Source organism: Rhodococcus sp. IC4_135 (genome assembly GCF_011602025.1).
Classification (GTDB): domain Bacteria; phylum Actinomycetota; class Actinomycetes; order Mycobacteriales; family Mycobacteriaceae; genus Rhodococcus_F; species Rhodococcus_F baikonurensis.
Window position 1 is genome coordinate 57,672 of the sequence record NZ_JAAOLG010000018.1, and the last position, 57,671, is coordinate 115,342.

General features: G+C 63.7%; 52 protein-coding genes (2 of these 52 cut by a window edge). 28 read left to right on the forward strand and 24 right to left on the reverse strand.

Translation table 11 applies throughout. The features are described from left to right. A protein-coding gene (locus G8767_RS25225) for a tellurium resistance protein (protein ID WP_166812495.1) crosses the window boundary here: on the reverse strand, nt 1–609 show its 5' portion. Its footprint begins 69 nt before the window's first position; only the first 609 of its 678 coding nucleotides appear in the window; the start codon lies at nt 607–609; the stop codon falls past the left edge of the window. Nucleotides 610–983: 374 nt separating this feature from the next. On the opposite strand from G8767_RS25225, the gene G8767_RS25230 reads away from it, so the two are divergent. From G8767_RS25230 to G8767_RS25265, 8 genes are all read left to right on the forward strand, one after another. After that, entirely contained in the window at nt 984–3,221 is a 2,238-nt protein-coding gene (locus G8767_RS25230) for an EAL domain-containing protein (RefSeq protein WP_346843036.1), read from the forward strand. Next, nucleotides 3,214–5,571, forward strand: coding sequence for an EAL domain-containing protein (locus tag G8767_RS36590; RefSeq protein WP_166812497.1), 2,358 nt, complete (start codon nt 3,214–3,216; stop codon nt 5,569–5,571). Before G8767_RS25230 ends, G8767_RS36590 begins: the two co-directional genes overlap by 8 nt. A gap of 63 nt (nt 5,572–5,634) precedes the next feature. Beyond that, a complete protein-coding gene (locus G8767_RS25240) occupies nt 5,635–6,486 on the forward strand; it encodes an SDR family oxidoreductase (RefSeq protein ID WP_166812499.1) in 852 nt (283 codons plus the stop codon). 3 nt (nt 6,487–6,489) lie between these two features. Then, nucleotides 6,490–7,395 (forward strand): TIGR03619 family F420-dependent LLM class oxidoreductase, encoded by a 906-nt coding sequence (locus G8767_RS25245; RefSeq protein ID WP_166812501.1) that lies wholly within the window; start codon nt 6,490–6,492, stop codon nt 7,393–7,395. Between the two features lie 68 nt (nt 7,396–7,463). Beyond that, the gene (locus tag G8767_RS25250) at nt 7,464–8,150 is read left to right on the forward strand and encodes a nitroreductase (RefSeq protein ID WP_166812503.1); all 687 of its coding nucleotides are present in this window, start codon (nt 7,464–7,466) and stop codon (nt 8,148–8,150) included. 107 nt (nt 8,151–8,257) lie between these two features. Then, nucleotides 8,258–9,394, forward strand: coding sequence for a methyltransferase (locus tag G8767_RS25255; protein ID WP_166812505.1), 1,137 nt, complete (start codon nt 8,258–8,260; stop codon nt 9,392–9,394). Between the two features lie 177 nt (nt 9,395–9,571). After that, nucleotides 9,572–10,423 (forward strand): Bax inhibitor-1/YccA family protein, encoded by an 852-nt coding sequence (locus tag G8767_RS25260; RefSeq protein ID WP_007728810.1) that lies wholly within the window; start codon nt 9,572–9,574, stop codon nt 10,421–10,423. A gap of 121 nt (nt 10,424–10,544) precedes the next feature. Further along, on the forward strand, nt 10,545–11,300 hold the full coding sequence (locus tag G8767_RS25265) for an enoyl-CoA hydratase/isomerase family protein (protein WP_166812507.1): 756 nt from the start codon (nt 10,545–10,547) through the stop codon (nt 11,298–11,300). A 66-nt stretch (nt 11,301–11,366) separates the two neighbouring features. Here the strand turns inward: G8767_RS25265 and G8767_RS25270 are convergent, their stop codons facing one another. Both G8767_RS25270 and G8767_RS25275 read right to left on the reverse strand, forming a co-directional pair. Beyond that, complete coding sequence (locus G8767_RS25270) at nt 11,367–12,584, reverse strand: acetyl-CoA C-acetyltransferase (protein WP_047888881.1); 1,218 nt, start codon at nt 12,582–12,584, stop codon at nt 11,367–11,369. Between the two features lie 121 nt (nt 12,585–12,705). Next, nucleotides 12,706–13,668: an SGNH/GDSL hydrolase family protein gene (locus tag G8767_RS25275; RefSeq protein ID WP_172436658.1), complete on the reverse strand. Its 963-nt coding sequence runs from the start codon at nt 13,666–13,668 to the stop codon at nt 12,706–12,708. Between the two features lie 80 nt (nt 13,669–13,748). Between G8767_RS25275 and G8767_RS25280 the strand changes: the two genes are divergently transcribed. From G8767_RS25280 to ilvA, 3 genes are all read left to right on the forward strand, one after another. Further along, nucleotides 13,749–15,134, forward strand: a complete 1,386-nt coding sequence (locus G8767_RS25280; RefSeq protein ID WP_095972176.1) for a cystathionine beta-synthase — start codon at nt 13,749–13,751, stop codon at nt 15,132–15,134. A gap of 44 nt (nt 15,135–15,178) precedes the next feature. After that, nucleotides 15,179–16,351, forward strand: coding sequence for a cystathionine gamma-synthase (locus tag G8767_RS25285; RefSeq protein ID WP_124567085.1), 1,173 nt, complete (start codon nt 15,179–15,181; stop codon nt 16,349–16,351). A gap of 135 nt (nt 16,352–16,486) precedes the next feature. Then, nucleotides 16,487–17,650, forward strand: coding sequence for a threonine ammonia-lyase (gene ilvA, locus G8767_RS25290; RefSeq protein ID WP_223257899.1), 1,164 nt, complete (start codon nt 16,487–16,489; stop codon nt 17,648–17,650). Between the two features lie 57 nt (nt 17,651–17,707). Here the strand turns inward: ilvA and G8767_RS25295 are convergent, their stop codons facing one another. Then, nucleotides 17,708–18,502: an FAD:protein FMN transferase gene (locus tag G8767_RS25295; protein ID WP_124567084.1), complete on the reverse strand. Its 795-nt coding sequence runs from the start codon at nt 18,500–18,502 to the stop codon at nt 17,708–17,710. Further along, nucleotides 18,499–18,744, reverse strand: a complete 246-nt coding sequence (locus tag G8767_RS25300) for a hypothetical protein (RefSeq protein WP_206029765.1) — start codon at nt 18,742–18,744, stop codon at nt 18,499–18,501. The genes G8767_RS25295 and G8767_RS25300 overlap by 4 nt, the downstream gene beginning before the upstream one ends. Before the next feature lie 205 nt (nt 18,745–18,949). Between G8767_RS25300 and G8767_RS25305 the strand changes: the two genes are divergently transcribed. Continuing rightward, nucleotides 18,950–20,050: a C40 family peptidase gene (locus G8767_RS25305; protein WP_095972179.1), complete on the forward strand. Its 1,101-nt coding sequence runs from the start codon at nt 18,950–18,952 to the stop codon at nt 20,048–20,050. Between the two features lie 104 nt (nt 20,051–20,154). On the opposite strand, the gene greA is transcribed toward G8767_RS25305, so the two are convergent. Then, nucleotides 20,155–20,649: a transcription elongation factor GreA gene (greA, locus tag G8767_RS25310; protein WP_007726385.1), complete on the reverse strand. Its 495-nt coding sequence runs from the start codon at nt 20,647–20,649 to the stop codon at nt 20,155–20,157. A 215-nt stretch (nt 20,650–20,864) separates the two neighbouring features. Then, a complete protein-coding gene (locus G8767_RS25315) occupies nt 20,865–21,290 on the reverse strand; it encodes a DUF4307 domain-containing protein (protein ID WP_020970262.1) in 426 nt (141 codons plus the stop codon). Between the two features lie 255 nt (nt 21,291–21,545). Between G8767_RS25315 and mca the strand changes: the two genes are divergently transcribed. From mca to G8767_RS25330, 3 genes are read left to right on the forward strand one after another with little or no spacing between them, the layout of a single operon-like run. Further along, nucleotides 21,546–22,424: a mycothiol conjugate amidase Mca gene (gene mca / locus G8767_RS25320; RefSeq protein ID WP_095972245.1), complete on the forward strand. Its 879-nt coding sequence runs from the start codon at nt 21,546–21,548 to the stop codon at nt 22,422–22,424. Further along, nucleotides 22,421–22,735 (forward strand): hypothetical protein, encoded by a 315-nt coding sequence (locus tag G8767_RS25325; protein WP_095972180.1) that lies wholly within the window; start codon nt 22,421–22,423, stop codon nt 22,733–22,735. The genes mca and G8767_RS25325 overlap by 4 nt, the downstream gene beginning before the upstream one ends. A 19-nt stretch (nt 22,736–22,754) precedes the next feature. Then, on the forward strand, nt 22,755–24,782 hold the full coding sequence (locus tag G8767_RS25330) for a thioredoxin domain-containing protein (protein WP_166812558.1): 2,028 nt from the start codon (nt 22,755–22,757) through the stop codon (nt 24,780–24,782). Here G8767_RS25330 and G8767_RS25335 read toward each other — a convergent pair. Then, complete coding sequence (locus tag G8767_RS25335; RefSeq protein WP_020970260.1) at nt 24,749–25,417, reverse strand: hemolysin III family protein; 669 nt, start codon at nt 25,415–25,417, stop codon at nt 24,749–24,751. The two genes, G8767_RS25330 and G8767_RS25335, sit on opposite strands and share 34 nt — an antisense overlap. Before the next feature lie 172 nt (nt 25,418–25,589). Here G8767_RS25335 and G8767_RS25340 point away from each other — a divergent pair, with 172 nt between their 5' ends. After that, entirely contained in the window at nt 25,590–26,357 is a 768-nt protein-coding gene (locus G8767_RS25340) for an isoprenyl transferase (protein WP_166812512.1), read from the forward strand. Nucleotides 26,358–26,363: 6 nt separating this feature from the next. Here G8767_RS25340 and coaA read toward each other — a convergent pair whose 3' ends face one another. Next, nucleotides 26,364–27,296, reverse strand: coding sequence for a type I pantothenate kinase (coaA, locus tag G8767_RS25345; RefSeq protein ID WP_095972184.1), 933 nt, complete (start codon nt 27,294–27,296; stop codon nt 26,364–26,366). A gap of 172 nt (nt 27,297–27,468) precedes the next feature. Between coaA and G8767_RS25350 the strand changes: the two genes are divergently transcribed. From G8767_RS25350 to G8767_RS25370, 5 genes are all read left to right on the forward strand, one after another. Next, complete coding sequence (locus G8767_RS25350; RefSeq protein ID WP_166812514.1) at nt 27,469–28,665, forward strand: DUF885 domain-containing protein; 1,197 nt, start codon at nt 27,469–27,471, stop codon at nt 28,663–28,665. A gap of 76 nt (nt 28,666–28,741) precedes the next feature. After that, the gene (gene glyA, locus G8767_RS25355; RefSeq protein ID WP_003945195.1) at nt 28,742–30,049 is read left to right on the forward strand and encodes a serine hydroxymethyltransferase; all 1,308 of its coding nucleotides are present in this window, start codon (nt 28,742–28,744) and stop codon (nt 30,047–30,049) included. Between the two features lie 160 nt (nt 30,050–30,209). After that, complete coding sequence (locus tag G8767_RS25360; RefSeq protein ID WP_166812517.1) at nt 30,210–31,643, forward strand: amidase family protein; 1,434 nt, start codon at nt 30,210–30,212, stop codon at nt 31,641–31,643. A gap of 26 nt (nt 31,644–31,669) precedes the next feature. After that, nucleotides 31,670–32,386: a LuxR family transcriptional regulator gene (locus tag G8767_RS25365; protein WP_124567078.1), complete on the forward strand. Its 717-nt coding sequence runs from the start codon at nt 31,670–31,672 to the stop codon at nt 32,384–32,386. Nucleotides 32,387–32,661: 275 nt separating this feature from the next. Beyond that, nucleotides 32,662–34,029 (forward strand): PhoH family protein, encoded by a 1,368-nt coding sequence (locus tag G8767_RS25370; RefSeq protein ID WP_003945274.1) that lies wholly within the window; start codon nt 32,662–32,664, stop codon nt 34,027–34,029. A gap of 61 nt (nt 34,030–34,090) precedes the next feature. Here G8767_RS25370 and G8767_RS25375 read toward each other — a convergent pair whose 3' ends face one another. The 5 genes from G8767_RS25375 to G8767_RS25395 all read right to left on the reverse strand — a co-directional run bounded on the left by G8767_RS25375 (nt 34,091) and on the right by G8767_RS25395 (nt 38,913). Then, entirely contained in the window at nt 34,091–34,495 is a 405-nt protein-coding gene (locus G8767_RS25375) for a carboxymuconolactone decarboxylase family protein (RefSeq protein WP_124567077.1), read from the reverse strand. A gap of 30 nt (nt 34,496–34,525) precedes the next feature. Further along, nucleotides 34,526–34,951 (reverse strand): limonene-1,2-epoxide hydrolase family protein, encoded by a 426-nt coding sequence (locus tag G8767_RS25380; protein WP_166812519.1) that lies wholly within the window; start codon nt 34,949–34,951, stop codon nt 34,526–34,528. 17 nt (nt 34,952–34,968) lie between these two features. After that, nucleotides 34,969–36,582 carry a serine hydrolase gene (locus tag G8767_RS25385; RefSeq protein WP_166812521.1) on the reverse strand — a complete coding sequence of 538 codons (1,614 nt, stop codon included), beginning with the start codon at nt 36,580–36,582 and terminating at the stop codon, nt 34,969–34,971. Between the two features lie 96 nt (nt 36,583–36,678). Further along, on the reverse strand, nt 36,679–38,250 hold the full coding sequence (locus tag G8767_RS25390) for an MFS transporter (RefSeq protein WP_166812560.1): 1,572 nt from the start codon (nt 38,248–38,250) through the stop codon (nt 36,679–36,681). A gap of 96 nt (nt 38,251–38,346) precedes the next feature. Further along, the gene (locus tag G8767_RS25395) at nt 38,347–38,913 is read right to left on the reverse strand and encodes a TetR/AcrR family transcriptional regulator (protein WP_124567074.1); all 567 of its coding nucleotides are present in this window, start codon (nt 38,911–38,913) and stop codon (nt 38,347–38,349) included. A gap of 342 nt (nt 38,914–39,255) precedes the next feature. Here G8767_RS25395 and G8767_RS25400 point away from each other — a divergent pair, with 342 nt between their 5' ends. Together G8767_RS25400 and G8767_RS25405 are read left to right on the forward strand one after the other, a co-directional pair. Next, nucleotides 39,256–39,711 (forward strand): nitroreductase family deazaflavin-dependent oxidoreductase, encoded by a 456-nt coding sequence (locus G8767_RS25400; protein WP_166812523.1) that lies wholly within the window; start codon nt 39,256–39,258, stop codon nt 39,709–39,711. 59 nt (nt 39,712–39,770) lie between these two features. Then, nucleotides 39,771–40,490, forward strand: a complete 720-nt coding sequence (locus G8767_RS25405) for an NAD(P)-binding domain-containing protein (protein ID WP_166812525.1) — start codon at nt 39,771–39,773, stop codon at nt 40,488–40,490. 50 nt (nt 40,491–40,540) lie between these two features. On the opposite strand, the gene G8767_RS25410 is transcribed toward G8767_RS25405, so the two are convergent. Together G8767_RS25410 and glpX are read right to left on the reverse strand one after the other, a co-directional pair. Further along, nucleotides 40,541–41,944 (reverse strand): class II fumarate hydratase, encoded by a 1,404-nt coding sequence (locus G8767_RS25410; protein WP_166812527.1) that lies wholly within the window; start codon nt 41,942–41,944, stop codon nt 40,541–40,543. Between the two features lie 101 nt (nt 41,945–42,045). Next, nucleotides 42,046–43,080, reverse strand: a complete 1,035-nt coding sequence (gene glpX, locus G8767_RS25415) for a class II fructose-bisphosphatase (RefSeq protein ID WP_019744581.1) — start codon at nt 43,078–43,080, stop codon at nt 42,046–42,048. Nucleotides 43,081–43,260: 180 nt separating this feature from the next. On the opposite strand from glpX, the gene G8767_RS25420 reads away from it, so the two are divergent. Next, nucleotides 43,261–43,830, forward strand: a complete 570-nt coding sequence (locus G8767_RS25420; RefSeq protein ID WP_003945206.1) for a DUF4245 domain-containing protein — start codon at nt 43,261–43,263, stop codon at nt 43,828–43,830. Nucleotides 43,831–43,851: 21 nt separating this feature from the next. On the opposite strand, the gene G8767_RS25425 is transcribed toward G8767_RS25420, so the two are convergent. From G8767_RS25425 to G8767_RS25435, 3 genes are read right to left on the reverse strand one after another with little or no spacing between them, the layout of a single operon-like run. Beyond that, a complete protein-coding gene (locus tag G8767_RS25425) occupies nt 43,852–44,070 on the reverse strand; it encodes an exodeoxyribonuclease VII small subunit (protein ID WP_003945276.1) in 219 nt (72 codons plus the stop codon). Further along, entirely contained in the window at nt 44,067–45,332 is a 1,266-nt protein-coding gene (xseA, locus tag G8767_RS25430; protein ID WP_003945258.1) for an exodeoxyribonuclease VII large subunit, read from the reverse strand. Before xseA ends, G8767_RS25425 begins: the two co-directional genes overlap by 4 nt. Continuing rightward, nucleotides 45,329–45,928, reverse strand: coding sequence for a lipid droplet-associated protein (locus tag G8767_RS25435; RefSeq protein WP_166812529.1), 600 nt, complete (start codon nt 45,926–45,928; stop codon nt 45,329–45,331). Before G8767_RS25435 ends, xseA begins: the two co-directional genes overlap by 4 nt. A gap of 175 nt (nt 45,929–46,103) precedes the next feature. On the opposite strand from G8767_RS25435, the gene G8767_RS25440 reads away from it, so the two are divergent. Beyond that, nucleotides 46,104–47,117 (forward strand): 4-hydroxy-3-methylbut-2-enyl diphosphate reductase, encoded by a 1,014-nt coding sequence (locus tag G8767_RS25440; protein WP_003945273.1) that lies wholly within the window; start codon nt 46,104–46,106, stop codon nt 47,115–47,117. Between the two features lie 72 nt (nt 47,118–47,189). Here G8767_RS25440 and G8767_RS25445 read toward each other — a convergent pair whose 3' ends face one another. After that, entirely contained in the window at nt 47,190–48,146 is a 957-nt protein-coding gene (locus G8767_RS25445; RefSeq protein WP_124567071.1) for a DUF6542 domain-containing protein, read from the reverse strand. A 217-nt stretch (nt 48,147–48,363) separates the two neighbouring features. Here G8767_RS25445 and G8767_RS25450 point away from each other — a divergent pair, with 217 nt between their 5' ends. Continuing rightward, complete coding sequence (locus G8767_RS25450; RefSeq protein ID WP_095972199.1) at nt 48,364–49,539, forward strand: exonuclease SbcCD subunit D; 1,176 nt, start codon at nt 48,364–48,366, stop codon at nt 49,537–49,539. Next, nucleotides 49,536–52,514 carry an SMC family ATPase gene (locus G8767_RS25455; RefSeq protein WP_166812531.1) on the forward strand — a complete coding sequence of 993 codons (2,979 nt, stop codon included), beginning with the start codon at nt 49,536–49,538 and terminating at the stop codon, nt 52,512–52,514. Before G8767_RS25450 ends, G8767_RS25455 begins: the two co-directional genes overlap by 4 nt. Here the strand turns inward: G8767_RS25455 and G8767_RS25460 are convergent, their stop codons facing one another. Next, on the reverse strand, nt 52,515–53,720 hold the full coding sequence (locus tag G8767_RS25460) for an AI-2E family transporter (RefSeq protein WP_095972201.1): 1,206 nt from the start codon (nt 53,718–53,720) through the stop codon (nt 52,515–52,517). Between the two features lie 152 nt (nt 53,721–53,872). Between G8767_RS25460 and G8767_RS25465 the strand changes: the two genes are divergently transcribed. Then, complete coding sequence (locus G8767_RS25465; RefSeq protein WP_003945253.1) at nt 53,873–54,277, forward strand: hypothetical protein; 405 nt, start codon at nt 53,873–53,875, stop codon at nt 54,275–54,277. A gap of 23 nt (nt 54,278–54,300) precedes the next feature. Here the strand turns inward: G8767_RS25465 and G8767_RS25470 are convergent, their stop codons facing one another. The 3 genes from G8767_RS25470 to G8767_RS25480 form a co-directional block, all read right to left on the reverse strand. Beyond that, nucleotides 54,301–54,501, reverse strand: coding sequence for a YbdD/YjiX family protein (locus G8767_RS25470; RefSeq protein WP_019744572.1), 201 nt, complete (start codon nt 54,499–54,501; stop codon nt 54,301–54,303). A 2-nt stretch (nt 54,502–54,503) separates the two neighbouring features. Further along, complete coding sequence (locus G8767_RS25475) at nt 54,504–56,786, reverse strand: carbon starvation CstA family protein (RefSeq protein ID WP_007726338.1); 2,283 nt, start codon at nt 56,784–56,786, stop codon at nt 54,504–54,506. Nucleotides 56,787–56,897: 111 nt separating this feature from the next. Next, nucleotides 56,898–57,671, reverse strand: partial view of an FMN-binding glutamate synthase family protein gene (locus G8767_RS25480; protein ID WP_166812533.1) — the end only. 804 nt of this gene lie beyond the right edge of the window; 774 of the gene's 1,578 nt are visible here — the last part of the coding sequence; the start codon falls outside the window, past its right edge — the gene reads right to left on this strand; the stop codon is at nt 56,898–56,900.

Below are 57,671 nucleotides of genomic sequence, written 5' to 3' on the forward strand. Positions count from 1 at the left end.
GATGTACTGCACTTCACGGGTCACCGTCACGCCCTGACCTGAACTCTGGATGAGAGCGATTGCGCACAGCCGTTCCTGGTTGCTGGCCGAATCGAGTCGTACTTCCACCTCGGGTCCGTTGGTGGGGTACAGGGTGACGACGCCGTCAACGGCCGCCCAGTTGGGGGCACCGTCGTAAATCATCGCGAAGATGAGGATTCGGCGGAAAGCGCTGGGGTCACCGAGATTGACGTGCATGTTCTCGCCGCCGGTGTTCGCGCCACTGCGGTCGTCGCCGTCGAGGGAGATGTAGGGCGGGGAAGTCAGCGAACCGAAACTGTTGCCCAAGGCCTGGACCACGCCCTTGGACCCGTCGGCAAGTTCGTAGAGGCAGCCGAGGTCCAGGTCGACCGCTCCGGAGCCTGCGCCGGCGAGCTTGGCGAGGAATCCGGTCTTCTTCGGTGGTGTTCCCTGCGACCAGTTGAGGTTCACGCGCATATTGCCTTGTCGTTCACCAGCCTTCGCGAGGTTGACCGTCGGCGCGGATTTGGTGAGCGTGATCTTGCTCAGGCTGACCGGTGCCTGCGACGGTGTGGACTCGCCGGAACGTCGGGTGTAGTCGATTGCCATCGTGATAGTCCTTGTCTGAACTCGAATGAGTCCGATCGTGTTACCCGTCGAGGAATCTCCACCGACGTGATCGGCGATCTTCGGCCATTGTCCCTCATGTCTGATTTCAACCCGCGGACATCGAACTCGCTGCAGCAAGATCGGGCGGACCAGCAGTTTGCTGATTACTGTGTCTGTGGGCAGATCTGCCCCCGAACAAGGTCGGACGTACTGCTTGACGCAGCAGGGACCAGTTACGGGACAATTGCTCAGCCATACGTCCAATTCGTATTACGGCGCGGGAGCAGGAGGTGGTCATGTCGATCCTGTCTCGTCTCCCATCCCGCCCCAGAGAAAGCCCAAGAGAAAGACTGACACCCACGCAACGCGATGACGTGACGCGTGAACAGATAGCCGTCACCTTCGGTGTTCTGCCGTGGGCCGCAGCTGTCCACCTCGTGGTCACGCTCGGGTTGACGCTGTATGTCATCCCGCCGGACAGCGGACTCTTGCCACGCCTGTGGCCGATCCTCGCCGGGGTGATCGGGTTGGTGGGCATGGGTGTCGGACTCGCCATTCGCTTCGATCTGATCGCGCCGACATACCGGATGTCGTACGCGTTTCTCATCGTCGAATTCGCAGTCGTCGGGATCCTGTATTCCTCGCTCGCCCTGGTCCTGTATCCGATCCTGGACGATTCCGGCGATCTGATCCTCACGGCGGCGTCCGCGTCTATCACCGGCGCCGGAGCCGTGGCTACCGCGATGTTGCGGATCGTCGGACTCACCTGGGTGCTGTCCAATCTCGTGATCCTGGGCGTGGCGTTCTGGCTCCAACCGGGGCCCGAGTTCGAACGAATTCTCATCGGACTGATCGTGTACGGAGCAGCTTTGATCGGCGGCACGATCGTGGTCTCAGGCAACCTGGAATCTCGCTACCGAGCCGAGCTGCGCGCAGCATCGGAACGATCGGTTGTGCAGATGCTTCTCGAAGACTTCGAAGGCAACGCCGGGGACTTCGTGTGGGAGACCGATCAGAAAGGCAAGTTCAACCGAATCCCGACGCGGCTCGCATCCGAAGCGGGGCTGGACTCCGCCGAGTTGCAGGGAACGGCGTGGCAGGACCTGTTCATGGAGTTGGGCACTCTACGGATCCCCGGCGGAATCGATGCGCTCATGGAGTTGCAGCAAGCCCGCCAGACGAAGACCGCCTTCGTCGACGTACTCGTTCCGGTCCGCGTTCACGGCGAAATTCGGTGGTGGCAGGTGTCCGGACGGCCGCGCCCTGGCCGGGCACCCGACGAGTTCGTCTGGCGAGGAGTGGGTTCCGACATCACCGAAGTCAAACGGCAAAGCGACGAAATCGTGCGAATGGGCCGGGTGGACGCACTCACGGGAATGCCGAACCGGCACAGCTTCTGGACCGAGCTCGAGAGGCTGCTACGTGATCCGCACACCCATGACAGCCGTCTTGGGCTGGCGATGCTCGACCTCGACAACTTCAAGTCGGTCAACGACACACTCGGGCACACGGTCGGCGACGCGGTTCTGCGAGAGGTCGCAGATCGTCTGTCCGAAGCCGGCGGAATGTCACAGCTGTTCGCGCGCTTGGGCGGAGACGAGTTCGCAATTCTCTTCACCGATGGCGGCGACAGCTCACGCATGCGCGCACTGTTGGCCCGCTACATCGAAACCCTTCATGAGCCGATCACAGTGGCCGGTACGCGGTTGGAGATCGGATGCAGCATCGGGTACTACCTCCCTGACGAGCTGCCGTCGTCCGCCGACGAGATGATGGGCGCTGCGGATCTCGCCTTGTTCGCGGCAAAGGAATCCGGGCGCGGGGCCGTACGTGAGTATCGAGACTCGATGAAGTCCGTGGCGGATCGGCGGGCCCGTCTGCTCGAAGATCTGGGAAACACCGTCGCGGAGAAGGACCTCGAACTCGAGTTGCTACCCAGGATCGACGTGGTCTCCCGCGAGATAGTGGCGGTGGAGGTTCACGTGGTCTGGCACAACGTCCGGCTCGGCGCCGTCACGTCCGCCGAATTCATGAGCGTCGCAGACGACACCGGTCTTGCGTACTCGCTCGGGACGACGGTGTTCAAGCTGGCCTGTGCGGCGGCGGCGCAACTTCCTGATCACGTACGGGTAGCCGTCGCGGTGTCGACGCGTCAGCTCGAATCGGAGGCGTTCATCGAGGCGATCGGCGACTCGCTTCGTCGATCAGATGCCAGGGCTGGGCAGTTCGAGCTCCAACTCGACGAGTCCTCTGCCATTACCGACCAGTCCAGAGCCGCGTTGCATGCCATCGCGGAGATGGGAGTATCGCTGACGGTCGACGAGTTCGGAGCCGGATTCTCCTCCCTTGCATCACTGTCCGGCCTTCCGTTCACGCGAGTGCGCATCGAACGCTCCATCTCCGGTGCGGCGCCCGGCGGGCGGCCGATCCTCGAAGCGCTCGTGGATCTGGTCGACGCACTGGGAATGGAGGTCGTTGTCTCGGGGGTGGACAGCGAGGAGCAACTGAAGGCCGTTGCGGCTGCGGGGGTGCGGACTGTGCAGGGGCGCGCTGCCGGCGAAGTCATGTCTGTCCAGGCAGTGGCGCTGGCGACAGCAGGCCGACGTGGATGACCCGGCGGTGGTACGCAGACATCGTGTCGTAACCACCGTGCGCAGGCTCGGTCGACGAGGTTCTGACGACCACCTGTCGGATTACGATCGTCACCGACTTCTCAACCGACGCCTGGACTTCACGGCGCGAGTACTGCCGTGGGCCTTCCTGATCGCTGCTATCGCGCTTTCGACGATCGTGGTGCTTCTGCCGGCAGATACCGGGATGTTCCGCTGGGTATGGCCGAGCGTCGTGGCCGTGTCGAGCATCGCGTTCAGCCTCTATTGGCTGGGGCGCTCGCGGCTGGGGGTTTCGGAGTCGCAGACCACCGAATTGGTGGTACTCACAATCCAGGTCGTCGTGTGGGGGGTCTTGCTCGCGTGCCTGGCGCTGATGCTGTTCCCGATCCTGGATCCTGGTAACGAATTGGTGCTGACCTCGACATTGATGGGAGGCATCGCAGTCGGCGTTTTCCCGACATTGATGTTTCGCGGATTCACCCTGATTTGGATCGGACTGGTCGGGTTTGGGTTGGCTGGGGGATTCTGGACCGAGCCGGAACCCTCGCGCTATGTACTGATCGGGGTGCTGGTGATTTTTCTCGTTTCGCTCCACAGCGGAACATTGCTGTTGGCCAACCTTTTCGAGAGACGACTCCGCGCCGAGCTCATCGCCGAGGACGAACGAGATCTCGTGGAGTTGCTGCTGAACGATCTCGAAGACGGTGCGCAGGATTGGCTCTGGGAGACCGACTCGCGTGGTGTCGCCCGCACCGTGTCGTATCGATTCGCCGAACAAGTCGGTTTGCCGGCAGCGCAGATCCGGGGCCGCACCATGCACGAGATCCTGATCGGAATCGGCGCATCCCGAACAGTCGAGGGCAGGAAGTCCCTCGATCTCCTTGCTGCGAATTTTCAAGCCGGGACGGCGTTTCGGGACCTCACCATGCAGGTTGTCGTGCGGGGCGATACTCGCTGGTGGTCGATGTCGGGTCACCCAGGCGGCGGAGAGAGTTCGGACTACGGCTGGCGCGGTGTGGGATCTGACATCACGCACTCCTATCACCAGCGTCAGAACATACTGCGGTTGGCGGAAGTCGATTCGCTGACCGGGCTCAGCAATCGGTACAGCTTCAACGCCCAGGTTTCTTCGCTGCTTCGGGACGGGCGCCGAGTGTGGTTGGCGATTCTGGATCTGGACAACTTCAAGTCGATCAACGACCGGTTGGGACATCACGTCGGAGACGACGTGCTGCGAGATGTTGCCAGCCGAATTCACGGGGTTCTGCGATCCAACGAGATCTGTGGCCGGTTGGGCGGCGACGAATTTGCCATCGCCTTCGATGACATCGAGGACACAGATGAGGTGAAAGATCGATTCCAGACGATCCTCGACGCCTTCGAACGACCATTCGCGCTGGTCGGCAACCAGATACGCATTCGCGCCAGTTTGGGGTACGGCTCTCTGCCCGACGATGCCGAGAACCTCGAAGAACTGATGATTGTTGCCGATCTTGCGCTGTACCACGCAAAGGAGAGCGGCCGGCACCAGATCCGAGCCTTCGACGTGGCTTTGCGGGATCGGGCAACCGGTAGGGCGCGAGCCCTGTTGGATCTTCGTCGTGCGCTGATCGACGAGGAGTTCGAGTTGGTCTTTCAACCGCAGGTGTCGGCCGGGGCGGGAGTTGTGGTCGGATTCGAGGCTCTGTTGCGGTGGAACCATCCGACCTCAGGTCTCGTCTCGCCGGGAGACTTCATCTCGGTAGCGGAGGAAACCGGCTTGATCGTTCCGATCGGTGCGGGCGTTTTGCGGGCCGCATGCACGGCGGCGACATCGTGGCCGGAGGACATACGGGTCGCCGTCAATGTTTCTCAGGTGCAACTGCGTTCGAGTCGATACGTCGAATCGGTGCGCCAGACCCTCGAGGAAGTGAACCTCGCCCCCGAACGGCTCGAGATCGAGGTGACCGAATCACTCGTCATCGACGACGCCGACCGAGATGTGCTGGTGCAACTCTCCGCGCTCGGAATCGCCATTGCGATGGATGACTTCGGGACCGGATTCTCCTCGGTTGCCAGCTTGTCGCGGCTGCCGCTCGATCGGTTGAAGATCGACCGCGCCTTCGTCGCTCCGCTGGACGCGGATCCCGCGAGTTCGAGATTTGCTGTTCTGCGGGCCGTTATCGCGATCGCCAAGTCTCTGGGGTTGGACACCGTCGCCGAGGGTGTGGAGACCGAGAGGCAGCGGGCGATGGTGACCGAGTGTGGATGTGACGTGATCCAAGGGTATCTGGAGGGAGTACCGATACGGGCAGCCGAGATTCCGGCCTACTTGCATCGGCGTCCTGGGGCCCGGGCAGGCGAAGTGTAGCGGCTACCACTGAGTGAGAACGTTGTGCCCGTTCTGCGAGTAGATGTGTGACGGTACGCCGAAGTGATTCACATCGAACTGCAGAAGGGTGTCTTCGTGGTGGTCGGATCGGCGTACTCGCCAGGGCCGATGTTGGTGGGTAAGAAGGCAGTGGTTACCGGCGGCTCCCAGGGAATCGGGGCAGCGATAGTTCGAGCATTCGCATCACACGGCGCCGCAGTTCTGGTCGTCGACGTGGCTCCGCTGAACGACGTCGAATTCGATTCCGCTGCAGGTGGTTCGATCAACCATCTCGACTACGATGTGCGGGCGCTGGAAGTCCCCGTCGCGTTGACCGCATTCGCACCAGATGTCCTGGTGAACAATGTGGGTCATTTCCTGAATCCGCCGACAGCGTTCACCGGTACCGATCCAGGTTTCTGGTCCGAGGCAGGCAACATCAATTTCGATCACGTGGTGCGTCTGACGCATGCCCTGCTTCCCGGCATGATCGATCGCGGAACCGGTGGATCGATCGTGAACCTGACGACGGTGGAGGCGCATCGAGCGATCCCGGGCCACACCATGTACTCGGCATACAAGGCCGCGCTGACGCAGTTCACCAGAAGCCTTGGTGTGGAGATCGGTCGAACCGGAGTGCGCGTCAACGCCATTGCCCCGGATCTGATCGAGTCGGTACAGGTGCCGTACCGCACGATCGTTTCTGCCGACGACTGGGACAAGTGGCCGGGGTGGGCACCGCTGGGTGGACCGGGCCAACCCGTCGACATTGCCGGCCCCGCGCTGTTCCTGGCGTCCGACCTGGCGAGATACATCACCGGAACCGTGATCCACGTCGACGGCGGCTCGCACGCTGCCGGAGGCTGGTTTCCCACCGAAGAAGGCGGCTGGACCAACCGGCCCCGAAAGGCTTGACACATGACAACTTTCAGTCTGAACGTTCCCAATTTCGGTACGACCCTCGCGGAGAACTCCTACGGGAAACTCGTGCAGGTCTGTCAAAGTGCGGAAGCTGCCGGCTTCGACCGGGTCCTCGTCACCGATCACGTGGTGATGGGCTCGGACAACTCGGCATACACGTGGTCGGCGTTCCCCACCGAGCCCGACTCCAACTGGCTCGAACCGCTGACCGTCCTGGCTTTTGTTGCCGGACAGACGAAGACAATTCGTCTGGGGACCGGAATCGTCATCGCGGCGCTGCGCGGGGGAGCGGTACTGGCCAAGACGGCCGCGACACTCGATCTGTTGTCCGGTGGCCGACTCGACCTGGGCGTCGGAACCGGTTGGCAGGAACGCGAATACGACGCGGTCGGTATGGACTTCGGCAAAAGGGGACCATTGCTCGACGACGCTCTCGCAGTGTGCCGGGCGCTGTGGAGGTCGGCGCCGGCGAGCATCGACACTCCTCGCCTGAAATTCGATGACGTGTACTGCGCGCCCCGGCCGTCCGCGGGTATTCCGATCTGGGTGTCGGGTTCTCTGTCCAAGGCCGTCGTACGACGCGTCGCAACCTGGGGGGACGGCTGGATTCCGATCATGGGTGCCGCGGACGACGACCTACGTGAAGGGATCGACGTCATCGGGAAGGCCATGGCGGAACTCGGACGCGATCCGGCGGAATTGCAGGTTCGTGGGCGACTGACTGTCGTTCGCGGGACTGACGGTTCGATCGACCTCCCGGCGACGATGCTCGGTGCCGAACAGCTGCTCGAATCCGGTGCCACCGATGTTCTGGTCGCGTTGGCAGCGGTCGATCCCGACCCCGATGCGGCGATGGAGGAGTTCGGTGAGCTGGTGTCGGCCTTCGCAACGGTGACCCGCTGATCATCGCGCCGAGGCGATAGCTCTATCGTGCGAAGTGTTGTAGTGCAGCCTGATCGAGGAGAGAACACATGACCGAGAGCATCGTCGTGTACACGAGCCTGGAAGCGTTGCTCGATGCCCGGATCAGCTGCCGCGCCTACGAGGACCGTCAGGTGCCACGCGAGGTGATCGAGGAGATCCTTCGGTTGGCCCAGAAGACGCCGTCGTGGTGCAACACACAACCGTGGCAGGTAGCGATCACCGAAGGGGAGGGCACCGAGCGTTTCCGTGCCGGACTCGGTGAATACGTGATGGCCAACGCCCAGGAGTCGGACTTCGAGTTCCCCCGCGCGTACCAGGGCATCTACAAGTCGCGTCGGTTCGACTGCGCCATGGCGCTGTATTCGAGCGTCGGCATCGAGCACGGTGACCGCGCCGGCTCCGCGGCACAGACGATGAAGAACTTCGAGCTCTTCGGCGCTCCTCACGTCGCGATCATCACCACCGACGAGGCTTTGGGCACCTACGGCGCTGTCGACTGTGGGTTGTACGTGAACAGCTTCCTGCTCGCGGCCCAGAGTCTGGGGGTGGCGACCATTCCGCAAGCGGCGCTCGCGGGCAGTTCCAAGTTCATTCACGAGCACTTCGGCATCGACGACACTCGCAAGGTCGTGTGCGCGATCTCGTTCGGATACCCCGACACCGACCATCCGGTGAACGGATTCCGCACCGAACGCGAAACCGTCGGCAACGTCGTGCAGTGGATGACGAACTGACGGGGTTGTCGAACTGACGGGGTTGTCGAACTGACGGGGTTGTCGAACTGATCACCTGCTGGTCGGGGGATTGAGTGTTGCGCAGTTTCACCTGAAAGACTGGTGGCATGTCCGACACACCCGAACTGTTCGATCGTCTGCGCCGATTTCCCGATGTCGAGGCACCCAATCTCTTTGCCGTCGACGCGGCTGATCGCCTGATCCTCGACGAGGCCGCCGACGCTCTGGCCGCAGCGCCGGCGGGCACCGTCGTCGTGGTCGGCGATCACTACGGTGCGCTGACCGCCGGTGTTGCGCTCGTTCACGGAATCGCCGGCGTGCGGGTTCACCAGGATCCGCTCACCGGAGAGTTGGCCCTCGCGAACAATGCGCGCGAACTCGGATTCAGTGACGCCTTCACCTCGCACGGGCTGGACGAGGAGTTGCTCAGCGGTGCCCGCGTCGTGCTCATGCAATTGCCGCGTAGTCTCGCCGAACTTGCCGAGATCGCTCAGCTGATCGCGCTCCACGCCGACCCGGCGGTTCGTGTCTTCGCCGGTGGGCGTGACAAGCACATCACCCCGGCGATGAACAAGGTTCTCGGCGAATCGTTTTCCGACGTCAGCGCCTCGCGCGGGCGTCAGAAGTCCCGCGTACTCAAGGCATCGGAACCGAAGGCCGAGGTTGTCGTCACGTTCCCGATGGCCGAGCGCCTGGACGAGTTCGACCTCGACGTCGTTGCTCACGGCGCCGTGTTTGCCGGTGCGAGCCTGGACATCGGCACCCGGTTGCTCCTGGAGAACCTCGGAAAGATTGCGGTCGATCCGCTGAGTGACGTGATCGATCTGGGTTGTGGCAGCGGCATTCTCGCGGCAGCGATCGCGCGGAAGTTCCCGGACGTGCACGTGATCGCAACGGATCAGTCCTCGGCAGCCGTCGCTTCGGCTCTGGCGACCGCGTCGGCAAACGGCGTCGGCGATCGAGTGAGCGGCCTGCGCGACGACGCCGTGAGTTCGTTGCCCAGTGCGAGCGCGGATCTGGTTCTGTTGAACCCGCCGTTCCACGTCGGCGCGGCGGTGCATACCGGTGGAGCGCTCAAGATGTTCGAAGCTGCCGGCCGTGTCCTGCGTCCCGGTGGCGAGTTGTGGACTGTTCACAACGCGCATCTGGGGTATCGCGAACCGCTGAAAGCCGCGGTGGGTCCGAGCGAGGCGATGGCGAAGAACGCGAAGTTCATCGTGATGAAGTCGGTCAAACCGTCCTAGTATCGAAGAGTGTTGATCTTCCGGAAATGCGCCGGGAACTACAACCGACGCTTCGACGTTGTAAATTACGAGTGCTTTACTTTTAGTTAGGTACACGGACCGTGTCGGAAACTCGGATCCGTACGGCGAACCCGCGACGCACCCGTCGCTGGCCACCACGATGAAGGGATGATCACGGTGCGCACCACCAGCAACCCGGTGTTCCGCAATCTGCCCAAGCAAGAGGGCAACGGATACGCCTCGTTCGGATCTGCGACGGCGGGCGCCTCGCAGGCAACCCAGCAGTTCGGTCAGCCGCAGTACGCTCCGGCCGAGCCGTACCAGACCGGTCCCACCTCGCGGGCCATGACGATCGACGACGTGGTCACCAAGACGGGCATCACGCTCGGCGTGCTGACGATCTCGGCACTGGTGTCGTACTTCCTGGTCAACAACAACGCCGACCTCGCGGCCCCGCTGGTCATCGGCGGCGGACTCGTCGGCCTCGTTCTGGTTCTGGTCGCGACGTTCGGCCGCAAGATGGACAACCCGGCAATCGTGTTGGCGTATGCCGTCGCCGAGGGTCTGTTCCTCGGTGCGCTGTCGTTCATGTTCACCGATATTCAATTCGGTGGCGTCGGCGGATCGGCACTGATCGCTCAGGCGGTCCTCGGAACGTTCGGTGTGTTCTTCGGCATGCTCGTGGTTTACAAGACCGGCGCGATTCGGGTGACACCGCGTCTGACACGAATGATCATCGGCGCGTTGATCGGCGTTGTCGTTCTGGCCCTCGGTAACCTCGTCGCCAGCTTCTTCGTCGACGGTGGACTGGGACTGCGTGACGGTGGAACTCTCGCCATCATCTTCAGCCTCGTCTGCATCGGTATCGCAGCCTTCAGCTTCCTGCTCGACTTCGACGCCGCTGATCAGCTGATCCGCGCACAGGCGCCCGAGAAGGCAGCCTGGGGCGTCGCATTCGGTCTCACCGTCACCCTGGTCTGGTTGTACGTCGAGATCCTGCGTCTGCTGAGCTACTTCAACAACGACTAGTTCTCGAGTCGTTCCGTAATACAAAAGAAGGGCCCCACGAGGGGCCCTTCTTTTGTCGTCTGTGGGCGGTTACGGTGCTTGGATACCTAGCAACTGCTTGGTTTGGAACGAAGGGGTGTGAATGTCGACAAACACCACCGAACCCGTGCTGGTGGCGGACGCCGGAGCGGTGCGAACGCTGACCTTCAACAATCCGAGCCGCCTGAACGCTTTCGATGCGGCCGGTTTTCGAGCGTTCACCAAGGCGCTCGACGACGCGGCGTCGGACGAGGCCGTGGCCGTGGTGATCGTCGAGGGCTCAGGCAAGGCATTTTCCAGTGGCGTCGACCTACGCGCACTCGCCGAACCAGGTACCGACAACGCCGACTTCGGCGACGCATTCGCGCCGCTGATCGTCGCGCTGGTGGAGTTCCCGAAGCCTTTGATTGCCGCGGTGCACGGCGCTGCCGTCGGCATCGGCCTGACCATGCTGCTTTACTGCGACGTCGTCTACGTTGCCGAGGACGCACGTCTGCGGGCACCGTTCACCTCGCTGGGTACCGCTCCTGAAGCTGCCAGTAGTTGGTTGCTGCCCAAGGTGATCGGAACGCAGCGCGCCGCCGAGTTGATCCTGTCGGCGCGGTGGCTCAGCGGCGTCGAAGCAGCCGCCTACGGACTGGCGACAGCCGCAGTGCCGGCCGACCAGGTCCAGGCACGCGCCAGCGCGAGTGCCGAGCAGATTGCCGCCAACATCGGACCGGCAGTGCTTGCCGCCAAACGACTGCTCCGTCACGGTTGGGCAGACGAAGCTCGCGCTGCCGTGCAGCGTGAGGACGACGCTGCGCGAGAGTTGATTCGCGAGTTGGGGAGTTTTGCTCGGAAATTCACGACTACCTGAGACGCGACTACACGAAAGCGGCCGCCCGGCAGAAGCCGGGCGGCCGCTTTCGACGTGCTCAGGGGATCAGCTGAGGCGCTCGATCACCATTGCCATGCCCTGTCCGCCGCCGACACACATGGTCTCGACGCCGAAGGTCTTGTCCTGCTCCTGCAGGTTGTTGATCAGGGTGTTGGTGATGCGGGCACCGGTCATACCGAAGGGGTGACCCAGTGCGATCGCGCCACCGGAGATGTTGAGCTTGTCCTCTTCGATGCCCAGTTCGCGAGCGGATCCGAGGACCTGCACTGCGAATGCCTCGTTGATCTCGAACAGGTCGATGTCGGAGATCGACTTGCCGGCGATCTTCAGGGCGTTCTTGACGGCCTGGATCGGGCCGAGGCCCATGATCTCGGGAGACAGGCCCGAGACGCCGGTGGAGACGATGCGAGCGAGCGGGGTCAGGCCGAGTGCCTTCGCCTTGGTGTCGGACATGATCACCAGCGCGGCTGCGCCGTCGTTGAGCGGGCAGGCATTGCCGGCGGTGACGGTGCCGTCGGGGCGGAAGACGGGCTTGAGGCCGCTGATGCCCTCGTAGGTGGTGCCGGCGCGGGGGCCGTCGTCCTTGGAGACGACGGTGCCGTCGGCGAGCGTGACGGGCGTGATCTCACGCTCGAAGAAGCCGCGAGCGATGGCTTCCTCGGCGCGGTTCTGGCTGCGCACTGCCCAGCGGTCCTGGTCTTCGCGGGTGATGCCGGTGGCCGAAGCGACGTTCTCCGCGGTCTGGCCCATGCCCAGGTAGACGTCGGGGATCAGGCCCTCTTCGCGAGGATCGGTCCAAGCGACTCCACCCTCGGCGAGCTTGGCGCTACGGGCCTGCGCTGCGTCGAAGAGCGGGTTCTTGGTGCCCGGCAGGCCGTCGGCGTTGCCGGTGATGAAGCTGGAGACGGACTCGACGCCGGCGGAGATGAAGACGTCGCCCTCGCCTGCGCGAATGGCGTGCAGTGCCATGCGGGTGGTCTGCAGCGAGGAGGAACAGTAACGGTTGACCGTCACGCCGGGGAGGAAGTCGTAGCCGAGCTGGACGGCGACGACGCGGGCGATGTTGAAGCCCGACTGGCCGGCAGGCTGGCCGCAACCGAGCATGAGGTCGTCGATCTCGGTGGGGTCGAGTTCGGGGATCTTTGCCAACGCGGCGGCAACCATCTGAGTTGCGAGGTCATCCGGGCGGATGTCCTTGAGCGAACCCTTCATTGCGCGGCCGATGGGCGACCGTACTGCTGAGACGATTACTGCCTCGGGCATGAAAACTCCTTTTGTGTACTGCTCGTGGGCGGCGTGAAACGCCGTCGAGCAGGGCAAGTTGAATGCAGCTTCGACTTACAATTTACGTTGCCGCTCCCAGATGGTGGTCACGCAGTCTCACTCAGTTGACGTCAGGGCGCTGAACTGCGGGTTTGGTGCGTCTCGCGAAGGCTTTCCACTGGGTTGCCGCTGCCGTCAGTCGGGCCGCGACGGTGCGAGCTTGCGCCGCCTCCGAGACGTGGGGGAGTTCGGGGAGCGGGCCACCTTGCCACTCACCCAGGGCCGACGCGAGAACCGGGACGATCTGCTTCGCCGCGAGTTCGTAGCCGGCCGCGGACGGGTGGAAACGGTCGGCCGAGAACATCGTGTCGGGCGAGGCCAGGAATTCCTTGGCCAGCAGGTCGGCTAGCGGAACGGGACGACCCCCGGCGTTTCTGGTCGCGGACGCCTGGGCGAGCGCGAGACGATGACCCCATTCACGCACCACGGAGCGCAGCGGTTGCGGGATCGCCGTCACCACTCCCAGATCCGGGCAGGTTCCGACAACAACGACGGCGCCGCTCTCGCGTAGGCGTCGTACGGCGTCGCCGAGGCGTTTTGCCGAAGCGTGAATAGCGTTCTTCGCGGTGACGTCGTTGGCGCCGATCAGGATCACGGCAGCGTCCGGGGGAGGGCCGGCGACGAACATGGCGTCGACCTGCCCGCTCAATCCACGTGAGGTGGCGCCGCCGATGGCCTTGGTGCTCAAGCGGATTCGCTTCCCGGTCTCACTCGCAAGCAGTTTCGCGACCTGCACACCCGGAACTTCCGACGCCGTCAGCGCCCCGACGCCGGCCGCAGACGAATCGCCGAAGATCATCAGGTGGAGATCGAAGGGCACGGCCCGCCACCAGAGTTCCGGGTTGTCGGCGCCGGGTGCGTACACCCCGTCCGCCTCGGGTGGTTTGGCGATATTGCGACCGATCACCCCGCGGGCCGCACCCGCCTGCGACATCAGATAGTTGTAGCCCAACCAGGAGAGCGTGCCTGCACTCGATCCGGCCACCACCGTGGCCACCGACGCTTTCAGTCCGGTTCGACTCACACTTGTCAATCTAGCCGGATTGCACCGCCTTCGCCCGACGTCCGCGCGCACCGTTTTCTTTCATCTGGGAACATGGACGAATGCGCATCGCGGAACACGTCGTCGACCTCATCGGCAACACCCCACTCGTCAAGCTCACGTCCGTCACGGGCGAAAACTTCGGCACGGTGGCAGCCAAGGTCGAATACCTCAACCCTGGCGGTAGCTCCAAGGACCGCATCGCCGTCAAGATGATCGACGCAGCCGAGGCTTCGGGTGAACTGAAGCCGGGCGGCACCATCGTCGAACCGACGTCGGGCAACACCGGAATCGGCTTGGCGCTCGTGGCGCAGAAGCGTGGATACAAGTGCGTTTTCGTCTGCCCCGACAAGGTCAGCGAAGACAAGCGCAACGTCCTGCGTGCCTACGGCGCCGAGGTGGTCGTGTGCCCCACGGCCGTCGCGCCGGACAACCCGAACAGCTACTACAGCGTCTCCGACCGCCTCACCCGTGAGATCCCCGGCGCCTGGAAGCCCAACCAGTACTCCAACCCGGGCGGACCGGAGAGCCACTACGAGACCACCGGTCCCGAGATCTGGGCCGACACCGACGGCAAGATCACGCACTTCGTCGCGGGCGTCGGCACCGGCGGCACCATCACCGGCACCGGCCGCTACCTCAAGGAAGTTTCGGGCGGCAAGGTCAAGGTCATCGGCGCAGACCCCGAGGGTTCCGTCTACTCCGGTGGCACCGGTCGTCCGTACCTGGTCGAGGGCGTCGGCGAAGACTTCTGGCCGTCGGCATACGACCCGTCCATCCCCGACGAGATCATCGCCGTCTCTGATGCCGATTCCTTCGAGATGACGCGTCGCCTCGCCCGCGAGGAGGGGCTACTGGTCGGCGGTTCCTGCGGCATGGCCGTCGTCGCTGCCCTCGAAGTGGCCAAGCGCGAGGGCCCCGACGCTCTGATCGTCGTCCTCCTCCCGGACGGTGGCCGCGGATACCTGTCCAAGATCTTCAACGATCAGTGGATGGCGTCGTACGGATTCCTCCGCACCCCGCTCGACGGCAAGGCGAACGTCCCCACCGTCGGCGACGTTCTGCGCGGCAAGTCGGGCGAGTTGCCGGACCTCGTTCACACCCACCCGTCGGAGACTCTGCGCGACGCGATCGAGATCCTGCGCGAGTACGGCGTGTCCCAGATGCCTGTCGTCGGTGCTGAACCGCCGGTCATGGCAGGCGAGGTCGCCGGAAGTGTGTCCGAGCGGGATCTGCTGAGCGCGGTCTTCGAAGGCCGTGCGCACCTGGCGGATTCCGTCGAGAAGCACATGAGCAAGCCGTTCCCGCTCATCGGGTCCGGCGAGCCGGTCTCGGCTGCCACGAAGGCGCTCGGTGACACCGACGCACTCATGGTCGTCGACGACGGCAAGCCGGTCGGCGTGATCACGCGCCACGATCTCCTGGGTTTCCTGAGTTCGGATTCCTGAGTACAGATTCCTGCGCCGGGGCCGGCGCCGTTAGGCTGGGGATCATGAGTGAGCAACGCAGCAAGGCCGACAACATCAGCTGGCAGGGTTTCTCCACTAAGGCAGTGCATGCGGGTTACGAACCCGATCCGCTGACCGGTGCTGTCAACGTGCCGATCTACGCAAGTTCCACCTTCGCCCAGGACGGCGTCGGTGGAATGCGTAGTGGCTTCGAGTATGCGCGGACGGGCAACCCGACCCGTCGCCCGCTCGAGGCGAACCTCGCCGCGCTCGAATCCGGAACCTACGGTCGAGCGTTCAGTTCGGGAATGGCGGCCACCGACTGCCTGCTCCGATCGGTACTTCGACCGGGCGATCACCTGGTCATCCCCGACGACGCGTACGGCGGAACCTTCCGCCTCATCGACAAGGTCTTCACGCAGTGGGGGATCGAGTACACCCCGGCGCCGGTGTCCGACGTCGATGCGGTGCGCGCGGCAATGAAGTCCAACACCAAGCTGGTCTGGGTCGAGACCCCCACGAACCCGCTGCTCAACATCGGTGACATCGAGCTCCTCGCCGAGATCGCCCACGAGGGCAACGCAAAGATCGTGGTGGACAACACCTTTGCGTCGCCGTACCTGCAGCAGCCGCTGCAGCTCGGCGCCGACATCGCGCTGCATTCCACCACCAAGTACATCGGCGGACACTCCGACGTGGTCGGTGGCGCTCTCGTCTGCAACGACGAAGAACTGGACACCGCGTTTGCCTTCCTGCAGAACGGATCCGGCGGCGTTCCCGGCCCGTTCGACGCGTTCCTGACGTTGCGCGGAATCAAGACACTGGCACTGCGCATGGAGCGTCACAGTGACAATGCGGAGAAGGTCGTCGAATTGCTCGACGGTCATCCCGCTGTTGCCAGCGTCATCTACCCCGGACTGGCTTCGCATCCGTCGCACAAGGTCGCGGCCAAGCAGATGCGACGCTTCGGCGGCATGATCTCCGTGCGTCTCAAGGGTGGCAAGGCGGCAGCTCTCGACCTGTGCTCGCGCACCGAGATCTTCACGCTGGCAGAATCTCTCGGCGGCGTCGAATCCCTCATCGAGTTCCCCGGCGCGATGACCCATGCCTCGACGGCCGGTTCCGCGCTCGAGGTTCCCGACGATCTGGTTCGCCTGTCGGTCGGCATCGAAGACGCCTCCGATCTGGTCGGCGACATCGAGCAAGCACTGTCCTGATCTTCGCTCTACGGTAATTCGACTTCGAACCTGCAGTGCGCCTTCACACCTCACGAGGGTGTGGAGGCGCACTTTCTGGAGGCATGCGTGAATCTCGAACAGATCAAAGCTGCACAGCAACTTCTCGCCCCGGTCATGCGCCGTACCCCGGTGGTCGCCTCGCGAGTGTTGTCTGAAACCACCGGCTTCGCCGTGAGCTTGAAATGTGAAAACCTGCAACGCACCGGCTCTTTCAAACCTCGCGGCGCCTACAACCGCATCGCCAACCTGTCTGCGGAGGAACGGGCGGCGGGTGTGGTGGCGGCCAGCGCCGGCAACCATGCGCAGGGAGTTGCCTGGTCTGCAACAGAATTGGGAATCAAGTCGACGGTCTTCATGCCGACCGGGGCGCCGCTGCCGAAGTTGGTGGCCACCAAGGCATATGGGGCTCAGGTCCACCTGCACGGTTCGACTGTCGACGAAGCACTCGTCGCCGCTCGCGAATTCGCAGACCGGACCGGAGCTGTCCTGGTTCACCCGTTCGACCACGAGGACGTCGTGGCGGGGCAGGGGACGGTGGGGCTCGAAATCCTCGAGCAACTCCCCGAGGTGGGCACGATCCTCGTCCCCACCGGCGGCGGCGGGTTGATCGCCGGCGTGGCTGCCGCAGTCAAAGCTGTACGCCCACAGGTGCGCATCGTCGGAGTGCAGGCCGAGACCGCGGCGGCCTGGCCGGCGTCGTTGGCAGCCGGGAAGCCGACCGCATTGGCGTCGATGTCCACGATGGCAGACGGTATCGCCGTGGGCTGCCCTGGCGAGGTTCCGTTCGCCGAGGTTGCCGCGCATGTCGACGCGGTGGTGACGGTCAGCGAGGAAGCGTTGTCCAAAGCGCTCCTGCTGTGCCTCGAACGCGCCAAGCTGATCGTCGAACCGGCAGGCGTCGCGGCCGTTGCGGCCTTGATGACGTGCTCTCCGGAAGAGCTGGGACTGACCGGGCCGGTGTGCGCCGTTCTTTCCGGCGGCAATATCGATCCGCTGCTGCTCACACACGTCATCTCCCACGGACTGCGGGCAGCCGGACGGTTCCTCGGCGTTCACATCACCATCGACGATCGGCCGGGCGCACTGGTGTCGCTGCTCGAAGTGGTTCGGGCGAACGGCGCCAGCGTGGTCGACGTCATCCACTCCCGTACCGGTGGCGAACTCGCGCTCGACGAAGTGGAAGTCTTCCTCACCGTCGAGACGCGTGGTCCGGACAACAAGGCAGAACTTCTCACCGCCTTCGACCGCGCCGGCTACGCAGTGCGCTTGCAGAACTGACGCGCTTGCAGAACTGACGCGCTTGCAGAACTGACGCGCTTGCAGAACTGACGCGACTTACTCGTCAGGCCAGCCGCCCAGAACCGTTACGCGGTACTCCTGGTCGACCAGCCTGGCGGGTACGTCGAGTTGATGTAGCCAGTCGATGGCCGAACCGCTCATGCCGACCGCAACCCGACTGAATGCGGCGGCCTGGGCGCAGGAGGACGCAATCACCGACACCGTGCGCCACATCGGCGTCGCCGTCGATTCGCGGTGCAGTGGTTTGACGGTGCTGGCCGTGGCGATCCCACAGTCGGACGGGAGAGCTACTTGGCACGTCGGATCGCCGGGTAGGTCTTGAACCTGAATCTGCCAGCCGTCTTCCGGCGCCGGACCGGCAACCGCGATGTCGCCGCCGAGGCCGACCAGCACTCCGCACCCGAGAAGCGTGGCAGTCGATGCCGCGCAGTGATCCGCCGAACTGGCACGAGCGGTCGCGGAGAGGTCGAGGACTACGTCGTCCGGGCTGTACACGCGGTTGTGCTCGACGCGAATCTTCCACCAGGAGTGCGGGTCTGCCGAGCCGGCCGTTGGTGTGAGTTTGCCGTCGGTCAGCCGTGCGACAGCCAACGCGTCTTCGAGGAAGTGCGCGAACATGGGCGTCACGACGACGCCGTCGACGTTGCTTGCGGCGCTGACGTAGGTTCGAATCTCGGAGTCGGCACGATCTCGATTGGTGGCGGCGTCGGCAGCGGTGAGGTAACCGCGAACCAGGCTGGCCGCGGAGGGCAGGACTTCAGGGTCGGTGACGACAACCCGAGCCTGCACGCCCCAGGTGAGCCACTCGGAGGCCGAGCGCGGCGTGCTCACGAACCGTTGGAAACGGCGTCCGGGGTTCCGAATCCGGCGACCACGACGGGCCGCTTCACAGCGGGATTCTTGGTGTGAGAAGCCGAGGTGTCCGGCGCGAGAGCCGTGGCAGTGGGAGAAGAAACGAGAGAAAGTCCGCCGCTTGCGAGTGCTCCCGCCACAGCCGTGGCTGCGAGGGCGAGGCGAACGGGTCGATACACCGTAGTGCGTCCCCGGGCGGGTCGTGGCCGATCGTCGCTCATGCACTCAGCTTGCACGCCGAACCTGAGAAAAGCCTTGGCGTCTGTAGTCATTTGCGTAACGCCCACCGAGATAAATGAGACATTGGTTACAGGAGTCGCGAGACTGAGCAGTGTCGAATGCATGTTCGAAAGAGTAGATGTTCGCACCGACAAGTTTCGGGTACGACCACGTACGTAGATTTTCAGAGGTTTATCGGAGGTTCGGATGGCAGTCGGTGTCCTGGCGATCGCTGTGTCGATCGGCACCGCACTGGGCGTGATGAGTGGAACTCTCGGAGCGCCCGCACAAGTCGAGAAGAACGAGTCTTCGAATGCTGCAGTCACACTCGCAGCCTGGAACGGACCGGCACGAACTCAGGACACGCCTGAGGGAATCGTGCCGTCCGTACCCTCCAACTTTCCGGGAGCGACGTTGGCGCCCGTGGGAGCGGTGGCGGTGTTCGCGCCGTGGATCAAGAAGGCCGGCGCACTGTGCTCCGAGATCACCCCTGCGGTGATCGCCTCGTTGTACTCGGTCGAGAACGGATTCAAGTACGGACCCGATACCGACATCTCACCGGAAGGTGGGCGCGGGCCTGGCCGTTTCACCACTGCGGCGTGGACCGCTTACGGCAAGGACGGCGACGGCGACGGGAAGATGGACATCCTGGGTGTCGCCGACCCGGTGATGACAACCGGCTACCGGTTGTGCGATCTCGTCAAGCAAGCGCAGTCCTGGCAGAAGTCCGGTGAGGTCGAGGGCGATACCGTCGACCTCGCGCTCGCTGCCTACGACGTCGGACCCGACGCCGTACGTGAAGCGGGTGGCGTACCGGCAGACAAGTCGGGCGAGGTTCCCGCGGAGCAGGCGGTCGCCGCTCCGTTCGTCGCTCAGATCAAATCTCTGCAGGACTCTTTCGCCCTGATGCTCGCACCCTTCGACTACAACAACCTCGCCGCCGCAGTCGGCGGTGTCGTCGAGGCCGGTCTGAAGTTTCTCGGTTTGCCCTACGTCTGGGGCGGCGGAAACATCAACGGGCCGTCGATGGGCGGGTTCGACTGCTCGGGTCTGACGTCGTACGCGATCCACGCGGCCACCGGCGTGACGCTGCCGCGGACCTCCGAGACACAGTGGGGCGTCGGCGTCGAGATCCCGCTGGATCAGGCGCAGCCCGGTGACCTGTTGTTCGGCAACTGGCAGGCAGGCGGCCCCGGCCACGTGGCGATCTACGTCGGCAACGGTCAGATGCTTCACGCACCCACATTCGGTGACGTGGTGAAGGTCGGCCCGATCTTCGCCGGCATGAAGGCTCGCCGCGTGGTGTGAGTGAGCCGGAACAGCAAGCGCCGACAGAGCAAGAAGCGCCACCCGACCAAGTCGGGTGGCGCGTCTTTTCAGAGCTGGTGCTTCTTCGGCGTTCGTACGGCCGATCAGCTGTGGTAAGGCTCCGCGCTCAGCAGCGTGACCTTCATGGTGCTGCCGTTGGGCAGGTTGTACTCACGAGTGTCGCCGACCTTGGCTTCGAGCAGCGCGCCGCCCAGCGGTGAGTTCGGGGAGTAGACCTCGAGCTTGGCGTCACGTGCGCCTTCTTCGCGGGTAGCGATCAGGAACGTCTCGGTGTCACTCTCGTCGCCGTCGTAGTAGACCTTGACTACGGATCCGGGCAGTGCAACACCGGACTGAGTGGGGGCCTCGCCGACCTTTGCGCTGTTCAGCAGCTCCTGGAGCTGGCGAATGCGGGCTTCCTGCTGACCCTGCTCTTCGCGGGCAGCGTGGTAGCCACCGTTCTCTTTCAGGTCACCCTCTTCGCGACGCTCGTTGATCTCGGCGGCGATGACCGGGCGATTGGCGATGAGCTGGTCGAGTTCGTTCTTGAGCCTGTCATGTGATTCCTGGGTAAGCCAGGTCACCTGGGTCTCGGTCATCTCGATCACTCCCTAGTAGTCGGAGCCGGGGGCTCCCTCGACGATCGCTGCAACAGCAGCGAACAACGACTCGGACACATCACCGAAGATGCAACCTGGCCGTCAATGCAGCAATACACGGTTCCACCCGGAACCGTGTATCGGGCAATTCTATCACGCATGACTACCCACCCTGTCCGTCGCCAAACGTCCGGCAGGGTGGGTGCGTTCCGAGGTCAGCTCTTTGTCAGGTACTCCGGAACGTCGAAGCTGCAGCCGTAGACGTCGGCCATGCCTGGCGGCTGGGACGTCTTGACCTCGGTGTTGAACTCGAGGGTTTGATGCTCAGACGACGGGACGTAGACCTCACGTCGTCCGGTTTCGGAACCGTCCTTCGAGCGAGCGCGCACGATGCACATCGCGTCACGTGACGAGTCGTCGCGCGTGACGGTGAAGCGGATCTTCACCGTGGAGTCGTTGGCGATGTCGAACGAGATGGTCTCGGTCTCGATTTCCTTGACCGCAAATTTTCCGTATGCGTAGTACGCGATTCCGCCGCCTACGACGATGACGAGAGCGGTCAGAGCCCACACCATCCACTTGCGGGGACTGCCCGTGCGAGTAGTGCTCGGGTACCGATCTTGGGGAAGCGGTTTGCTCATCACTCTGCTCTCGAAGACTCGAGTTCACGTGTCGTGCAGCAACTGACTGCGCCCCACCGAACTACTGAAGGGGTCACGGCTGCGCCAGGAACTCTCGGGTGGAACTATAGAGGACGTGTCCCGTCGCGCCGTCGGTAGGTTTGTCGGCAGTCGGTACGTTTGACGGCGAAGGCCCGGAGTAATCCGAGCACTGCACAGCGTGTGAATCGAAGACTGCCGGTAACGGCTAGAGGTGAAGTTGAGGTGAACGAACACGTGAGCGGATTCCGGCTCATGGCCGTCCATGCCCATCCCGACGACGAGTCGAGCAAGGGTGCGGCCACCACCGCCCGTTATGCAGCCGAAGGCCACGAAGTGATGGTCCTGACGCTCACCGGGGGCGAGCGTGGCGACATTCTCAACCCGGCCATGGACGTTCCCGGCGTCCGCGATCGAATCAGCGAAGTCCGCCAGGAGGAGATGGCCGAGGCCGCTCGCATTCTGGGCGTGAAGCAGCGCTGGCTCGGTTTCGTCGATTCCGGGCTTCCCGAGGGCGACCCGCTTCCGCCGCTGCCCGAAGGGTGCTTCGCCCTCGTTCCGCTCGAAGAGTCGACGCGCGCGCTGGTCAAGGTGATTCGCGAGTTCCGTCCCCACGTCGTCACGACGTACGACGAGAACGGTGGATACCCGCACCCGGATCACATCCGGTGCCACGAGGTGACGATGGCTGCGTACGAGGCCGCCGCCGATCCCGAGTACTTCCCCGAGGACGGGGAGCCGTGGGAGATCAAGAAGGTCTACTACTCGCACGGGTTCATCCGTAAGCGCCTCGAACTCTTCCAGGAGGAGTACGAGCGTCGCGGTGAGCCGTTCCCGATGGCGGACTGGCTCAAGAAGTGGAAGACCGAGCGTGGCGACATGATGGTCCGGGTGACCACTCAGGTCACGTGCGGCGATTACTTTCCCCAGCGAGACGACGCCCTGCGTGCGCACGCGACGCAGATCGATCCCAACGGTTCGTTCTTCGCTGTGCCGCTCGACATTCAGCAGAAGATCTGGCCCACCGAGGAATTCGAGCTCGCCAAGACGCGGGTCACCACGTCCATTCCGGAAACCGACCTGTTCGCAGGTCTCGAAGAGGACGCTCAGAAGTGAATGCTCTGTCCGCCGAGGTAATCCTCGGCACCACACAATTTCTTGCTCAGACCCCGAGTAATCCATCCGGCCCGGAGTTCGGAAAGTCGTCTCCGGTCGGCCTGGTGGTCATTCTTGCGCTGCTCATCGGTGTGATCCTTCTGGTCCGGTCGATGAATCGTCAGCTCAAGAAGCTGCCGGAAACCTTCGAACCGGATCATCCCGAACTCGATCAGCAGGCAGACGAAGGCACCGACCGGGGAGCCATCACAGCTCCGAGCCCGGCGGAACCGAACGTCTCTACCGAGAAGAAGCCGAAGCAAGAATCCTGAGACGAACGAGGTAGGGATGATGGACCCACGGATGCGGAACAACCTGGGTGGGTCCTCGAGCCCCTACCTGCGTCAGCACGCCGACAATCCGGTCCACTGGCAACAGTGGGGTGAAGAAGCGATGGAGTGGGCGCGCGAGCGCGACGTGCCGATCCTTCTCTCGATCGGGTACTCGGCGTGCCACTGGTGCCACGTCATGGCGCACGAGTCGTTCGAGAACGACGAGATCGCGGCCATCATGAACGAGAACTTCGTCTGTGTGAAGGTGGACCGCGAAGAGCGTCCCGACATCGACGCCGTTTACATGAATGCGACGGTCGCGATGACCGGCCAGGGCGGCTGGCCGATGACGTGTTTCCTGACTCCCGACGGTTCCCCCTTCTACTGCGGTACGTACTACCCGCCGGCGCCTCGCGGCGGAATGCCCTCGTTCACACAGCTTCTCGAAGCGATCGCGGACACCTTCACCAATCGGCGCGACGAGGTCGACAACGCGGCGCAGTCGATCGTGACGGAACTTCAGCGCGCGTCGGGCGGAATTCCGTACGGCGGAGCGCCTGTCGACGCGGAGTTGCTCGATGCGGCGGGTCGATCGATCCTCGGTGACGAAGACATCCCGCGCGGGGGATTCGGTGGGGCACCGAAGTTTCCGCCGTCGGCCCTGTTGGAGGGACTACTCCGGCAGTTCGAGCGAACGGGTTCGGGCGAGATCCTCGGCGGCATCGAGCGCACCGCCGAAGCAATGGCTCGTGGTGGTATCTACGACCAGTTGGGTGGCGGTTTCTCGCGCTACTCGGTCGATGCCGAGTGGGTAGTTCCGCACTTCGAGAAGATGCTCTACGACAACGCGTTGCTCCTGCGGTTCTACGCGCACTGGGCGCGGCGAACCGGGTCGGACCTGGCCACTCGCGTCACCGAGGAGACCGCAAGGTTCCTGCTTTCCGATCTGCTGACCGAGAACGGTTGCTTCGCTTCGGCTCTCGATGCCGACACCGGCGGCATCGAAGGCCTCACGTACGTATGGACGCCGGCGCAGTTGGTCGAGGTACTCGGTGCGGAGGACGGACAGTGGGCGGCGGACTTGTTCCGGGTCACCGATACCGGCACGTTCGAAGAGGGTGCTTCGGTATTGCAGTTGCTCCGAGACCCCGACGACTGGTCACGCTGGCAGCGGGTCTCCGACGCCCTACGCGCTGTCCGGGCCGGGCGTCTGCAGCCTGGTCGCGACGACAAAGTGGTGACGGCCTGGAACGGGCTGACCGTCACGGCGTTGACGGAAGCGGGGTTGGCCCTGGATCGACCCGACTGGATCGCTGCGGCAGCCGAGTGTGCAGGAACTCTCCTCGACCTCCACCTGGTGGACGGTCACTTGCGTCGCGCATCCCTCGGTGGGGCTGTCGGTGCCCCGACGGGCGTGCTCGAGGATTACGCAATGTTGGCCACCGGCCTCCTGGCTCTCTACCAGGCAACGGGATTGGCGCGGTGGCTCGATGCGGCGCAGCAGTTGCTCGACGTCACTGTCGACCACTTCGCTGATCCGGCCGAGCCGGGAAGCTGGTTCGACACGGCCGATTTCGCGGAGTCGCTCGTGACTCGGCCCCGAGACCCGTTGGACGGCGCGACGCCGTCCGGTGCGTCGAGCGTCGCGGAGGCTCTGTTGACCGCAGCGGCGTTGACCGATGCCGAGCGCTCTTCTCGTTACGCACAGGCCGCGGCGGACGCGCTGGCGAGGGCCACGCTGCCGCTCGAGCGTGCGCCTCGGTCGGCGGGGCACTGGCTCGCGGTGGCGGAAGCGTCGTTGCGCGGTCCGATACAGGTGGCCGTCGTCGGGGAAGGTTCACTGTTGGCCGATGCCCGTCGGCTTGCCCCGGGCGGTGCAGTGGTTGTCGGCGGTGCACCGGATTCTTCACCGCTGCTTGCGGATCGACCCCTTGTCGACGGTGGTGAAGCCGCGTACATCTGCCGGGGATTCGTGTGTGATCGGCCGGTGACGACGGTGGTGGAACTGGCGAGTCAGTTGAACACGACGAGCCATACCGCGATGTAGTGGCAGATCGCTGCGATGACGGTGGCAGCGTGGAAGAACTCGTGATGCCCGAACGTCGTGGGCCACGGGTTGGGCCATTTCGTCGCGTACAGAATTGCGCCGACGCTGTAGAAGATCCCGCCGACGAGCAGCAGCACCATCGGCGCCACACCGACCTGGTGTGTCAGTTCACCGACCACTGGAACGATCGCCCAGCCGAGGAGAAGATAGAGCGGTACCCCCACCCATTTCGGCGCGGTGGGCCAGAGCATCTTGAGGGCCACGCCGGCCAGCGCGCCTGCCCACACGATCGCAAGAATGATCTTGCCGGTGTGGGTAGGGAGACCGAGCATGGCGAACGGTGTGTAGCTGCCGGCGATGAAGAGAAAGATCATCGAATGGTCCGCACGCTTCATCCACGTACGGCCCTTGACGGTCTGCCACTGGATACGGTGATAGGTCGCGCTGATGCCGAAGAGGCCGCAGATCGTGATGCTGTAGATCGCGGTTGCCCAAGCCGCCTTGGCGCCTACCTGAGCGCCGGCTACGGAGACGAGAACGATGCCTGCGACGACGGAGACACCGAGCGCCCACAGGTGGATCCAACCGCGCATGCGTGGTTTGACTGGAAGCTCGTCGAGCCCGAATGCCGTCATGTGCAACCCCTCTCGTTCCGTGTTGTTGCGAACCGCGTAACCTACGGTACCGTAGGTTACGCACCAGTAGCATAACCTACCTGCGGATTTTCGACGCGCACAAAAAGCGTGACGGCGCTCGCATGTGGCGGTGACCGGCGGGCGTACTCTTTGACACCATGGTGATGTCACGGTGAATCTGCGCGGACTGCTGTACAGCATCTACGAGCGACGGCTCCTCAGTCATCTCGACGGTCTCGCGCACCCACGGCACGTCGCCGTGATGTGTGACGGAAATCGGCGATGGGCTCGCGAGAACGGCTTCACCGATGTCAGTCACGGGCACCGCATGGGCGCACTCAAGATCGCCGAATTGCTCGAGTGGTGTGATGCCGCCGGGATCGAGATGGCAACCATCTATCTGCTATCGACCGAGAACCTGCGCCGCGAGCCGGAAGAGCTCGAAACCCTCCTCGAAATCATCACCGACGTCGTTGAAGAGATCTCCGGGCCCGGCAAGAACTGGAGTGTGCAGATCGTCGGTGCCCTCGATCTTCTGCCACCCGAGCAGTCCAGGCGGTTGCGCGAAGCTGCCGCCGGAACCAGCGGTCGAACCGGCACGCATGTCAACGTCGCGATCGGATACGGCGGACGACAGGAGATCGCCGACGCCGTCCAATCGCTCCTGCGCGACAAGATCGGTGAGGGGCTGGGTGGAGACGAACTGATCCAGGCGGTCACGGTCGACGGCATCGACGGTCACCTCTACACGTCGGGCCAACCCGATCCGGACCTCGTGATTCGCACGTCCGGCGAGCAGCGGCTCTCCGGATTCCTGTTGTGGCAGAGCGCTTATTCGGAAATCTGGTTCACCGAGGCGTACTGGCCCGAGTTCCGCCGAGTCGATTTCCTTCGGGCCTTGCGTGACTACGCGGCGCGCCACCGACGGTTCGGCGCCTGAGCGGACTCAGAGCTTGCGCAGTCGGAGCCGGTTGATCGTGTGATCGGCGTCCTTGCGCAGCACCAGGGTGGCGCGAGGGCGGGTAGGAAGAATGTTCTCCACCAGGTTCGGGTGGTTGATCGAGTTCCAGATCTCCTTCGCCGCGATGGTCGCGTCACGGTCGGAGAGCCCCGAGTAGTGGTGGAAGTGAGCGCTGGGATCGGCGAACGACGTATTGCGGAGCGCGAGGAATCGCTGGATGTACCAGGCTTCGATGTCCTCGATCCGGGCGTCGACGTAGATCGAGAAGTCGAAGAGGTCGGAGACCATCAGACGCGGACCCGTTTGCAGGACGTTGAGGCCTTCGATGATGAGGATGTCCGGCTGGCGGATGAGGTGGTACTGGCCCGGGATGATGTCGTACGAGGTGTGCGAATACACCGGCGCTGCTACTTCTTCGGCGCCGGACTTCACCTCGGTGACGAAGCGCAACAACTTGCGGCGATCGTAGCTCTCGGGAAAACCCTTGCGGTGCATGATGCCTCGCCGCTGGAGTTCCTTGGTCGGATAGAGGAATCCGTCCGTGGTGACGAGATCGACGCGCGGATGGTGATCCCAGCGAGCCAGGAGGGCTTGCAGCACACGAGCCGTCGTGGATTTACCGACGGCAACCGAACCGGCCACACCGATGACGAAGGGCACCTGACGATCCGGATGCTTCTCGCCGAGGAACGTCGCGGTGGCCGCGAACAGTCGTTGGCGTGCCGCCACCTGCAGGTGGATCAGACGCGCGAGGGGGAGATACACCTCGGCAACTTCTTCGAGATCGATCTGCTCGCCGAGACCACGCAGGCCGTACAACTCGTCCTCGGTCAACACCAATGGCGTCGACTTGCGCAGTGTCCGCCACTGCTTGCGGTCGAACTCGACGTAGGGACTCGATTCGTTGGTGCGCGCCATCAGCCCAGCTCACCGGCGCGTAGTGAACCCGGGGCCCGGCGGACGAAACAGCTATGCGAGCAAGCCAGGCGCGTGTGCGCACGATCCGAGTGCATAGTCGGATTGTGCTCGGTGCCACGTCCGGGACTTTCGCCGGGTGGCATTCCGGAGCGAGCGACTAGGCTCGGTAGTTATGGATCCAGACACACTTGTTCGCCAATACCTGCTGCTCGGACTGGGTTTCGACCGTCTCGAAGACGGGTTCGTCGACGCGTTCACCGGTGACCCGGCGCTGCGTAAGCAGGTCGAGAGTGCCCCGAAGCCCGATCCGCGTGAACTTGCCCGCACGGCACGTGAATTGCGCGGCGAACTGGCCGGAAGTGGTCTGAATGCCGAACGCGCCCATTTCATCGACGTTCACCTGCGTGCCCTGGAATGCTCCGGGCGCAAGTTCGCGGGTGAGGACATCGGCTTCGTGGACGAGGTGGAGGCGTATTTCGACGTACGAATCGACAAGGGAAACGAGGATGCCTACAGCGACGCACACCGGTTGATGGGTGAAGTTCTGCCCGGTCCGGGACCGTTGGCCGAGCGGGTGCAGGCGCATCGCAAGGCCGACGAGATCCCTGCGGCGAGACTGAACGAGTGCGTCGAGGCGATGTCGAGCGCGCTGCGTGATCTGGTTCGCGGCACCTTCGGGCTCCCCGCGTCGGAAACCGTCGAATACGAAGTGGTGGGGGACAAGCCGTGGTCCGGCTTCAACTACTACCTCGGTGACTACCGCTCCAAGGTCGCGATCAATTCGGATCTGCCGCAGTTCATGGCCAACCTGCCGCGGCTGATCGCGCACGAGTCCTACCCCGGCCATCACACCGAGCATTGCCGCAAGGAAGCCGGCCTCGTGGGAACCGGCCAACTCGAGCAGACGCTGTTTCTGGTCAACACGCCGCAGTGCATCATGGCCGAAGGCCTCGCGGATCTGGCGCTCGAAGCGATAGTCGGCCCGGACTGGGGTTTGTGGGCGCAGGAAATCTACGCCGACCTCGGATTGTCTTTCGACGGTGACAAGGCGCAACGGCTCTCCGCCGCGTCGGGGCAACTGCTGAGCGTTCGTCAGGACGCCGCTCTGATGTTGCACGACGAGGGGCGCAGCCTCGACGACGTTGCCCTCTTCCTGGAACGGTGGTCGCTGTCGACGCCGGAACGCGCTCGCCAATCGCTCAAGTTCCTCTCGTCACCGCTGTGGCGCGCTTACACCAGCACGTATGTCGAGGGATACCGGCTGCTCGGGGGCTGGCTGGACGAGGTGCCGGTGGGCGCAGAGCGCACCGAACGGTTCCGCAGGCTGCTCGACGAGCCGCTGGTCCCCAGCTCTCTGCGTGCTGCCTAGTGCCGGGTGGAGACGGCGGGAGCGAACTTCGTAGACTGGACGCATTCGTTTCCGCATCCAGCTTGGAGATTCCTCGATGACCGCTGTGCCCGGCTCCGACGTCAACTCTGCATCACTCGCCGAACTCGATCCCGAAGTCGCCGAGGCGATGGCTGGTGAATTGGCTCGTCAGCGCGACACGCTCGAGATGATCGCGTCGGAAAACTTCGTTCCCCGCTCGGTTCTGCAGGCTCAGGGCAGCGTCCTGACCAACAAGTACGCCGAGGGCTACCCGGGACGTCGTTACTACGGCGGTTGCGAGCACGTCGACGTCATCGAGGATCTTGCGCGCAACCGTGCGAAGGAACTCTTCGGTGCGGAGTTCGCCAACGTTCAGCCGCACTCGGGCGCACAGGCCAATGCTGCTGTCCTGATGGCTCTGATGAACCCGGGTGAGAAGCTGCTCGGCCTCGACCTCGCACACGGCGGTCACCTCACGCACGGCATGAAGCTCAACTTCTCCGGCAAGTTGTACGACGTCGCGTCCTACGGCGTCAGCAAGGAAGATCACCGCATCGACATGGACGAGGTGCGCTCGATCGCCCTCGCCGAGAAGCCGAAGGTCATCGTCGCCGGCTGGTCCGCGTACCCGCGTCAGCAGGACTTCGCGGCGTTCCGTGCGATCGCCGACGAGGTCGGGGCGTACCTGTGGGTCGACATGGCTCACTTCGCCGGACTGGTGGCAGCCGGCCTGCACCCGTCGCCCGTCCCGTACGCGGACGTCGTCTCCTCGACCGTCCACAAGACCCTCGGTGGACCGCGTTCCGGTCTGATCCTGGCGAAGAAGGAGTGGGCCAAGAAGCTCAACTCCGCTGTCTTCCCCGGTCAGCAGGGCGGTCCGCTCATGCATGCCATCGCGGCCAAGGCAGTCACCTTCAAGATCGCTGCCGGTGAAGAGTTCAAGGATCGTCAGGCACGCACCCTTTCCGGTGCGCGCATCCTGGCCGAGCGTCTGGGCAACAAGGACGTCGCAGATCAGGGCATCAGCGTTCTGACCGGCGGCACCGACGTTCACCTCGTTCTCGTGGACCTGCGTAACTCGCAACTCGACGGCCAGCAGGGTGAGGACCTTCTGCACGAAATCGGCATCACGGTCAACCGCAACGCTGTTCCGTTCGATCCCCGCCCGCCGATGACCACCTCCGGTCTGCGCATCGGTACCGCTGCGTTGGCCACCCGCGGATTCGGCGATGCCGAGTTCACCGAGGTCGCCGACATCATCGGTACTGCTCTGGCCGGCAACGCGGATCTGCCGGCGCTGCGTGCGCGTGTGGCCAAGCTCGCTCTCGACCTTCCGCTCTACGACGGTCTCGAGAACTGGGGCCTGCTCAGCAAGAACGTCTAGGAATTTCTTCACCGACGGCCCGGTCCCTTTCGAGGGGCCGGGCCGTCGGTGTTCATGGATGGGCGGTTCACGGAGTTGTGGCATCGGTCACATGACCGATGGTGGCCGAGTTCGGCGCTTCCTAGCCTGAGAGCATCACCCCTCCGGCGAAGGAAACCCCATGACCGAACAGAATCTGCATTGGCTCTCCGCTACCGAGATGGCGGCGTCGGTTGCGTCGAACAGTCTCTCGCCCAACGAGATTGCCGAAGCGATGATCCAGCGGGTCGACGCCGTCAATCCGTCGATCAACGCGATAGTGCAGTTCGATCGTGAGCAGGTCACCCGCGACGCGGCCGAACTCTCACGACAGCAGGAATCGGGCGAGAAACTCGGCCCGCTGCACGGCGTTCCGTTCACGATCAAAGATCTGACGGCAGTGAACGGGTTGCCGACCACGTTCGGGATGAAGCCGATGGCCGACAACATCGCCACGGGAAATGCCGTCGTCGTGGACAGGCTGCGGGGCGCCGGCGGACTGTTCCTGGGAAAGACGAACACTCCCGAAAGCGGTTACTACGGTGGCACCGACAACCATCTGTACGGGCCGACGCACAACCCGTGGAAGCTCGGCAACAGCGCGGGTGGGTCCAGTGGCGGTGCGTCGGCTGCTGTGGCTGCAGGCCTCGGGCCACTTGCCGAGGGCAGTGACGGCGCCGGATCGGTGCGTATCCCGTCGGCGCTCTGCGGGGTCGTCGGGTTGAAGCCGACCACTGGCGTCATCCCGCAGACCATTCTGGCCGGGCGCTTCTACAACTGGGCGTACCACGGTCCGATCACCAGGACTGTCGCTGACAACGCGCTCATGCTCGACATCATGGCCGGGCCGGACAATGCGGATCCGCTCTCGATCGAGCGTGCCGAGACCTCGTATGTCGAAGCATCGAAGGGCGACGTGAAGGGGCTTCGCGTCGCGTGGTCGACGAATCTCGGTCTCGGCCACGTGGATCCGGAGGTACTGGCAGTGTGCCTCGACGCGTTGTCGGCATTCGCGGAATTGGGTGCCCAGATCACCGAGGCGACCCCGCAGTGGGGAAATCCGTCGGAGTCGATGTGGAACGGCATCTGGGTTCCCGGTTTCGCTTCCGAATACGACTTGCTCGACTGGGAGGACCAGCGCGGCGAGGTCGACGACAACCTGATCGAGATCATGCACGAGGCCGAGCGACTCACCGGTGTCGACGTCGGGCGGGCCGACGCATTCCGCGGCGTCATGTGGGACACGTGGACCACGTTCATGAACGACTACGACGTGTTGGTCTCGCCGACCTTGGCTTCGGCCACGTTCCCGCTCAGTCAGTTCGCGCCGTCGTGGCTCGAAGGCGCGTCGCTGCGTGAGCAGTTGCTCGATTGGCTCTTCACCTACCCGTACAACATGCTCAACAATCCGGCGATCACCGTGCCCGCCGGATTTACCGCCGACGGTCGACCGGTGGGGCTGCAGATCGCCGCACGTCACCGCCAGGACGCACTGGTTCTACGGACTGCCGCGAACTTCGAAGCGGTGCGTCCCTGGGCGGACAAGAAGCCGGCCGATTCACTGGTGGTGGCCTAGCTCACACGATTGGCTAGATTGGTGTGATGACGTCTGTACTGCCTGATCGCGGCGCCGGACCTGACATGTTCGCGCCGCGATCGCCGGCGGCCGGGGCCTACGGCATTCTCGGCCTGTGCGCCGAAGAACTCCGCGCACGGGGACTCGCGTACTCGGCTGCGGCGGTCACGTACCGAGACCCGTCGAGCGGACGGCATCGTGCTCTGGCGAGTTCCGGATACGACGCCAGGGTGCTCGAGTTCCTGCTCGACGACTTCGTGGCCGATCGCAATCTCTTCGGCATCATTCGCGAGGCTTCGGGCGTGCCCGTGTTCTGGCAGGACGTGCCACGATTCGAGCAGGTCGAGATGGTCACCGATGTTCTCCGGCCGTCCGGGTACGCCGAGGGGGCTTCGGTCGCTTTGGGGTTCTCCGGCCGTGAGGTGACCGGATTGCTGCACATGAGCTTCGCGGATTCCGGCGTCGTCGATCGCGTGCGCGAGGTGGTGGCGGCGTCCAGCGCGGCCTGCTCGAGCGTCGTGGGGGACCAGGTGGCGCTCGATCGCGTCCATCTCAGCCCGCGGGAGATCCAAGTACTGCAATTGGTGGCCAGGGGCGCGGGCAATGTCGAGATCGCCGAGAAGTTGTTCGTCAGCCGTCGCACCGTCGCCACCCACCTCGAGAACATCTTCGTCAAGACCGGAACCAATTCGCGGGTTCAGGCAGCGGTGCGCGCTGCCAAGTGGGGTCTGATCGAGTCCTGAGTGACGCTGAATCACACGAGTGGCATTTTGTTACCTGGCGTTCACCAGATGTGCGGCTCGTTCCGTGGCGCGAGTGTCCGATCCGCAGTACCGTCGGCAGTAACGAGTAACCAGAAGTTACTTGTGCGGGAGGTTCTGATCGTGACTGAAACACTCAGTACGAGAGGGCCGGCGCCCGGCCCTTGTATCAGCTGACACAGCGTCACCTGACACCAGAGCCGTCCGGCCCAGCGAGCTGAGTTTGCGCGGGTGCCGCGCAGACCTAGGAGCCCAACGTGACTGCATCACGCTCCGTCTCTGCCCACTCGGCCCGGGCTGATCTATCAGCCGGGAATCATTCGGGAGATGCACTTCGCACGTACGTCTTGGATACCTCGGTACTACTGTCCGATCCATGGGCTGTCACACGATTCGCCGAACACCACGTGGTTCTCCCACTGGTCGTGATCAGCGAACTCGAAGGCAAGCGACACCACCACGAACTGGGATGGTTCGCCCGAGAATCGCTCCGCATGCTCGACGATCTCCGGATCGAATACAGCCGACTCGACCGTCCGGTGCCGATCGGCACCGAGAACGGGACACTGCAGGTAGAACTCAATCACACCGACCCTGCAGTCCTGCCCGTCGGATTCCGCACGGACAGTAACGATTCGAGGATTCTGGCGTGCGCGTTGAATCTTGCGGCGGAGGGTAAGGACGTAGTCCTCGTCAGCAAGGACATTCCGCTTCGCGTGAAGGCAGGCGCGGTGGGACTGCCTGCCGACGAGTACCACGCTCACGACGTCGTGCCCTCCGGTTGGACGGGCATGACCGAACTGGACGTCGCGTCGACGGACATCGACGAGCTGTTCAACGAGGGATTCCTGGACCTCGACGAAGCGCGAGATCTGCCGTGTCACACGGGTCTTCGCCTGTTGGGTGGGTCGTCGAGCGCTCTCGGTCGGGTGACTCCCGACAAGCGCATCCAGTTGGTGCGCGGCGAGCGCGAGGCGTTCGGGCTGCACGGGCGCTCCGCCGAGCAGCGCATTGCGCTCGATCTCCTCATGGACGAGAGTATCGGCATCATCTCGCTCGGCGGTAAGGCGGGCACCGGTAAATCGGCCTTGGCTCTGACCGCAGGTTTGGAAGCCGTTCTCGAGCGCCGTACTCAGCGGAAGGTTGTCGTCTTCCGTCCGCTGTATGCCGTTGGCGGACAAGAACTCGGCTACCTTCCCGGTAGTGAGAGTGAGAAGATGGGCCCGTGGGCTCAGGCCGTCTTCGACACTCTGGACGGGTTGGCCTCACCCGAGGTTCTGGAAGAGGTTCTCGCCCGCGGAATGCTGGAAGTGTTGCCGCTGACGCATATTCGCGGTCGGTCGCTGCACGATTCGTTCGTGATCGTCGACGAAGCGCAGTCACTCGAGCGAAATGTTCTGCTGACAGTGCTTTCTCGTCTGGGAACCGGCTCGCGGGTGGTGCTCACTCACGACGTCGCGCAGCGTGACAACCTGCGAGTGGGCAGGCACGACGGAGTTGCGGCCGTCATCGAAAAGCTGAAGGGGCACCCGCTTTTCGCACACATCACGCTTACGCGCAGTGAGCGTTCACCGATCGCCGAGTTGGTGACCGACATGCTCGAGGAGTTCGGCCCCACTTCCTGAGAAGCGATCTCCCCGTGCGGACTTCGGTCTGCACGGGGAGATGTATGGGTTCGAAGTTGTTTCAGTTTTGCAGCGGTCCCAGTTCGATGTCGAGAACTTCCTGCACCACACGCATCGCCGCCAGCCCCGCCGGCGCGCCGCAGTACGCGCTCGCATGGATCACGGTTTCGACGATCTCGGTGCGCGTCAAGCCGTTTCGCAGTGCCCCGCGTACGTGGCCTTTCAGTTCGTTCTCGGCGCGCAACGCGATCAGCATCCCCAGATTGATCAGACTGCGACTGCGACGATCGAGTCCCGGGCGCGTCCACACCGATCCCCAGACGTTGGCCGTCACGAAGTTCTGCAGTTCTTCGCTGTCGGTGCCGCGGGTGCGCTCGAAAGCTGCGTCGACGAAATCGGCGCCCATGACTTCGGTTCGCACAGCCAAGCCGGCGTCGAAGGAGTCAGGCGTGGTGTTCTCGGACATGGGAGGTTCGCTCGCTTTCGGCAGGTGTTTTCAGGCCGGAGCAAGCCTACTTCGTGTCCCGCTCCCGACGACTGCACGGCCGACCGCGGTCACCACGCCCCACGCGACGTCTCGCAGACTGAAGTAGTCCCGCCAGACGGAGACCTTGCCGTCACGCAGTTCGAAGGTTCCGCACACCCAGAATTCGATGCGCAGCGGTCCGACGGTGAGGATGTCGGTGCGTTCGGTGAGCACCGTGGTCTCGTCGCCGACGATGTGGTGCATCTCCGCCTCGAATTTCAGTGAAGGCTTGGTGACCAGCCGTAGCGCTCGCACGACGGTCTTCTTGCCTCGCAGCGTGGGGAGCGAGACGTTCTGCCAGACGATGTCGTCTGTCATCAATTCGGCTGCGGCGTCCACGTCGAAATCGGTGAGGGCCGCGAACATTGCGTTCACCGTGGCTGTCGAACTACTCATGGGGTGTCCTTGGCTGATTATTCGGCCGGTGTTGCCCGGATGAAGGTACCGAGATGATCGTGATCGAAGTACTCCAAGGTTAGCGAGTTTCCGTCGAAGGTGGCCTTCGAGACCGTCCCGGCCGGTGCGTTCTCGCCGCTGAGCGAGAACGTGAAGGTGTTTCCGTCCCAGTGGGTCAGCGGGTACGTCACGGCCGCGGGACCCATGGTCAAGGTCAGCGCACCGTTCTGCTGCGTCACGAGTGCGGGACCCCAGTACGGGTTGCCGTAGTCGCCGGTCAATTGGTTTGTCGGTGGTGCAGGAGCGGGGGAGGCCGGCGGTGTCTTCCCGGCAAGTTCGCCCTCGGGATCGGCTTGTGAGGCAAACGACGCTTCGTAGAGCGGGCGCCACTCGCGGGTGATCTTTCCGAACTGCACCAGGTCGGCGAACTCGGCGGTCAAGGTCTCCGCGACGCCGGTGGGCGTGCCGTTGGTCAGAACGACGATGCCGACGTCAGCGGAGGGAATCGTCACGAAATTCGTCCCGGCTCCGACCAGGAAGGCGCCGGAATGGCTGGCGGTGACACGGCCCGCGGCGCTGTCGGAAACGTTGAACCCGTAGCCGTAGAAGCCGGAGCGTTCCCCGATTTCCTGCGCGTGGCGCGAGACGATCTCCGGGTTGACCGCGGGCACGAGCGCATCTGTCTGAACGATCTGCTGCCCCTGATACTGACCACCCGACAGCACCATGTCCAACCACTTGGCCATGTCGTTCGCCGAGGAGCTGACTCCACCGGCGGGGGATTGGGCGTCGGCGTCCCGAACCGGCCCTACCTCGTACTTTCCGTCTTCGAGAATGTGGCCCACTGTTCGATTTTCTCGGGCTTGGTAATCGGCGAACCGCGAAGACGTCGACGTCATACCGAGCGGACCGTAGATCGTGTTCTGCGACAGCGTTTCCCAATCGGTGCCCGCCGCAGCGGCAACGGCCTCCGCGCCGGCTGTGACGCCGAAGTTCGTGTACTCGTATGTGATTCGGAACGGATTGAGCGGTAGCTGGCGAAGTTTCTCGAGCACCTGGCCCCGGTTGTAGCCCAGGTCCTCCAGCCCGTCGCCGGCGTGGTCCGGTAATCCCGACCGATGCGTGTAGAGATCGGAGATCGTGAGGTGGTCGGTCACCCACGGATCGGCAAGCGTAAACCCCGGAAGTTTCGAGATCACCGGAGTGTCCCAGTCGACGGTCCCGATTCCGACTTCGTGGGCGACCACCGTGGCCCCTACCGATTTCGACACCGACGCCAGTTGGAACACGGTGTCCGCATCGACGGTGGCGCTCTTACCCAACTCGCGAACCCCGAATCCCTTTGCATACACAGTCTTACCTCCGTGCACCACGGCCACAGCCATGCCGGGAACACCGGAACTTGCCATGAGATCGTTCGCGAGGCCGTCGAGCTTCCCGACCGCGTCGTCGATTTGCCCGTCCGGGATCGGCACCCCGGCGTCCAGACCCGGGCTGGCGTCGCTGACGACCGGCCCGGGCGCTGAGGTGGTGTCTGAATCGGACGAGCATCCGGCGAGCAGGGCGACTGTCAGTACTACCGGAACCGCCGCTGCCGACAGAAGCGAGCTGTTTCTACTGGTGATGGACACGAGATTCTCCCTAGCAGGGCTGTCGTCGGTACCACTCGGTCAATCCAGTATCGGGAATCGTGGGCTGATAGTGGGACAAATCGGGAAACCTTGTAACTACTTCGGGGTCTTGGTTGTCAGACTGCCGAGAATGGAGCCTTCCGTGACCGGCTTCCAGGGAAGCAACAACGCGACCAGCAGAGCGGTGATCAGTGCCGCGCCGACCGTGAAGTACGACGCGATGGCGAAGCCTTCCAGGCATGCAGTCTTCATCGTGTAGATCAGACTGTCCTTCTGCTGCTCGAAGAGCGGACTGATGTCGCGGGAGCGGATCTCGATGACGCTGAGCACGGACTCCCGAGCGAAGCCCTTCTCCTGTGCCGACATCACGGCGTCGGGAATAGCGTCGACGATCGGAGCCACCTTGGACGTGTAGTACGAGGCGACGATCGAGCCGATGACGGCGACGCCCAGGGTCCCGCCCAGCTCACGCGTCGTGTCGTTGACTGCCGAACCTGCGCCGGCTTCGTCGAGGGGCACCGAGGACATGATGGAGTCGGTTGCCGGTCCCTGGACAATTGCGAGGCCAAGACCCATGAGCACCATCGAGATCACGACGGGTCCGAGGTAGGGCGTCTCGACGGTCGTCCGACCCGCCAGGAACATCCCGCCGCTGAGGACGAGGAGGCCGAACACCATCACTGCGGTCGTGCCGAGTTTCTGTGCCGCCAAGGTGGCGACTGGGGCGCCCACGGCAACAGCTGCAGCGAAAGGCAAAGAGTGGATGCCGAATTCGAGCGGCGAGTACTCCCGGACTCCCTGGAAGTACTGTGTGATCAGGAACAAGAATCCGAACATGCTGAAGTAACTCACCGCAATTGCCAAGGCGGGGAACGAAAAACGTCGGATCCGAAAGAGGTTCATGTTCAGGATCGGTGCATCGGTGCGCAGTTCCCAGAAGACGAATGCGCCCAACAGCACTGTCGCGGAGAGGTATCCCGTGATGCTGAACGTCGACACCCATCCACGATGTGGTGCGTCGATGATGGTCCACACCAGAATGACGATGCCGAGGAGCGACAAGATTGTTCCGACGAAATCGAATCGGCCGACGTGGAGCGCCTTCGATTCCGGAACAACCAGCAGCACACCGACGATGACCAACAACGCTGCCGGAACGTTCATCCAGAACACCGAGTGCCAGGAGAAGTGCTCGAGAAGCCAGCCGCCCGCCGTCGGGCCGATGGCAATCGCGAAGCCGGCCATTGCGGTCCAGGCCGCGATGGCGATGGCCCGTTCTCTGGCGTCGGTGAAGATGTTGGTGATCATGGCCAGAGTTGCCGGAAAGACTGCCGCGGCAAAGACACCCATGGCAGCGCGCGCCATGATCACCTGTTCGAGGTTGGAAGCCAAAGCGCCGACGAGCGACATCGCGCCGACGCCGATCAGACCGATGATCATCACTCGGCGGCGTCCGAAGCGGTCACCCAAGTGGCCGAAAGTGAGTAGGAACCCGGCGAAGGTCAACGTGTACGCGTCGACGATCCATTGCAGGTCGCTGACGCTGGCGAACAGGTCGACGCTCATCGTCGGCAGCGCGACGTTGACCACTGTGTTGTCCAGCACGACAAGGAGTTCGGCGAGGCAGATGAAGATCAGCGCAGCGAATAAACGGGACTTGGTCATCATGGGCGCCGAGGGCGCCGGTGCAAGTGTGTGAGACATGTTTGTACGCCATCTCTGCTCCTGCGCGAACGGCAGCAGCGGTTGGAAGTAGGTGGTCAGTCAGCTCGGGGCTGAGACCAGTGCCTTGAGGTGAGCGCCGATGCGATCGAGAGGCGCTGTGGTGTGCTGGGCTTTTGCCATCAGGGTTGCGCCTTCGATCGACGCGATCACGACGGTTGCCCACTGTGCTGCAGTCTCGGACGGCTGTCCCTGCTGCCAGAAGAACGATGTGAGAAGCGATTCCCACGAAGTGAAGGATTCGCCGGCTGCAATTAGCGCGGCCGGTGTCGACGAGCCCTCGACGGCCGCGGCCGCGACCGGACAGGAGGACGTGAAATTGCTCTCCACCAAGCTGTTTCGGAAAATCGTGACAACTGCGTCGATGATCTCCGGTGGGGAAGACTGAGCGATCATCGAACTGATGGCTGCGCTGATGCCCCGGCCGAAGTACGCGACGGCCTCACCGGCCAACTGTCCTTTGCCTTCGGGGAAGTAGTGGTAGACCGACCCGCGGGGCGCCCCGGACCGTTCGACGATCTCTGTGAGCGAGGTCGTGGCGATCCCGTGTTCGCGGAAGGCGTTGATGGCGCCGACCAGCATCAGAGTGCGGGAATCGGAGTCGGCCATCCCGTCATCGTATGCAATCACGGTGCGGTTCGATTCATCTGGTGCTGCTGATTCTTTTGGTGCTCCCCACTTGCGGCGCGCTGCGGCGATCGGACAACGCGTCTGCGGGCCGGTCATGGCGACGAGGCGTCTCGAGGTGCGTTCATCTCTGCCTCCCAGTATGTCGATCGGTATAGGAACGAATCTGAGACTAGATGTAACCGACAGACACAGTCAAGTGTTGTATGCAGGTGGTGGGTATCGATAGAGATTCTTGGTGGCAGAACTCCGCGATCAGTGGTTATATCGTGCGATATAGAGCTGTTGCTGAGAGAGTGTCAGCTCCGGAGGAGAGGAAACGACATGCCGGTACCGACGTCAGTTGCACGAAAAAGAAGAATCGAAGTTGCAGTCGGGAAGTATTTCGCCAATCCGCTGGTCACCGGATTGAATCGGATCGGCATGATGCCGTCGTTGATGACCGAGATCGAGACGGTCGGACGCAGAACCGGTCTGACCCGCCGAGTGCCCGTCGCGATCACCTACGACGGCGACGAGGCGTGGGTCATTGCGCAGCATGGCATCGACACAGGTTGGGGTGCCAATATCTCTGCGACGCCGAAGGTTCGGATCCGTCGCCGCGGCGAGTGGATCGACGGGCAGGCCGAGATCATGCCTGACGACGACGTCCCGGCGAGGGTGAAGACATTTGCGTCGGGGAAGATCAGATCGGCACTGACGGCCTCTGCCTTTCGCGGATTGCAGACCGATCCGGTCAGCGTTCGCATCAGACTCGCACTCGATACGTCAATCGATTGAATCAACGGGAGTTGAAATGGTCGGTACGGAATGACCCGGTGCGTCCTCGTCGTTGACGAATGCAGCGGTGGCGCGATCGCCACTGCACACGACGAAGGAGCAGGGTCATGCGCATCGGAATCATCGGAGCCGGTCAGATCGGTGGCACGCTCACACGTAGGCTCGCTGCGCTCGGTCACGACGTGCGCGTCTCGAACTCGCGGACACCGGACACGCTTGCAGAACTGGAAGCGGAGACGGGCGCGAAGGCAGTCCGCAGCACCGAGGCCGCCGAGGGTGCCGAGTTGGTCATCGTGAGCATTCCGCAGAAGAACGTGGTTGATCTGCCGGCGGGGATCCTCAGCGGTGCGGTCGCCGGTGCCCCGGTCATCGAGACCAACAATTACTACCCGCAGCAGCGTGACGGTCTGATCTCCGCCATCGAGGACGGACAGACCGAAAGCGGATGGGTGCAGGAGCACCTGGGTGTGCCGGTATTCAAGGCGTTCAACGGAATCTGGTGGAAGCATCTCCTCGAGAAGGGGCTTCCCGAAGGTGCAGAGGGGCGCATTGCGCTACCCGTCGCCGGCGACGACGACGCGAACAAGCAGGTCGTCTTCGATCTGATCAACCAGTTGGGCTTCGATCCCGTCGATGCGGGAACGATCGACGACTCCTGGCGTCAGCAGCCCGGAACTCCCGTGTACGGCAAGGACTTCGATCGCGAAGCGACACTGAAGGCATTGGCCGAGGCGAGCCCCGACCGCACCGACGAGTGGCGGGCAACCACCACGGCCTAGCGAAAAGGGTGGCGGTTTCCGACGTGGAAACCGCCACCCCTTTTATTTGTTCAGTCCTTGACCTTCGCCATTGCCAGAACGTCGAGACGCTTGTCGAGTTCTTCCTCGCTCAGCTTGTCGGGCACGAGTCCGCGCTCGATGACGACCTGGCGGATCGTCTTCTTCTCCTTCAGTGCCTGCTTCGCCACAGCTGCGGCTTCCTCGTAACCGATCGCCGAGTTGAGGGGCGTCACGATCGACGGCGACGATTCGGCGAGCGTCTTGAGGTGCTCCTCGTGCGCGACCAGGCCGCTGACGCACTTGTCCGCGAACAGTCGAGAGACGTTGGCCAGCAAGGTGAACGACTCCAGCAGGTTGCGCGCCATGACCGGGATGTAGACGTTGAGTTCGAATGCTCCGGCAGCGCCGCCCCACGCGATCGCGGCGTCGTTACCGATCACCTGCGCCGCAACCTGAGTGGTTGCCTCCGGCAGGACGGGGTTGACCTTGCCCGGCATGATCGAGCTACCCGGCTGCAGATCGGGGAGTGCGATCTCGCCGAGCCCGGTCAGCGGACCCGATCCCATCCACCGAATGTCGTTGGCAATCTTCGTCAGTGAGACGGCGATGGTGCGCAGCGCGCCCGATGCCTCGACCAGTCCGTCACGCGCGGCCTGCGCTTCGAAGCTGTTCTTCGCCGGAGTCAGGGCGTCGACGCCTGTCGACTTGACCAGCTCGGCAACAACTTTGGGGCCGAATCCATCCGGAGCATTGAGGCCGGTGCCGACTGCGGTTCCGCCGATAGGAAGCTCGCCCAGGCGGGGGAGTGTTGCGTTGACGCGCTCGATGCCGGCCTCGATCTGACGTGCGTAACCGCCGAACTCCTGACCGAGTGTGACCGGCACAGCATCCATCAAGTGAGTGCGTCCGGACTTGACGACGGTCTTCCACTCGGTCGCCTTCGTGGCAAGCGCAGCATGCAGATGTTCCAGTGCCGGAACAAGATCGGTGACTGCTGCCTCGGTAGCTGCGACGTGAGTGGCGGTGGGGAACGTGTCGTTCGAGGACTGCGACATGTTGACGTGATCGTTCGGATGCACGTCCACGCCGGCGGCCTTCGCGATGGACGCGATGACCTCGTTGGCGTTCATGTTCGAGCTGGTACCGGAACCGGTCTGGAAGACGTCGATGGGAAACTGATCGTCGTGCTTGCCTTCGGCGATCTCGTTCGCGGCGGCGATGATTGCGTCGGCCTTGTCCGCGTCGAGCAGTCCGAGGTCCTTGTTGACCTGCGCGCACGCAGCTTTCAGCAAGCCCATTGCGCGGATCTGGGTGCGCTCGAGCGGGCGCCCGCTGATCGGGAAGTTCTCGACTGCACGCTGGGTCTGTGCTCGCCACAGTGCGTCGATGGGCACCCGAACTTCGCCCATGGTGTCGTGTTCGATTCGGAACTCTTGATCGTTGCTCTCCGTCATGGCTCCACATTGCCACTTTTGGAGGGCGGGTAGGGGACTACGTCCCCCGTGAGCGGTTAAGGAGTGCAGGGACTCCCTAACCACTCACGGGGCGGAGCCCATCAGAACGTCGGGGGAACCGCGCCCTCTTCGCCGTCGAAGTCGACGGAGCTGTACTCGCGCAGCTTCTCGAGACGGTGGTACGCGTCGATCATGCGAACGGTGCCGGACTTGCTACGCATCACGATGGACTGCGTGCTGGCGCCGCCGCCGTAGTAGCGGACGCCGCGCAGGAGGTCACCGTCGGTGACGCCGGTGGCGCAGAAGAAGACGTTCTCGCCCGAGACGAGATCTTCGGTGGTCAGGATCCGATCGAGATCGTGACCGGCGTCGATGGCCTTCTGACGCTCTTCGTCGTCGGTGGGAGCGAGCTTGCCCTGCAGCGATCCACCCATGCAGCGCATGGCCGCTGCGGCGATGATGCCCTCGGGCGTTCCGCCGATGCCCACGAGCATGTCGGTGCCGGACTCCGGACGCGCTGCGGCGATCGCGCCGGCAACGTCACCGTCGGAGATCAGACGGATACGAGCGCCGGTGTCGCGCACGTCCTGGATCAGCTGGTTGTGACGCGGGCGGTCCAGGATGCAGATCGTGATGTCGGAGACCGACGCCTTCTTGACCTTGGCCACGCGCTTGATGTTCTCGGCGATCGGCGCGCTGATGTCGATGACGTCTGCGGCATCCGGCCCGACGGCGATCTTCTCCATGTAGAACACGGCCGACGGGTCGAACATCGCGCCGCGCTCGGCAACAGCCAGAACAGAGATGGCGTTGGGCATGCCCTTGGACATCAAGGTGGTGCCGTCGACCGGGTCGACGGCGAAGTCACAGTCGGGGCCGTCGCCGTTTCCGACCTCTTCGCCGTTGAACAGCATCGGCGCTTCGTCCTTCTCGCCTTCACCGATGACGACGATGCCGCGCATCGAGACCGAGGAGACGAGCTGACGCATTGCGTCGACGGCTGCTCCGTCGCCGCCTTCCTTGTCGCCGCGGCCTACCCAGCGGCCGGCAGCCATAGCACCGGCTTCGGTGACTCGGACCAATTCGAGTGCGAGGTTACGGTCCGGGGTCTCACGATGAGTGCTGCTGGCCGTCATGTGCGGTGCCTCCTGGCGCGGTCGCGGTCGACGGGGTGTGTCGACGCAGTGGTTTCTTCAGGCGTCATTGTCCCAGATGGGAGCGGCTACGTGCGCTGTCGGGTCGCCGCAGAGACGTTTTGTCTCGCTCGAGGGGGACCGGGAATCGTATCTACTGCGGAGTACCTGGATACTGGGGGTGTGGCATCGAAGAAACCCCGCATTCTCGAAGACAACAAAGACATGGTCTGGTCTCTCGTACCGTTGGTGCTGTTCTGCATCATCATTGCGGGCATCGCCAGCCAGTGCACGTTCAGTCCTGGCGGCCCGACGCAGGGGCCTATCCCGAGCGTCGACGTGGACGCAGCTCTGAACTACGACGCGAAGGAACTCGGATTTCCCATCCGTAATCCCGGTGTTCCGGACGGGTGGACGCCGAACTCCGGCAGTCGCAAAATCATCTCCGGCGACGGCGGAGGAGATTCGAGCACTGTGGGATTCATCACGACCAGTGGTCGCTACATCCAGCTGACACAGAGCAACGCCGAGGAATTCCCGTTGGTGTCACACGTTGCCGGTGGACAGCGATTCGCGACCGGAGTCGAGACCGTCGGTGCCGATACGTGGAACGTCTTCGGCGGCGAAGGCGTCGAGTCGATCTGGGTCACCGACGTCGGGGACGTTCGCCTGTTGCTCACGGGCGCGGCGACGCCGGAAGAGTTCCGGATTCTTGCCGAGAAGGTCGGCGCAGCGCAGCCGATCACGCCATAGGTTCTGCGGTCGGAGCGGACGTTATTCGTCCGCTTCGGCCAGAGCCTTTTCGACGCGGGCCCTGGCGCCCGCCAAATGCTCCTCACAGCGCTTGGCCAACGCTTCGCCTCGCTCCCACAATGAGAGTGACGCGTCGAGGTCCAGACCGCCCTGTTCGAGAATCTTCACGACGCTCACCAGTTCGTCGCGGGCGGCTTCGTAGCCGAGCTCGTTGATGTCGGTATCGGTGGCGTTGCTCATTTTTCTCTTCCCATCACTGCGGCGCGAACGGCGCCGTCTGCAAGTCGAACTCGAATCTGGGTACCGGGTGGCGCGTCCTCGACCGAGCGCAGAACCTCCGGATCGCCGTCGGCGACAACACGTTGCACGACTGCGTATCCGCGGGCCAGCGTCGCGGCGGGGCCCAGCGTGGTGAGCCGGGCGCGCAGATGCTCGATCGTTCGGGACTCGGAGTCGATCAACCGAGTCACATCGCGTCGTCCGGCGGCTTGGAGCCGTTCGACCTCTTCGGCGCGGCGATCCACCGCGAGCAGCGGTGATGCCATGACCGGTCGAGTGCGCAACTGTTCGATCAGATGAGACTCACGCTTGACCCAGCTGCGCAGTGCCGCAGCGCTGCGGTCACGAAGATCCGCAACCAGAGCAGCTTCCGCAACCGCGTCGGGTACGACGCGCTTGGCCGCGTCGGTGGGTGTGGCTGCGCGCAGGTCGGCGACGTGGTCACTGAGCGGGCTGTCCGGCTCGTGGCCGATGGCACTGACGATCGGCGTCGTGCAGGCCACGATGGCGCGGCACAGTGCTTCGTCGGAGAACGGCAGAAGATCCTCGACGCTACCGCCGCCGCGAGCGAGGATGATGACGTCGACTACCGGGTTGGCGTCGAGTTCCTTCAGCGCTTCGATGATCTGGGGAACGGCAGTCGGGCCCTGAACCGCGGTGTTACGCACCGCGATCGCCACGGCAGGCCAACGACGATGGGCGACCGAGACGACATCCTTCTCGGCCGCACTCGCTCGGCCCGTGATCAGGCCGATCGTGCCGGGCAGAAACGGAAGCGGCCGTTTGAGTCTCGGATCGAACAAGCCCTCGGCGGCGAGCAAGGCACGCAGTCTCTCGATGCGGGCCAGGAGTTCACCGATACCCACGGCGCGAATCTCGGTGACACGCAACGACACCGTTCCACGTCCGGTGTAGAACGAGAGCTTGCCGAACATCACGACACGCGAGCCCTCGGTCAACGGCACCGGAGAGTTGTGCAACAACTGCGGTGAGCATGTGATCGACAGCGACATGTCTGCCGACGGATCACGCAGAACGAGAAAGGCCGTTCGGGTGCCGGGGCGTGCATTGATCTGGGTGATCTGACCTTCGACCCAGATGCTGCCGAGTCGATCGATCCAGCCGGCGACCTTGGCGGAAACCGTGCGGACCGGCCACGGCTGTTCAGCGCTGCTGGCGCCGGACGATCGCTGCGATGAAGCGGGGGGCGTTGCGGAAGTCACTTTGCCTTGGCTGTGGTGATGCGGTTGGTGAGCATGGTCTGGAACGGTGCGCGGGCGAGCGTCGCATTCTCGTAGTCCAGGACGGCGGTCAGCTCGTCGATGCTGAGCGTCCGGATGCGCGCACGGAGCTGTGCGAGTGTGAGGTTGGGGTAGTCGAGTTCTGTGACGATCTCGGGCTCTTCGGCAGGCTTGTCCGTCGTAGCTGCCGTGGATTCGGACTCGGCGACGGGTGCGGGCTCCTCGATGGGGGCAGTCGGCTCGAGCGAGTAGAGCGCGAAGCGTCCGGCGTTGGTCGGGGTGTCAGCGGTGGTCGATCCGGTGGAAGGTGCCGAGTCCGCGGGAGCGTCGACGTCGTCGTCGAAGACCGCCCACTCGGGCTGTTCGTCCTCGGAAGACCAGTTGATCAGTGCAAATGCCTGATCGCCCTTGATCGCCAGCGAGGTGATCGACTGCTGCACGCGCATGCTTGTCTGCAGCATCTGGCTCACGGCGGTCATCGGCAGGGCGACAGCGGTGGTGGGCAACTTCCTTGCCTCTTCCATCGCGGTGACAGCGAGTCCCGCGGCAACGCGCGCCACGAACGGTGGTCGGATCATTCCCACAGCTTGCCGCAAAGCACCGACAATCGGTAGCCGACTTGCCTGTGACGGCCGGACTCGTTCACTTCGCAACCGTCGATCGGGGTGCTGAGAAACGTCGATCAAGGCACTGAACCGAGGTGTTCACGTTTGCCGGAGTGTCTCACGTTCGACGTGCCAGTAGGCTGGTCACATGTCTTCGGCTGTTCCTCTCAATCTCGGTATCGCGCACTCGGCTGATTCGCCGTCCACCCGCAAGGGCAGCGCCAAGCGTGTGCTCCTCGCCGAGCCTCGCGGCTACTGCGCCGGCGTCGACCGTGCGGTCGAGACCGTCGAGAAGGCGCTCGAGAAGCACGGCGCACCCATCTACGTGCGTAAGGAGATCGTCCACAATCGCCACGTCGTCGAGACGCTCGAAGATCAAGGCGTGATCTTCGTCGACGAAACCGACGAGGTTCCCGAAGGATCACTCCTCGTGTTCTCGGCACACGGTGTGTCTCCGGCCGTCCACGATTCGGCTGCCGAGCGGAACCTGCGCACGATCGACGCGACGTGCCCCCTGGTCACGAAGGTGCACCAGGAAGCAAAGCGATTCGCTCGCGACGATTACGACATTCTGCTCATCGGCCACGAAGGCCACGAGGAGGTCGAGGGCACCGCAGGTGAGGCTCCCGATCACGTCACCATCGTCGACGGCCCGGATTCGGTCGACGCGGTCACGGTGCGCGACGAGTCGAAGGTCATCTGGCTTTCCCAGACCACACTGAGCGTCGACGAGACGATGCAGACCGTCGCACGCCTGCGCGAGCGCTTCCCCAATCTTCAGGACCCGCCGTCCGACGACATTTGCTACGCCACGCAGAACCGTCAGGTCGCGGTCAAGGCGATGGCCCCCGAGTGCGACCTCGTGATCGTGGTGGGTTCACGGAACTCGTCCAACTCGGTTCGCCTGGTCGAGGTCGCGCTCGGAGCGGGCGCTGCCGCGTCGTACCTGGTCGACTACGCCCGTGAGGTCGATCTCGCGTGGCTCGAGGGTGTCCAGACAGTGGGCATCACGTCAGGTGCATCAGTACCCGAGGTGCTCGTGCGTGGCGTGATCGAGCTTCTGGCCGAGCACGGATACAACGACGTTCAGCCCGTCACCACAGCCAACGAGACTCTGGTGTTCGCTCTTCCCCGCGAATTGCGGGCAGCGCGCACGTCCTAGAACAGCACAAAAAATGCGGGGCACCTTCCATCTGGAAGGTGCCCCGCATTTTTTTGGTACCGGGCTCGTCTGTCAGGGCTCTTCGCGATCGCGATACCGAACTCGCGGCGGCGGATACGCCGGAAGATCGACTCCGGGTGGGCGGCGGCGCGGGGGCAGCGGCGGCGATACGTCGTCACCCGAAGCGAAGAAGGGCTCCATCCGCTCCTCACGCCTGGGCGACGGAGTGGGCTCGGGCGCCCGGCGGCGACCGTACGACGGGTAGTCGTCGTCTGCCACCGGCCGACTGTCCGGCTGAGGGCGACGCGTTGGCGGTTGGTGTGTGCGATCGACCCTGGGTGGCACTGGGCTTCTCCGGGGCGGCAGAGGGCGCTCGTCTTCGATCGGTTCGCGCCGGGGAGCGCTTCGGTAGGCAGGCTGTTCGTCCACTTCGGGGGCGCGGCGGCGCGGGGGCCCGGGGACGGGTGCGTCCGAGACTCTGCGGCGACGCCCGGTCTCGGGTGCGGATTGTTCTCGCGTTGCAGCCGCAGAGGAGTCACGAGTGGCGGCCGCCGAGCGGCGGGAGCGGGTCGAGCGCGCAGGCCCGGTGGGACGCTGATTGAGCAGGAAGTACCGGAAACCGCCGATGATCAGCACGACGACGGTTGCTGCCAGCATGATCGGAAAGCGGTTGACCAACGGGTACGCGATGTTGATCGCGATGTCGCGCAGTGCGGTGCTGTTGTCCTTGCCGATGAGCGTGTGCCCGATCGGCACCGCAGCGAAGAGCAGCAACGGCGGTTGGGCCATCGCGGTGAAGAGAGCCTTGTTCGAAGCGGCAACCACAGCGAAGAGACAGCCAAGGAAGTAGAACGTCGAGAACACCGCGGTGAGCTCTCCGCCGCCTCCGGTGGCATCGATCAGTACGCCGACGGCGGTGACACCGGCAGCAAGCAGGATCACTCCCCACCAGGGCAGGCCGGGGACGGTCACGATGAGCGATCGCTTGTCCAGCGGTACCCCGGAGCGAGCACGTTGGGTTGCAGACACATAACGACATTAGCGGTTCTTGCGTTGTCGGCCGTGTTTGTGCGGGTCGTGGCTGGCGCATTTATCGACGCGATGGCGCGATGGTTTCGGGTTCTTCGCCAAACGAACCGGACGGATTGTGTGCAGGGTCACCGGACGCTCGTGGGTTGGGGCACACCGCCGGAGCCGTCAGCGTGGGAGATCGGTGGTGTCGGTGGGCTGCTCTACCGTCGGATTCATGAAGATTCTGCACACCTCCGATTGGCACATAGGTCGCACCTTTCACGGCGTCGATCTGTTGGCCGATCAGGCGAGTGTGCTCGGGTCCATCGCGGATTCCGTCCGCGAACACGGTGTCGACGTCGTGGTCGTGCCCGGCGACATCTACGACCGCTCCATTCCCAGTTCCGACGCGGTCACGGTGTGTAATCGAGGCTTCGAGGCGATCCGGGCTGCCGGAGCGGTCATCGTCGCCACGTCGGGCAACCACGATTCAGCGGTGCGGCTCGGGGCCGGGGCATCCTTCGCCGCTGCCGGCGGATTGCACCTGATCACCCGCGTCGGCCAGATCGGTACTCCGGTGATGCTGAGCGATCAGTTCGGGCCGGTCGCGTTTTACGGGATTCCGTATCTCGAGCCGGAGATCACGCGCGTCGAGTTGGACGTGCCCCGGGCTCGTACTCATTCCGACATCCTCGGAGCGGCCATGTCGCGTGTTCGGCGAGATCTCGCCGAGCGAACGGCTGCCGACCCGTCGACTCGATCGGTATTGCTCGCCCATGCCTTCGTGGTGGGCGGTGAGGCCTCTGAATCGGAACGCTCCATCTCGGTCGGCGGAGTGGAGACCGTCGCGGTGGGCGAGTTCGACGGCGTCGATTATGTCGCCCTCGGACACCTGCATTCTCCGCAGATGCTCTCGGAGAGTGTTCGATACTCAGGCTCACCGTTGCCGTATTCGTTCGGTGAGCGCAGCCACCGTAAGGCGGCGCTGCTGATCGAACTCGACGCAGCCGGCCTGTCGTCGGTGCAGCGCCTGGATCTCCCGGTCATTCGGGGGCTGAGCCAGGTAGTGGGGACACTCGACGAACTACTCACCGAGTCGAAATATGCCGATTCCGAGCAGTGCTATGTCTCCGCATTGCTCACCGACCCGGTCCGTCCGGTCGATGCCATGAGGCAACTTCAAGCCCGTTTCCCGTTTGCCGTTCATCTCGAATGGCAAAGGCCGGAAGGACAATCGGATCTCAAGTACCGCGACGCGGTACGGGGTCGAACCGACATGGAGATCGCCCGCGGCTTTGTCTCGGCAGTGCGTAGTGACCCGTCCGAGCGTGAGGTCTCGTTGATGACCGAAGCGCTCAGCGCTGCCGCGCGCGCCGAGGAGTCCACGGTAGAACTGGGTGAAACCGCGTGAGACTGCACAAACTCGAAATCAGCTGTTTCGGGCCCTTTGCCGACACGGTCGAAGTCGACTTCGACCGTTTGGGTGCAGACGGGTTGTTCCTTCTTCACGGCGACACCGGGGCAGGAAAGACCACGATTCTCGACGCGGTTGCGTTCGCCCTGTACGGGCGGGTGCCGGGCGCGCGCAACGAGGGCAAGCGATTGCTGTCGGATCACGCGCCGGCCGGTTCGGTGCCGCGCGTGGAACTGGAGGCGACCATCAGTGGTCGCCGAATCAAACTCGTTCGCAGTCCGGAGTATTCGCGCCCGAAGAAGCGCGGGACCGGTTCGATTACCGAGAATGCCAAGGCCACGCTGACGTGGTTGGACGGCCGCGGCGAGAATCTTTCGCGCATCCCTGACATCGGTGACGAGATCAACCGTCTCATGGGCATGAGTGCTGATCAGTTCTTCCAGGTGGTGCTCTTGCCGCAGGGTGAGTTCGCCAAATTTCTGCGCGCCGAAAGCGACGAGCGAGGCAAGCTGCTCGAGCGTCTGTTCGACACCAAGCGTTTTGTCTCCGTGGAGGCATGGTTCGACGCCAAACGAAAGGCAAGTGCTACCGCGCTCGCCGCCAGAGAGCAATCCGTGCGTCTGCTGCTCGCCAAGGTCGAGACAGCCGCTGGGCTGGAGGTGGGCGCCGAGGCACACCCACTGGAATGGTCGCGCAAACTCCTCGCCGAGGCTCAGGACACCCGCGATGCAAGTCTCGCCGAGATGGTGACCGCCAAAGATGCAGCAGCCGAGGCTAATCGGATGCTCGCAGCGGCGCAGCGAACCGCAGAGCTGCTCGCTCGCCGTAATCGTGCAACTGCTGAACTCGCAGCCTTCAACTCCGGCGCCGCGCACCGGTCTGCGATCGCCGCCGAACTCGAGACCGCCAGGCGGGCTGTGCAGGTAGCTGCTGTCGCCGACGATGTAGAGACTGCCCGCGTGGGTCTTGTCGCATCGCTCGAATCGATGAACACCGCGATGTCGACCTACTCGGCAACGGGCGGGCCGGAGATTTTCGAGCCGGGAGTGTGGCCACCCACCGACGATGAGCGTCAACGCGTCGTAACTCGGATCCGGACCTGGCGTGACGAGATCGTTCGTCTCGACGCGATGGCGGAGGACGCTCGCAGAGCCGATGCGGCGGAAGCCGAGGTCGAAAAACTCGGAGTTCGGCGAGACGCCTTGTCCGAGCGCATTGATGCCATCGCGGTTGAACGCACCGAACTGCCAGAACTGGTACGCGCGGCCGGCCGAAGATTGGACGACGCGCAACGCGCGCATGCCACTCTGCCCGGCCTCGAGGCGGCACTCGTAAGAGCGTCGGATGCTGCGACGGCGGCCCATGAAATCGTCTCTCTGCGTGCGCAAGCCGAGAAGATTCGTGTGCAGGTGTTGGATGCGCGCGACGTCCATCAGAGTGCTCGCGGGCGCTGGCTCGATCTCGTGCAGAAGCGTATCGAAGGCGTGGCGGCGGAGTTGGCGAGTTCAATCGCGCCCGGTGACCCTTGCCAGGTGTGTGGTTCGCGTGAACACCCTGCCCTGGCGCAGTCGGACGTCGTCACGGTCACCGAGCCCGATCTGGAAGCCGCGTCCGCAGCCGAGCGTGCAGCGGAGAAAGCCCTGAGCAAGGTAGTCGACCGCCAGGTAGCCGTCGACCGTGACATCGACCGCGTGATCGCCCGCGGCGGGGATGGAGACGTCGAAGAACTCGACAGGCTCCGCGCCGCGGCTCAGAGCGCCGTCGACGAGGCGACACACTCTGCCGGTCAGGTTGGAGTGTTGGCCGACAAGCTCGCGCAACTCAACGAGCGTGACGGCGAGCTGCAACAGGAATCGGCTTCTCTGACTGCCGAATTGGCGGCACTGACCGAGCGAATGACGACACTGTCGGCCACGGTCGAGCAGATTCGAGCGGCGATCGTCGCTGCGGTGGGAGAAGATTCGACCATCGCTGCTCGGCGCTCGCGGTTCGACAGGCTTGCCTCCGCGGCCACGGCGGCGTCTGAGATGCGTGACGAGGCCGTTCGTGCGCAGGCGCGATCGGCGGAACTGTCGACCAAACTGGCCGCTGCGGCGGCCGCTGCCGGATTCGATTCGGTCGAGGCTGCGATCGAAGGGGTGAGATCGCCTGCCCGAATCGCGGCGATCGAAACCGAACTCGCCAAAGCGCGTGACCTCGAGGTGGCCGGTCGCACCATCCTCGACGACCCCGAGGTCGTTGCGGTGGGCGAAATCGAGACAGTCGACGTCGAGGGTCCTCGCAGCCTCGCCGTTCAATGCGCCGAGGTGGTGAACTCGGCTGTTGCAGCCGCATCCCTGGCCGAGAACCGTGTGTCGGATCTCGAACGGTTCAGCGGACAACTCGAGAAGGCATACGAGGCGGTTGCGCCCGAGCGGGAACTGCACGACGAACTCGCGGCCCTCGCCGACGTGATCGCAGGCAAAGGTCAGAACAGTCGCAAGATGTCGCTGCGAGCGTATGTGCTCGCTTCGCGGTTGGAAGAGATCGCCGTGTCGGCATCGGTTCGGCTGCAGCGGATGTCCGGGGGACGGTACGAGTTCGTGCACAGTGACGAGGCAGGTTCTCGGGGTCGCCGCGGCGGTCTGGGACTCGACATCCGCGACGACTTCACGGGAGTCGTTCGCTCGGCGAAGACGCTCTCCGGTGGTGAATCGTTCCTGGCGTCATTGTCTTTGGCGCTCGGCCTCGCCGATGTGGTTGCGGCGGAGTCCGGCGGAATCGTTCTCGACACGATGTTCATCGACGAAGGATTCGGCACTCTCGACGCCGACACCCTCGACTCGGTGATGGCTGTGTTGGACGAGCTTCGCGACGGAGGACGAGTGGTGGGCATCGTCAGTCACGTGGACGAGATGAGGCAGCGAATCCCGAGTCGCCTGCACGTCATTCGCGGACGTGCAGGCTCCTCGGTGAACGTGATTGCAGGCTGATCAGGCCTTTTTGTTCTCTACCTCTGATTCGGCGTCGGCGTCGTCGTCGTCGTCTTGAACTTCGAGGATGTCCGACGCGTCGCCGGCGGGCATCGGCTCGTTGTCGCTTGCGCGCTCGTCGATCTGCTCTCCGATGTACCGGATGACAACTGCTGCCACCGCGGCGACGGGCACTGCGAGGAAGGCGCCGACGATGCCGTACAGCGAGCTACCGGCGGCCACGGCAAGCAGCACGATGACGGCGTGGAGTTTCATCGACTTGCTCTGCAGCACTGGCTGAAGGACGTTTCCTTCGATCTGCTGTACCGCCAGGATGATGATCAGCACGATGATGGCGGTGGTGAGACCGTTGGCCACCAGCGCAACCAACACGGCCAGGGCGCCGGCGACAAACGCGCCGACGATCGGGATGAAGCCACCGATGAACGTCAGAATTGCCAGCACCGGTGCCAGTGGGACGCCGAGGATCAGCAATCCGGCGCCGATGAAGACCGCGTCGATGAGGCTCACCAGCGCTTGTGTCCTGATGAATCCACCGAGCGTGTCCCACATGCGGGTGAGGACCTCTTCGAGATGCCGACCGGCGCGACCGCCGCCGACAGCGTGCAGCCAGGGGATGAACCGCGGTCCGTCCTTGATGAAGAAGAAGGCGAGAATCAGAACCAAACCGAGCGTGACCAACAAGGAGCTCGCGGTACTCACGCCGCTGAAAACGCCTGAAGCGATGGCGGTTCCACTTTCCTGCACCTTGGTGATGACGGCGTGGACGGCGTTGTCGATCTGGTCGTCCTTCAGGTTCAGGGGCGGACCCTGGAGCCAGTCCTGAACCTGGTTGATGCCCTCGGTGGTCTTGTTCGCGAGCTCGGGGGCCTGGCTGACCACTGACGGAACGATGCCTGCGATCACGCCGGCCAAGATTCCGATCGAGAGCACCAAGGTGATGCCGGCTGCCGCGGCGGGTGGCATACCGCGCTTGATCATTCCGCGGGTCGGCGGCCACATGACTGTCGCGACAACGATAGCCAGAGCCACCGGCAGGATGATGACCCAGAGCTTTTCGATCAGCCAGCCGAAAATCCAGGCGCCCAGCGAAATCGACGCCAACACCAACGACCACTTTGCGAGCCACATACCCCCTTGCCCGATGATCTCGCCGCGGTCGCGCTTGCGCACCCCTGCGGACGTCCCCTTGTCTTGCTCGCTCACTGATCGTCCTTTCCGTCGGCGCAGGGATCTCCTCGCCGATGTGCGAATCCGGTGATCTAGCTGAGCTGATCGTAACGACTGCGTGCGATAACTCGTGTGTTGCGCTGCAATACTGTGTTTCGAAGCATGCCGATCGGACTAACATTTCCGTCATGAGAATCGCAGCAGCAGTCGGGGCAGCAGCAATCGTCGTTCTCGGGCTCACCGCGTGTAGCACCGAGGATCAGGACAACGCGCAGAACAAGATCAGCGAAGCAGTCACGAGCGGGCAACAGGCGCTCGAGACGGCGAAACAGTCCGCGGGCAACGCCATCGATCAGGGCAAGACGGCGCTGTTCGTCGCCACGTTCCGTGGGGCTTACGCGCCGTTGGCGGAGAATCGCGACGACGCAGACATCGAGGAGATCTTGACGACCACGTGTACCGAGGTCGCCAACGGCACGGACGAGGCGGAGGTCAAGACCAAGATCACCGACCTGGCCGAGAACAACGGCAACAAGCCTACCGACGAGCAGGCCGGCCACATTTACGAACTCGCGAAGGCCACCTGCCCCTGACGGAGATTCACCAAGCGCGGGATTCAGCAGCAGCGGGCGCCTGGGTTGGCGTCTGCTGCTGCGTGCCGGCGGCGCCAGAACTCTCGTTCGCTGATCACCGGTGAGTCGGCGTGGTGGCGTCGGGTGTGCTCGACGTAACGCTGATAGTCGAGATCACCCATCACCGAGCGAACCCACCACAGCGTTCCGCGGAACGCTGTGGTGAGTTTTGCCGTCATGGTCATGGTCAGTGCCCACCTCCGTGCGCGGCGCCGGGCGCACGGACCTTCCCGGCTTTGATGAGCTCGTCCCATTCCTTCTGGATTTCCTTCTCCGCAGGCGTCGGAATGAAGCTGGCGGGTCCGAAGATCTTCGACGGTTCTTCCGGAGACTCGGTGGTCGGCAGCCCGCCGGCTCGGATTGCCTTGGCACATACGATGATCCCGGCGATGACCACGACGATCACCAGTGACGCGAAGATGATCGACAGCGTGCCCTGGATGAAGGTGTTGCGAATGACGGCATCGATGGCCTCCGGAGTCTTCGCAGAACCGTGCGCCGTCTCGCCTGCAGCCTTCGCATCCTTGAACACGTTGTGCTGAGCCCAGTAACCGATCGCGGGGTTGTCGGAGAAGATCTTCTGGTACGACGCGGTCATGGTCACGACCAGGTCCCACACCAACGGCACGCCGGGGATCCAGGCCCATTTGAACAGGCCCTTCTTCATGACGATCGTCATGACCACCGTCAGGGCGATCGCGGCCAGTAGCTGGTTGGCGATGCCGAAGAGCGGGAAGAGCGTGTTGATTCCGCCGAGGGGATCGGTGACACCCATGAGCAGGATCGCGCCCCACGCAGCGACCACGATCAGCGAGCACAGCCACGCACCGATGCGCCACGACGGGTCCTTGAACTTCTTTGCCGGACCGCCGAAGTTGCCGAGCGAGTCCGAGAGCATGAATCGAGCGACGCGAGTGCCGGCGTCGATCGTGGTGAGGATGAACAGAGCCTCGAACATGATCGCGAAGTGGTACCAGAACGATTTCAGCGAGTCACCGCCGAAGACGTCGCTGAGCACTTCGGACATGCCGAACGCGAGAGTCGGGGCGCCGCCGGTTCTCGAGATGATCGATTCTTCGCCGACGGCCTCGGCTGCCTGAGTCAGCACGTCCGGTGTGATGGGGGCAGTGCCGAGGGGCAGATTGTTGACGTATTCGGCTGCGGTTTCCGGTGTTCCACCGGTGAGCGCCGCGGGAGCGTTGAGTGCGAAGTACAGGTGCTGATCGAGGATGCAGGCGGTGACCAGAGCCATGATCGCGACAAACGATTCGGTCAGCATGCCGCCGTACCCGATCATCTTGGTCTGGCTTTCCTTCTCGAGCAGCTTCGGCGTCGTACCGGACGCGATCAGCGCGTGGAATCCCGAGAGTGCGCCACAGGCAATGGTGATGAACAGGAACGGGAACAGTGAACCGGCAAAGGCCGGGCCTTCGCCGTTGGAGGCGAACGGCGTCACTGCCGGCATGTTCAGGGCGGGCCGTGCAACCAGAATTCCGATGGCCAGCAGTGCGATGGTGCCGACCTTCATGAACGTCGACAGGTAGTCACGCGGCGCCAGGAGCAGCCAGACCGGCAGCACCGATGCGGCGAATCCGTACGCGATCATCAGCCACGCGATGGTCACCTTCGAGAGGGTGAACCAGTCTGCGCCCCAACCGGTATCGGCAACCCAGCCGCCGGAGACGATGGCAAGGAGAAGCAGGACGACGCCGATCAAGGAAACCTCGGAGACCTTGCCCGGCCGCAGATACCGCAGGTACACGCCCATGAACAGTGCGATGGGGATGGTCATCGCGATCGAGAACACTCCCCACGGGGACTCGGCGAGGGCGTTGACGACAACAAGTCCGAGCACCGCGATGAGGATGATCATGATGACGAACACGCCGATCAATGCGGCGACGCCGCCGACGAGGCCGAGTTCTTCGCGGGCCATCTGTCCGAGGCTGCGCCCGCGGCGCTTCGACGAGATCCACAGGACCATGAAGTCCTGCACGGCCCCGGCGAACACCACGCCGACGATGATCCAGATCGTTCCCGGAAGATATCCCATCTGCGCGGCCAGGACGGGCCCGACCAGTGGGCCCGCGCCGGCGATTGCCGCAAAGTGGTGACCGAACAGCACCCGACGGTCGGTCGGCATGTAGTCGGCGCCGTTCTCCATGATCTCGGCGGGAGTTGCGACGTCGTCGCGGGGCTTGACGATCTTGCGTTCGATCAACCGCGCATAGAAGCGGTAGGCGATCAGGTAGGTACAGATTGCGGCCAACACGAACCACACGGCGCTGATGTGTTCACCGCGGACGATCGCAATCATGTACCAGGCGCCCGCGCCGACCAGTCCGAGAACAAGGAAGACGACGCGCGCAGTCGTGGAAATGGGCGTCTTGTCGATGACGCCGACAGGTGGCAGGTCAGGATCGGTTTTCAGGTACTCGACATTTGGTTCCGGCGCAGTCGTCAAGCTCATCGTCGAACTCCGTCCACTAGTGCAGTGTGGCCGCCGTCACAGCGGGCCATCTGTCACTGTAGGACCAGAAGGGTGAATCCGCGCGATCTGAAACGCGGGAGTCGACCGACGTCAGAATCGGTGAGCGTCGGCGTCGATCCAATCGGTGAGCCAGCTCTGCGGCGGGGAGTCGAGCAGTTCACCCGGCATCAGCCAGTCGAACAGGTCGGCATAGGTGCGGGTGGTGAGACCGTCGACGCGGCGGTTGAGCATTCCCGGTTGTAATTGGTCGAACGAATCGATGCCCATCGACGCGATCATCTGTTGCGCGCTGGCGACGGTTGCCTTCTGGAATCGGTAGACGCGCTCGCTCTTGTCGGGGATGTCGAGTGCGCGGGTGCGTGCCGGATCCTGAGTGGCAACGCCGACCGGGCAGCGGTTGGTGTGGCACATCTGGGCCTGAATGCAGCCCACTGCGAACATCATTGCGCGGGCAGCCATCGTGAAGTCTGCGCCCTGGATGATGCGTTTGACGATGTCGGAACCGCTCGCCACCTTTCCGGAAGCGCCGATTTTCACGAGAGGGCGCAGACCAGTTCCCACCAAGGCGTTGTGCACCAGCATCAGGCCTTCGGTCAACGGCATGCCCATGTGGTCCTCGAATTCCACCGGACCAGCGCCGGTGCCGCCTTCGGAACCGTCGACGATGATGAAGTCCGGCGTGATGCCGCGTTCGATCATCGCCTTGCAGATTCCGAGGAATTCACGACGCGAGCCGACACACAGTTTCATCCCGACCGGCTTGCCGCCCGACAGTTTTCGCAGGGTCGCGATGAAATCGACCAGTTCGACCGGGGTGCTGAACGCGGTGTGCGCGGGTGGCGAAATCACGGTCTGGCCGACGGG

Excerpts from the sequence above, each read along its gene's own strand:
- G8767_RS25245 (WP_166812501.1), top strand. The coding sequence starts at position 6,490 with ATGACAACTTTCAGTCTGAACGTTCCCAATTTCGGTACGACCCTCGCG.
- G8767_RS25250 (WP_166812503.1), top strand. The coding sequence starts at position 7,464 with ATGACCGAGAGCATCGTCGTGTACACGAGCCTGGAAGCGTTGCTCGAT.
- G8767_RS25255 (WP_166812505.1), top strand. The coding sequence starts at position 8,258 with ATGTCCGACACACCCGAACTGTTCGATCGTCTGCGCCGATTTCCCGAT.
- G8767_RS25265 (WP_166812507.1), top strand. The coding sequence starts at position 10,545 with ATGTCGACAAACACCACCGAACCCGTGCTGGTGGCGGACGCCGGAGCG.
- G8767_RS25270 (WP_047888881.1), bottom strand. The coding sequence starts at position 12,584 with ATGCCCGAGGCAGTAATCGTCTCAGCAGTACGGTCGCCCATCGGCCGC.
- G8767_RS25280 (WP_095972176.1), top strand. The coding sequence starts at position 13,749 with ATGCGCATCGCGGAACACGTCGTCGACCTCATCGGCAACACCCCACTC.
- G8767_RS25285 (WP_124567085.1), top strand. The coding sequence starts at position 15,179 with ATGAGTGAGCAACGCAGCAAGGCCGACAACATCAGCTGGCAGGGTTTC.
- ilvA (WP_223257899.1), top strand. The coding sequence starts at position 16,487 with ATGCGCCGTACCCCGGTGGTCGCCTCGCGAGTGTTGTCTGAAACCACC.
- G8767_RS25300 (WP_206029765.1), bottom strand. The coding sequence starts at position 18,744 with ATGAGCGACGATCGGCCACGACCCGCCCGGGGACGCACTACGGTGTAT.
- G8767_RS25305 (WP_095972179.1), top strand. The coding sequence starts at position 18,950 with ATGGCAGTCGGTGTCCTGGCGATCGCTGTGTCGATCGGCACCGCACTG.
- greA (WP_007726385.1), bottom strand. The coding sequence starts at position 20,649 with ATGACCGAGACCCAGGTGACCTGGCTTACCCAGGAATCACATGACAGG.
- G8767_RS25315 (WP_020970262.1), bottom strand. The coding sequence starts at position 21,290 with ATGAGCAAACCGCTTCCCCAAGATCGGTACCCGAGCACTACTCGCACG.
- G8767_RS25330 (WP_166812558.1), top strand. The coding sequence starts at position 22,755 with ATGGACCCACGGATGCGGAACAACCTGGGTGGGTCCTCGAGCCCCTAC.
- G8767_RS25335 (WP_020970260.1), bottom strand. The coding sequence starts at position 25,417 with ATGACGGCATTCGGGCTCGACGAGCTTCCAGTCAAACCACGCATGCGC.
- coaA (WP_095972184.1), bottom strand. The coding sequence starts at position 27,296 with ATGGCGCGCACCAACGAATCGAGTCCCTACGTCGAGTTCGACCGCAAG.
- G8767_RS25350 (WP_166812514.1), top strand. The coding sequence starts at position 27,469 with ATGGATCCAGACACACTTGTTCGCCAATACCTGCTGCTCGGACTGGGT.
- glyA (WP_003945195.1), top strand. The coding sequence starts at position 28,742 with ATGACCGCTGTGCCCGGCTCCGACGTCAACTCTGCATCACTCGCCGAA.
- G8767_RS25360 (WP_166812517.1), top strand. The coding sequence starts at position 30,210 with ATGACCGAACAGAATCTGCATTGGCTCTCCGCTACCGAGATGGCGGCG.
- G8767_RS25365 (WP_124567078.1), top strand. The coding sequence starts at position 31,670 with ATGACGTCTGTACTGCCTGATCGCGGCGCCGGACCTGACATGTTCGCG.
- G8767_RS25375 (WP_124567077.1), bottom strand. The coding sequence starts at position 34,495 with ATGTCCGAGAACACCACGCCTGACTCCTTCGACGCCGGCTTGGCTGTG.
- G8767_RS25380 (WP_166812519.1), bottom strand. The coding sequence starts at position 34,951 with ATGAGTAGTTCGACAGCCACGGTGAACGCAATGTTCGCGGCCCTCACC.
- G8767_RS25390 (WP_166812560.1), bottom strand. The coding sequence starts at position 38,250 with ATGATGACCAAGTCCCGTTTATTCGCTGCGCTGATCTTCATCTGCCTC.
- G8767_RS25395 (WP_124567074.1), bottom strand. The coding sequence starts at position 38,913 with ATGGCCGACTCCGATTCCCGCACTCTGATGCTGGTCGGCGCCATCAAC.
- G8767_RS25400 (WP_166812523.1), top strand. The coding sequence starts at position 39,256 with ATGCCGGTACCGACGTCAGTTGCACGAAAAAGAAGAATCGAAGTTGCA.
- G8767_RS25405 (WP_166812525.1), top strand. The coding sequence starts at position 39,771 with ATGCAGCGGTGGCGCGATCGCCACTGCACACGACGAAGGAGCAGGGTC.
- G8767_RS25410 (WP_166812527.1), bottom strand. The coding sequence starts at position 41,944 with ATGACGGAGAGCAACGATCAAGAGTTCCGAATCGAACACGACACCATG.
- glpX (WP_019744581.1), bottom strand. The coding sequence starts at position 43,080 with ATGACGGCCAGCAGCACTCATCGTGAGACCCCGGACCGTAACCTCGCA.
- G8767_RS25425 (WP_003945276.1), bottom strand. The coding sequence starts at position 44,070 with ATGAGCAACGCCACCGATACCGACATCAACGAGCTCGGCTACGAAGCC.
- G8767_RS25435 (WP_166812529.1), bottom strand. The coding sequence starts at position 45,928 with ATGATCCGACCACCGTTCGTGGCGCGCGTTGCCGCGGGACTCGCTGTC.
- G8767_RS25440 (WP_003945273.1), top strand. The coding sequence starts at position 46,104 with ATGTCTTCGGCTGTTCCTCTCAATCTCGGTATCGCGCACTCGGCTGAT.
- G8767_RS25450 (WP_095972199.1), top strand. The coding sequence starts at position 48,364 with ATGAAGATTCTGCACACCTCCGATTGGCACATAGGTCGCACCTTTCAC.
- G8767_RS25465 (WP_003945253.1), top strand. The coding sequence starts at position 53,873 with ATGAGAATCGCAGCAGCAGTCGGGGCAGCAGCAATCGTCGTTCTCGGG.
- G8767_RS25470 (WP_019744572.1), bottom strand. The coding sequence starts at position 54,501 with ATGACCATGACGGCAAAACTCACCACAGCGTTCCGCGGAACGCTGTGG.
- G8767_RS25475 (WP_007726338.1), bottom strand. The coding sequence starts at position 56,786 with ATGAGCTTGACGACTGCGCCGGAACCAAATGTCGAGTACCTGAAAACC.